This is a genomic window from Oceanimonas smirnovii ATCC BAA-899, assembly GCF_000381965.1.
Classification (GTDB): domain Bacteria; phylum Pseudomonadota; class Gammaproteobacteria; order Enterobacterales; family Aeromonadaceae; genus Oceanimonas; species Oceanimonas smirnovii.
Window position 1 is genome coordinate 114,959 of record NZ_KB908458.1, and the last position, 57,526, is coordinate 172,484.

A 57,526-nucleotide genomic window follows, 5' to 3' on the forward strand; every position below is an offset into this window, starting at 1 on the left:
AGCACTTTCAGTACATCGACAAGCCTCAAGGCAAATGGACCAAGGAGCAACACAAGGTCGATGTGGTGCGGCAGAATCCACCAGCAAAAGAAAAACCCGGCAACGACTGATTTCCATCGCCGAGAGCAAACGTCTTTCCCTCGGCGTTAGTTTGCGTTGCTGTCACAATGCACAGCTTCCATGGTATGAATTGATACGCTCATACCATGGCCTCTTTATACACTTTCTCGACTTTATCAAAGCTGGGTACACCCTCTAAGCGGGTCAGCGTGGTGAGCTTCATGGAGTTTTTCATTGGCCTGTGCGGCACTTCTGTGACGGGTGCTTGGCTCTGGCCTTCCAAAACAGCGTTAACCCTGCCCCCGACGATTACTCCACGATTGCACCCGCTTCACGAAATCTTATTTCGTTTCTCAGATTGCACTGTACTTGTTGCAAAAAAGGACTCAAATTACTACCAGGTTGCGTACAGAAGCATCAATAACGTCTGCAACATTTAATAAAACAAAACGAGCACCGCCGGCAAGGCATGCCGGTGTACTTCAGGGAGAAGAAGATGAATCGCTGGCACCGCCTTAGCATGCGTACCCGTTTGTTTACCGCCATGGCCTTGTTGCTGGCTGTGCTGGTTTTGCTGGTTGTTATTTTGCAATCTTCGTTTAACAGCCGGGACCGGCTGGCGCGTCTGCAGTCAGACGAGCTGCCCACTGCCCTGTCGGCCATCGCCGCGCAAATTCAGTCCCGGTTAAATGTGGCCATTACCGGCTCTGAGGCGCTGGTTAACAATCCCTTTATTCTGGACTGGATTAAAGCCGGCTCACCGGCGGAGCAACTGCCCGCCATGAAGGCTGCCATGGCCCAGACTCTGAGTTCGCTAAGCGCCAGCGCTGTGTTTATGGCTACCAACTATGGGGGCCAGGTGCGTTATCATCATTATGAAAATGGTGAGCTACACTGGCGTAGCATGTCGGCCGACAATGCCGACGACGCCTGGTATTTCGATTATCTGCAACGCAAGCAACCCTTTGAGCTTAATCTCGACACCAACGCCTTCAGTAACGAGCAGTTGCTGATGTTTGTGAACTACCGCAGCGAAGCCGAAAACTTACAGGGGCAGCCCCTGAACGTGGCCGGCGGTGCCATGAACATGGCGCAGCTGGCCGCGCTTATCAGAGAGTTTCGCATCGGGGCTGAAGGCCGCGTTATGCTGGTGCAGCCGTCGGGTCTGGTGGATATTCATCCTGATATGTCTCAGGCCGGAGCGCTCGATTTAAGCCAGCAGCCGGCACTGAAAACCCTGCTGAGCCAGCAGCAAGAGCAGGGCCGTATTATTCGCATGGAACAACAAGGAAAAGAGCTGTTTGTGGGTGCTCTGTGGATTCCGGCATTGCAGCGCTTTCTGGTGGCCGAAGTGCCCACCGCCGATATTTACGGGGAAATTCGCCGCAACGAGCTGTTTACCCTTGGTATAGCTGTGTTGTTGCTGACCGCCGGACTGGCCCTGCTTTATCCCATGGCCGGAGCCCTGATAGCGCCGCTGAATGCGCTGCGCAGCCAGATCAGTGATATTGCCGGCCATCTGGATCTGAAAACACGGTTTACAACCCGGGATCAGGCGGAAATCGGCGAACTGTGCGAGCAACTGAACCGGCTAATCGCCCGGCTGCGGCAAACCCTCAGCGAAGTGCATCACGTCAGTGACGAAACTGAAGCCGTGGTGACTCAATTGCATGGCGGTGCCAGCGAGGCCAGCGACTCGTTTAATCAGCAGCAAACGGCACTGGAGCAGATTACTCAGGCCATGCACAACATCACCAGCCAGGTCACCGAGGTGGCCGGCAATGCCGGTCAGGCGGGACAATATTCGGAAGAAGGCAATGCCGTGCTCAAGGCAGCAGAGCAACAGCTGGAACAAAGTTATGTTGCCATCGGTCGTCTGGAGCAGGATATGCTGGACGCTAAAAACCACATGGAAGCGCTGCGCCGGCACAGTGACGACATTTTGCATGTACTGGAAGTGATCCGCAGTATTTCGGATCAAACCAATTTGCTGGCACTGAACGCCGCCATTGAAGCGGCCCGCGCCGGAGAGCATGGCCGAGGCTTTGCAGTGGTGGCCGATGAAGTGCGCCAGCTGGCTCAGCGCACCCAAAGCTCCACTACGGAAATTCAGAGTATTATTGATAACTTACGCACAGCCAGCCTGCAGGTAGCCGAGCAGATGGACGTAAGCGCCAACAGCACCCATCAGGGTTTAAACAGCCTGACCAGCACTCGCGAACAACTGCACAATATGAGCCTGCGCATGGAAGAGGTGTTCGCCATCAATAACAGCATGAGCACCAGCACCCGCGCTCAGCAGGAGGCCATCAGCCAGATCCATGAAGGCCTGCAACATCTGGCCGAACAGGGTGCCCGGGCCAGCAGCATGGTGCAGCAGGCAGCCGGTGCCAGTCAGCATTTAAGCCTGCAGGTAGGTCAGCTGCGGGAAAAAGTCATGGTGTTTCAGTGCTGAGCCTGCCAGCCGGGCCAGCTCATTTCCAGCTCCATGGGTGGTGCAGCGGGGGCCTGGCCGCACATTTCCTGATAGGCCGAGGCCTGCACCAGCACGCATCGGGTCACCTTTAATCCGGCCAGACGCTGACGGACGTGCTCTATGCTGCGAAACGACAGCACACGGCCATTTTCTGCTAAAGTCCGGCGCTCTTCACCCAGCTGGGCTTCAAGAGTATAAAGGCTCATATCATGGGAGTGCACGAACAGGGTGTCTATGTTCGTGCCCCGGGTCAGCAGCGTGTTCAGTTCCCACATAAAAAACTCCTTTTTACAGGTTCAACACAAATTCTTTTATCAGACCGGTGTTCTGCTCCAAGGCTTACCGATCAGTTTCCGTAAAAAAATAACTCGGAAATTACGAAGTTTTCGGCAGGAAAAAACTGATAGAGCCGAACCGACGTGCTGATCATAATGAAATCTGCGTGGAGGGCACTTCCGCAGCAAGCTATAGTTACTTTTTAATTGGCCGTTGCCTTTGCAGCGGCCATTTTTTTATGCCGGTCTTTCTGGTAGGATTGGCCGCCCCTGATCCCAGCCGGTGGCTGGATACGTATCACGAACGGGCAAATACTATGGCGCACATCGGTACCCTTTTTATTATTTCTTCCCCCAGCGGTGCGGGCAAATCCAGCCTGATCCGGGCTCTGCTCGACCGCCCCAGTACCGATGGCCGGCTGCAGGTATCGGTATCGCACACCACCCGCGCCCCTCGCCCGGGTGAAGAAAACGGTGTGCACTATCACTTTACCGACAAGTCTGATTTTAAAACCCTGATCGACCGGGGTGCCTTTTATGAATGGGCCGAAGTGTTCGGCAACTATTATGGCACATCCCGTGAATGGATTGATCAGCAGCTGGCAGAAGGCATTGATATTCTGCTCGACATCGACTGGCAGGGTGCCCGTCAGATTCGGGAGCAGTCGCCCGGGGCCAAGTCCATTTTTATTCTGCCCCCCAGCCGCGAAGAGCTGGAGCGCCGGCTGAACGCCCGCCAGCAAGACAGCGCCGACGTAATCAAGGGCCGTATGGCCAAGGCAGTGTCGGAAATGTCTCACTATCACGAATATGACTATTTGCTGGTGAACGACGATTTTGAGCATGCGCTCAATCAGCTCAGCGCCATTGTTCAGGCTGAGCGCGCTAACACCGGCAAGCAGGCCGCCCGTTACCAGAGCTTGCTTTCCCGGCTACTGGCGGAATAAGCTAATATCCATTAGAATTTTGCACCTTTTTTAATCATTGGAGTCTGTTATGGCCCGCGTTACTGTTGAAGATGCCGTAGAACAGGTTGGCAACCGTTTTGATCTGGTGCTGGTTGCAGCCCGTCGTGCCCGTCAGCTGGCTACTCAGGGCAAAGATGCGCTGGTAGAAGAAGAAAACGACAAGCCCACCGTTATTGCCCTGCGCGAAATTGAAGAAGGTCTGGTTAACCACGCCGTCATGGACGCCCAGGATCGTCAGGAACAGCAGGAAATGGAAGCCGCCGAGCTGGCAGCTGTGGCTGCCATTACCGAAGGCCGCGGCTAACACCGCCATTGCCTTGTTGACGGGCCCGCGCCATGCGGGCCCCTTGTTGCTGCAGCGCGTGTCAACGGCCTTGTTTGTCGGGGTATTCTCTTGTATCTGTTTGAACCACTGAAAGAAATCGCCGTCACCTATCTGCCGCCCGAGCAGATGGAGCAGCTTAAAGCTGCCTACATCGTTGCCCGCGATGCTCACCAGGGGCAAACCCGCTCCAGTGGTGAACCCTATATTACCCATCCCGTTGCCGTGGCCCGCATTTTGTGTGAAATGCACCTGGATCAGGAAACCCTGATGGCCGCGCTGCTGCACGACACCATAGAAGACACGCCGGTCACCTGGGAAATGCTCGAGCAGCAGTTTGGTGCCGATGTGGCCGAACTGGTGGAAGGCGTCTCCAAACTCGACAAGCTCAAGTTCCGGGATCGCAAAGAAGCCCAGACCGAGAACTTCCGCAAAATGGTGCTGGCCATGACCCAAGATATTCGGGTCATTCTGATCAAGCTGGCCGACCGCACCCATAATATGCGTACGCTGGGGTCTCTGCGTCCCGACAAACGCCGCCGCATTGCCCGGGAAACCCTGGAAATCTACGCCCCCATTGCTAACCGGCTGGGCATTCACAGCATCAAGAACGAGCTGGAAGAGCTGGGCCTGGAAGCCCTCTACCCCATGCGCACCCGTGTGCTGCGGGAGTCGGTGCGCCGGGCCCGGGGTAACCGCCGTGAAATTATCGAGTCCATTCTGGCGGAGATAAAAGGCCGGCTGGACGACGCTCATATAGAGGCACAGGTAAAGGGCCGGGAAAAGAACCTGTTCTCCATCTATAACAAGATGGTGAAAAAAGAGCTGCAGTTTCACGAGGTTATGGATATCTATGCCTTTCGCGTGATCGTAAAAGACATAGACACCTGCTACCGGGTGCTGGGCCAGATGCACACTCTGTTCAAGCCGCGGCCGGGCCGGTTCAAGGACTATATTGCCATTCCCAAAACCAACGGCTATCAGTCGTTGCACACTTCTCTGGTGGGTCCGCATGGGGTGCCAGTGGAAGTGCAGATCCGTACCGAATACATGGATCAGATGGCCGATAAAGGGGTGGCGGCACACTGGGCCTATAAACAGGACAGTGAAGCCTCGGGCACCACGGCACAGGTGCGGGCCCAGCGCTGGATGCAAAGCCTGCTGGAGCTGCAGCAGAGCGCCGGTTCCTCCTTTGAGTTTATCGAAGGGGTCAAAACCGATTTGTTCCCCGATGAAATTTATGTGTTCACCCCGGAAGGCCGTATTCTTGAGCTGCCAAGCGGTGCCACCGCGGTCGACTTTGCCTATGCGGTGCACACCGACATTGGCCATGCCTGCGTGGGTGCCCGGGTGGATCGTCAGCCTTATCCGCTCAGCCAGCCGCTGCACTCGGGCCAGACCATAGAAGTCATTACCGCTCCCAGTGCCCGGCCCAACGCCGCCTGGCTCAACTTTGTGGTGACCTCCCGCGCCCGTACCAAAATTCGTCAGTTTCTCAAGAATCTGCGCACCGAAGAGTCGGTACTGCTGGGCAAACGCCTGCTTAACCACGCGCTGGGTGCCAAAAACCTGGAAGATATTCCGGTGGAGCGGGTGGAGCGGGTGCTGCAGGACACCAAACACGGCTCCATTCACAATCTGCTGGCCGATATTGGCCTGGGCAACGCCATGAGCGTGGTAGTGGCGCGCCGGCTGCTGGACGATGCTCCTGCCGAAAGCCCGAAAGCCGTCAAGAAAATGCCCATTCGCGGGGCCGACGACATGCTGCTGAACTTTGCCAACTGCTGTCGCCCCATTCCCGGTGATCCCATAGTGGCGCACATCAGCCCGGGCCGGGGTCTGGTGGTGCACCTGGAGTCGTGCAAGAATATTCGCGGCTATAACAAAGAGCCCGATAAATACCTGCCGGTACAGTGGGATATGGAGCAGGATTTCGACTATGAGTTCAAAACCGAAATCGCCATCGAAATCATCAACCATCAGGGTGCTCTGGCAGAGCTGGCCAATGTGATTGCCGCCACCGGTGCCAATATTCACAGCATCGCCACCGAAGAAAAAGACGGCCGTGTTTATGTGGTGGATTTGCTGATCACTACCAAGAGCCGCATTCATCTGGCCAATATCATGCGCAAGATTCGGGTTACGCCCAACGTGCTCAAGGTGTATCGCCAGCGTAAGTAACACAGGTAAGAGGGCTACACTGGAAGCATTCTTATCATTCAAGAACCGTCCGGAGCCGCCATGCTTGCCCGCCTGTTTCTGCTTGGGGTCTGCCTTGCCATGAATACTGCCATTGCTCAGACCAGAACCTTTACCACCGAGGCCGAACTCACCGGCCTCGGTCTTGATGGTCTGCAGCAATACTGGCAGACCCACGCCACCGAAAGCCAGTTTTCCGGCCATCAGAACATCAGCCTGCCCTGGGCCGCGCTCACTCACCCCGAACATGAACGCACCCTGATTATCGTGAACGGACGCACCGAGTCTTATCTCAAATATCAGGAGCTGGCCCGGGATCTGTTTGAAAACGGCTATAACGTTTACCTTTACGATCATCGCGGCCAGGGCCTGGCTCAGCGTCTTACCGCCGATCCCATTATGGGGCACATCACCGACTTTAATGACTATGTGCAGGATCTGGAGCAGTTTGTGCAGCAGGTGGTGCGGCCCGCCGGCCCGCAGCCGCTGTATTTACTGGCCCATTCCATGGGCGGCACCATATTGGCGCAGTGGCTGGCGCAAACCCAAGTGCGGGTGCAGGCGGCGGCGCTGTCTTCACCCATGATGGGCATTTATCTCGGCCCTCTGCCCCGCTGGCTGGCGGATGGGCTGGTGACTGTGCTCGGCACCGGCTGCCGCTGGCTGGGTCACGAAGCCTGTTATGCGCCCGGTCAGGGCGGCTATGAAGAAACGCCCTTTGCCGACAACGAGCTGACTCACAGTGAAGTGCGCTACCGGCTGTTCCGTGAGCTGTACCGGCAGCGCCCTGAGCTGCAGCTGGGCGGCGTCAGCCTGCAGTGGCTGGCACAGGGGCTGGCCGCCGGTGACCAAGCCATAGCCGATGCCGGACGCATTGCCGCCCCTGTGCTGGTGCTGCAGGCCAGCCAGGACGTGGTGGTAGACAACAACGCCCAGAGCCGCTTTTGCCGGGCGCTGGGGCACTGTGCCGGCGGCGGCCCGCTGATCATAGACAAAGCATCTCATGAGCTGTTTATTGAGCAGGACCGCCAGCGCCAGCAGGCCCTGAACGCCATTCTCGACTTCTTTGAACGCCATCCATAACCTCAGGAGCCTGATATGTATGACGTTATCGTCTCGGATCTGGACGGTACCCTGCTCAACAGCCAGCACCGTATTTCCGGCTATACCCGTGAGGTGCTGCACGAGCTGACCCGCCGGGGCGTGGAATTTATTGTGGCCACCGGCCGCCATCATGTGGATGTGCGCGCCATTCGTGATCAGCTCGGATTAAACGTCACTCTGGTCACCAGCAACGGGGCCCGCATTCACGACGCACAAGATAAGCTGCTGCATAACCGCAGCATACCGCCGGAGATGGTGGAAGATCTGCTGTTTCGTTTTCGCCTGCCCGAGGTGCACCTTAACCTTTATCAGGGCGATCACTGGCTGGTGGAAGAGCCGCTGCCGGTACTGCTCGACTTCAGTCCCGACAGCGCCTTTCGCTATCGGGTTACCGACCTGCGCCGCCTGAGCATGGAGGGCATTGACAAGGTGTTCTTCGCCGGCGATCACGATCAGCTGGTAAAGGTGGAAGACATGCTGCTGGCCCACTTCGGCGACCGGCTCAATATCACGTTTTCGCTGCCCATTTGCCTGGAAGTGATGCACGGCGAGGTGAACAAGGGTTCGGCCATGGCCTCGCTGGCAAAGCAGCGCAACACACCGCTGGAACGGGTGATCGCCTTTGGTGACGGCATGAACGATTATGAAATGCTGCGCCGTGCCGGCAAGGGCGTAGTCATGGCTAATGCCCACACCCGGCTGCAGGACGCCCTGCCCCACCATGATCGCACCCTCAGCGCCGATGAAGACGGCGTAGCCCGCTATCTGGCGCGCCTCTATCAGCTTTGATCCGGATACTCTCAATGCAGCACATGGAACATTATATCGGCATTATGTCCGGCACCAGTCTGGACGGCATAGATGCCGTACTGGTGGCTACCAATGGCCGTGAAATCACGCTGAGGGCCAGCGCCGGCGCACCCATTGAGCCCGCATTGCGGGAGCGGCTGCTGGCCCTCGCCAGCGGCGATGCCGTGACCGCCCGCGAGTGGGGCGAGCTGGATGTGGCGCTGGGGCAGGCCTATGCAGAAGTAACTCTGCAGCTGCTGGGTGAAACCGGCATGACTGCCGGTGATGTCTGCGCCATTGGCTGCCATGGCCAGACGGTGTGGCACCAGCCCGATGCCGCACTGCCCTTTTCCCTGCAGCTTGGCGACGGCAACCGCCTTGCCGCCCTGACCGGCATTACCACCATTACCGATTTTCGCCGCAAAGACATGGCCCTGGGCGGTCAGGGTGCGCCGCTGGTACCGGCCTTTCATCAGCAAGTGCTGAGCCACCCCCAGCGGCTGCGGGTAGTGGCCAATATCGGCGGCATTGCCAATATCAGTGTTCTGATGCCGGGCCGTCCGGTGCTGGGTTACGACGTGGGCCCGGGCAATATGCTGATGGACGCCTGGTGCCGCCGGCATACCGGTGCCCCCTTTGACAAAGACGCTGCCCTTGGCCGCCGGGGCAAGGTGCTGCCCGCCCTGCTGAACAGCCTGCTGAGCGAGCCCTGGCTGGCACTGCCGGCCCCCAAAAGCACCGGCCGTGAGCTGTTTAACGAGGCCTGGCTGAACACGCATCTGACCGGAGAGGAAGCCGTGGCCGATGTGCAGGCCACCCTGGCGGAATTGACTGCCACCGCGCTGGTGCAGCAGCTGAGCGCCCTGCCCGCGGGCGAGCTGCTGGTGTGCGGCGGCGGCGGCCATAACCCGCTGTTAATGGCGCGGCTGACCGCCCTGCTGCCCCGCTGGCGGGTTGCCACCACCACAGAGGCCGGGGTGAATATGGACGCCATGGAAGCCATGGCCTTTGCCTGGCTGGCCCATCAGACCCTGCACCGGCTGCCGGGCAACCTGCCCGAAGCCACCGGTGCCAGCCGCCCCGCCGTGCTGGGTGCCATTCACTTTCCCGACTGACGAGACACTTATGCCCAACAACCCGCTGCTGCAGGATCTGGCCCGGCTGGCCTCTGAAGGCCGCAACCCCGCCACCCTGGACATAGACACCAAAAGCGCGCTGGAAATCGTGACCCTGATGAACCAGCAGGATCAGACCGTGCCCGCGGCCATTGCCGCCGTGCTGCCGGCCATCGCCGACGCCGTTGAACTGATTGAAACCGCCCTGCGCCGCGGTGGCCGGTTAATTTATACCGGTGCCGGCACCAGCGGCCGGCTGGGAGTGCTGGATGCGGCCGAATGCCCACCCACCTTCAGTGTGCCTTATGGCATGGTCACCGGCCTGATTGCCGGCGGCGAGGCGGCCATGTTCCGGGCTCAGGAAGGCGCCGAAGACAGCGAGCAGCAAGGCGAGCAGGATCTGCGCAACCTTGGCCTGACCAAAAAAGATGTGGTGGTGGGCATTGCCGCCTCGGGCCGCACGCCGTATGTGATGGGCGGCCTGCGCTATGCCAGCAGCCTGGGTGCCGGCACTGTGGCACTGGCCTGCAACGCCGGCTCGGCCATTGGCCGCGAAGCCGCCATTGCCATAGAGCCGCAGGTGGGCCCGGAAGTGATCACCGGCTCCACCCGGCTGAAGGCCGGCACCGCCCAGAAACTGGTGCTGAACATGCTCAGCACCGCTGCCATGGTGCGGCTGGGCAAGGTCTATCAGAACCTGATGGTGGATGTACACGCCAGCAATAAAAAGCTGGAAGCCCGCGCCATTCGTATTGTAATGCAGGCCACCGGCGAGAATGAAAGCACAGCAGCACAAGCCCTGGCAAATGCCGGCAACGAGGTAAAACCCGCCATTTTAATGTTGCTCACCGGCCTGAGTGCCGATGAGGCCCGCCAGCGGCTGCAGCAGCATAATGGCGTGCTGCGCCGTGCGCTGTGATCAGGACACTTCCACCCGGTTACGGCCACCACTCTTGGCCCTATATAACGCCTCATCGGCCCGTACCAGCAGCGCTTTGGCATTGTCGCCCGGACCAATCACGGTCACCCCAAAGCTGCAGGTGCGCTGACCAATAACCGGAAAGCCTTCGTTCGCAATGCGCTCCCGCAGGGCTTCTGCCAGTTGCTGCACCCCCTTGAGATCGGTGTTGGGGCAGAGGATCAGAAACTCTTCACCGCCCCAGCGGCCCGGGCAGTCACTTAGCCGGGTATGCTCCTGCATCAGCTTCGCCAGCCGGCACAGCACCTGATCGCCCACTTCATGGCCGCAGGTATCGTTTACCTGCTTGAAGTGATCCACGTCCAGCATAATCAGACCAAAACTGGTGCCATAACGGTGATACCGGTGAATTTCCTCAGCCAGCATCTGCTCTGTGCGGCCCCGGTTAATCAGCCCGGTCAGCGCGTCTGTGGTAGACAGCCGCTCCAGCTCCCGGTTTTTCTGCTCCAGAATTTCTCTGTGCTGTACCTGCTCGGTAATATCCACCGCCATGCCGATGTAGCGCACCTCCTCAAAACTGGTGCCTTCCACCCGCCGGGCCGCAAAGCGAAACCAGCGGGGTCTGCCCTCGGCGTCCAGAAAACGCCCTTCACTGCGCCACTCGGATTTTTGTCCGGCCACGGCGGCATGCCAGCTGTTCAGTATTTTTTCTTTATCATCCGGATGCAGCGCATGGGTCCAGCCATCCCCCATCAGTTGCTCTGTGGTTTGCCCCAACACATCGCTGTAATAACGGTTGGAATAAATATTATGGCCTTCGGCATCGGCCTCAAATACGCCCATGGGAGAAAATTCCGACAGCACCCGAAAGCGCCGCTCACTGGTACGCAGCGCTTCTTCCATTAATTTGCGCTCGGTAAAGTCGGCAATATTAATGGCCACACTTTCGGTATTCTGGTGAGTATCGGCAACCGGATGACCGCTTATCCGGCAAAAACGCCGGCCCTTGCCGGCAAAGGTCAGCCATTGCTCAATAACAAAAGGGCGGCCTGCCACGGCACCATCAAACAAGGGTTTTATCTGCTGATTGAACTCAGTCTCGCCATACAGCTCCTGCATGCTGTGGCCTTCAATCTGGTTGCGCTCTCTGTGGTGATATTCAAGATAGCGATTATTGACCTGCAGATAATGATAATCAGGGCTCACCAATGCCATCAGTTCGTCGGCAGCGTTCACTATTTCCTTGTAGCGCACCAGACGGGCTGCGGCTTCATGCTGCCCGGTCACATCCTGGCTGATGGCAAAATAGCTGGCAATGCGCCCGTCCAGATCACGCACCGGCGTTATCATCACGCTTTCAATACGCTCGCTGCCGTCGCGCATACGGTTGATAAACTCTCCCTGCCAGGGTTGCTCCCGCTTCAGCTCCCGCCATAGCGCCCGGTAAGTGGCCGGCGGTGTACGCCCCGATGACAGCATATTGGGCTTCATACCCAGCACTTCGTCACCGGAGTAACCGGTATGTGCCAGAAAAGCCTGATTTACATACACAATGCATCTGTTGAGGTCAGTGATCACAATGGGAGATGGCATTTGCTCAATGGCCTGATGCAGGTGCGCAAGATCATTCATTATCTGCCGTTCACGCCGGCTGCTGTTACGCCACTGGCGCAAAAATAACGCCGTCAGCACCAGAACCAGCAGCAAAACGCCCGTACTAATCGCCACCCTGAGATACCAGCCGTGCAGCACCCGGCTGCGTTCAATGGCGCTGAAGGCCCGCACCGGCTGCTGACTGAGCTGGCGAATGGCAAATAAATAGTCCTGCCCCTGCACCAGCTGAGTGCCAAAGCCGGAAAACTCTCCCGGTGCCTGCTGCTCCTGCAACTGGCGCAGCAATGTTTGCTGATGCGGTCCGGCCCCCGCCAGCAGCACAGACCGGTTTTGCATATCAAGCAGCATAAGATGCTGCCCCTCAAAGCCGTCTCCGCTTTCCAGCTCGGCAGCAATCCGCTCCTGATCCAACAGAGCAAGCAGCACGCCGCCGGCATCCGGGGCCGACACCCGCAGCGCCACCCCCAGCTGCCCCTGAGCAATACCGGAAAAAGAGCGGCTGCCTGCCTGCAGTCCGGCAGCAACCCAGGGCGGCATATCAGCCGTGCCCGCATCCTCTCCGGCGGTTGCCACCAGACTGCCCTTATCATCGAACAATGCCAGCCTGCTCAGTGCCGGAGCCCGGGCCAGGTTGTGCAACAGCAGCCGGCGCAGTTCAAGGCCGGATAATGGCTGGCCAGAATGTTGCTCCAGCTCATGGCTGCTTCGGCTCAGAGCATGCTCTGCCGACAGTAATGCAATGTCGGTGGCACTGCCAAAAGCGCGCAGCTGAGTTTGTAACCGCTCCCCTGCGCTGCGCAGTATATTACGATGATCCAGATACAGCCCCTGACCAAGAATAGCGGCCATCAGTGCCAGCAAGAGCACCACACTCAGCATAATGGTACGGCCGAGCCGGGTGCTCCGCGGCCCGCTGGAAACGGAAAAGTGAAAGGGGCGGTGCAGCATTAGTCTGTCACCGCCTGCTGTGCCTGCTGCACCAGTTCAGTATCGATATTCATCTCCTTGATAATGGCCGGCTCCAGCCGGCGGGCAATACGTCGCCATTCCGCCAGGGTATCAGCATCGGGAGTGACAATTTCAATGCCGTTTTGCAGCAATGCCTGCCGGGCCTGCTGCTGGGCTGACGCGGCGGCCGTGCGTTGATCATCCACTATCTGCTCCCAGCTGTGGCGCACCTGCTGTTGTAAATCTGCCGGCAGGGACTGCCAGAAATCCCGGCTTATCATGGGTACATACTGGGCAAAATATTCATGGTCTTCAAAACCATAACGAATACCCCGGGTCCACAGGGCGGCGCTGCGCACGGTTTCGTGAGTAGACAGCAAACCCTGAACCCTGCCCCGCGCCAAAGCATTGGGCACATCGGGCCAGGGAATCACCACAGGATCGGCCCTGAAGGCATCCAGCCGGCTGCGGTTGGCAGCACCCCCGGGCACGCGCACACGCAGCCCGGTCAGCTGTTTGTGTTCGCTGATCCGCTGTTCGGTGAAGTAAAGGTGGGCATAGCCCAGATCCAGCCAGCGCCCGGGCACAACCACATTCAGGTTGTTTTCAATACGGCGGTTTATTTCCCGGCCTATGGCACCGTCCCGCACCCGGTAGTGCACCTCGGGCGGGCGGCCATAAAACAGCGGCAGCATATAAAGGCCGGCATCAGGCACATAGCGATCCAGCTGCCACATGCCGGGTACCGCCATGTCTACCTTACCGGTAGTGAGGGCGGCAATCACGTCCCGGTCACGGAACAACTGAGCACCGTGATAGAAACGCACCTTAAGACGGCCGTTGCTGGCCTGCTCCAGTTGCGCGGCAAAACGGGCTATGGCTTTTGTCTGAACATGGTCGACGGTGTTTTCTGCAGAAATGCGCAGCACGGGCACCTGGGCCTGAACCACACCAGCAGCGCATAACCACAGCATGGCCATGGCGGCCTTTTGAAACAGCGAGGAGAGATAATCCATTAACACGCCTGAACAGGGAATAGACTGGCAAGGTTACTCCCGAGGCCCGTAGAAAACCTTGATACAGGTTGGGTTTGGCACCGCCACGACGGACTTGTCAGCTGTCTTCTTCCCGGGCCAGACGGGCACGAAGTTTTTCTTCCCGTTTGCGGTACCAGTGGGCCTTGAACGCTGTCCACCAGTCGTCCGACAGCTCACCACCATAGGCTTCCAGCAGAGCTATCACCCGATCCAGAGTGAGCACGCCGGCATCATAATCAATATCCAGCCATTGCTTGCGCACTACCACCTTGGCCACACCGGGTTCAACGGAAAAGGCATCGGCCATTTTCTCGATTTGCAGCTGATTGAGATGATCCAGCTTGAGATGACGCCGCACCAGGGCCCGTTCGTCAATTTGCGCATTTAACGACATGTGCCGCTCCTTTGCGTGATGCTCTTCGACTCAGACCGAGTAAAGAGTAAAACGTGAACAAAGACAAGCTTTACAACATTGCCCCGATATTGCAATGCGATTGCAATGCGAGCCCGGCTGTTTCACCATATTATGGAAACCGTTTCCATAATAACTGAGAGGCAAGTATGGACACCAGCGTCACACTGAAAGCCACTAATGGCCTGCCCGCCGTTTCTCTGCCCGCCATTGGTCAGGGCACCTGGTATATGGGCGAAGGCCTCAATCCCCGCGCAGCAGAAGTCAAGGCGTTGCAGCAGGGGCTGGATCTTGGGCTGACACTCATTGATACCGCCGAGATGTACGGTGACGGCGAAGCCGAAAAGGTGGTAGGAAAGGCCCTTGAAGGCCGCCGGGATGATGCCTTTCTGGTGTCAAAGGTATATCCGTGGAACGCCGGTCGCCGCAGCGCCATTGCCGCCTGCGAAGCCAGCCTGAAGCGCCTGGGCACCGATTATCTCGACCTTTATCTGCTGCACTGGCCCGGCAGCATTCCGCTGGAAGAAACCCTGGAGGCCTTTGAAAAACTGCAGGCAGACGGCAAGATCAAACGCTTTGGCGTATCCAACTGTGACCTGGGCGAAATGCAGGAGCTGGCCTGGACAGAAGGCGGCAACCAGTGCGCGGTAAACCAGGTGCTTTATCATCTGGGCTCACGTGGTATTGAGCATGCTTTGCTGCCCTGGCAGCGGGAGCACAGCATACCCACCATGGCTTATTGCCCGCTGGCCCAGGGCGGCCGGCTGCGCCGGGAATTATTCGGCAACGCCGAACTGAACGCCATCGCCGGCGATCTGGGCGTTACGGTGCCGCAGCTGCTGCTGGCCTGGGCCATTCGCCCGGTAAACGGCCAGCGGGATGTCATTGCCATTCCCAAGGCGGTGCAACCAGCGCATGTGCAGCAAAACGCCGATGCTCTGACACTGACCCTGAGCGATGAGATACTGGCCCGGCTGAATAACGCCTTTCCGGCACCCAACCGTAAAACCCCGCTGGATATTGTGTAACCAACAACAGCCGGCGTCACCGCCGGCTGAATGTACAAACTTTATTGTCAGTGCACAGTTACACCACCTGCCCGCAGACCCAACCGGAGCTCCACGCCCACTGAAAGTTATAGCCCCCTAGCCAGCCGGTCACGTCCATTACCTCACCGATAAAGTAAAGGTTGGGGACTTTCTTGGCCTCCATGGTTTTGGATGACAGCTCGTTGGTATCTACCCCGCCCAGGGTCACTTCGGCGGTACGATAGCCCTCGGTGCCGCCGGGCTGTAACGGCCAGGCAGCCAGCCGCTGTTCAATGGCAGCCAGCTCTTTGTGGGTATATTGCTTGAGCGGTTTACTGACCAGCTCGCCCCGTGCCAGCAGAGCATCCACCAGTCGTTTGGGCAAATGGCGGGCCAGCCAGGTTTTCAGCTCCTGATTGGGACTCTCGGCCACCGCTCCGGTCAGGCTGCCTTCGGTCAGCAGCTCAAAACACACCCGCTGGCCGGGCTGCCAGTAAGAAGAAATCTGTAACACCGCCGGACCGGACACGCCTCTGTGAGTAAACAGCAGGTTTTCGGCAAAGCGGGTGCCGCACTCACTTTTTGCCACCACAGGTAAACTGACGCCGGACAGACCCTCAAGCGTTTGTTTGTCTTCCGGCTGCAGAGTAAAAGGCACCAGACCGGCGCGGGTGGGCAGCACCTTGAGGCCAAACTGCTCCGCCAGCCGGTAGCCAAACGGAGAGGCTCCTATCTTGGGCATGGACAGCCCCCCGGTGGCCACCACCAGAGACTGGCAGCGGTAAGGTTCACCGGCAGTGGTCACCGCAAAGCTTTCCCCCATTGGTTCTACATTCAGCACCTCGGCACGCAGCCGTATGGTCACACCGGCGGCATCGCATTCGGCTACCAGCATGTCGACTATGTTCTGCGCCGAGTCATCACAAAACAGCTGCCCTAAGGTTTTTTCGTGATAGGCAATACCGTGCTTTTCCACCAGGGCAATAAAATCCCATTGGGTATAGCGGGCCAGGGCCGATTTAACAAAATGAGGATTGTCACACAGGTAGGCCGCCGGATCTGTGTAATAGTTGGTGAAGTTGCAGCGGCCACCGCCCGACATCAGAATTTTGCGGCCGATGCGCTTGCCATGGTCCAGCACCAGCACCCGGCGGCCCCGCTTGCCGGCCTCGGCAGCACACATCAGGCCGGCGGCACCAGCACCGATCACAATTACATCCCAGGCCTGCATGGCGTTTCCTCATTGTTGGCAAAAGCCGCATTTTACCTGCCGTGCTGCCGCACGGCTATGCCAGCCCGCAGCGCTGTGGGTATAATTGCCGGATGAGCGACGTCGCATCCCTTTTTAATCAGCTGAGCACGCAGCTTGCCCGCCACAGCGGCGACTGGCAGCTGATGCCTTTTGGCTGCCGCACCCTGCCCTGGCCGGAGCTGGCCGCTGTGCTTGAGCGCCTTGATGAAGACCTGCTGGATCAACTGGAAAGCAATCCGCAGCAAGCGCTTGAGCTGCTGGCACCATGGCGGCCTGAACTGTCCGCATTGCATGCCTTTACCGCTCCCGTGCTGGCCCGCGCTGCCGACTATGCCACGCCCCGCTGGAGCAATGGCATTCCTGGCCGCAAATGGGCGCAGATAAAAGATTTTGCCGCCAATATCACAGCAGAACACGCCATTCTTGAGTGGTGCGCCGGTAAGGGGCATCTGGGCCGCTTGCTGGCGATAGAGCAGCAGCAGCCGGTCACCAGCCTGGAGTGGGATCAGGACTTGTGCCGCCAGGGTGAAACACTGGCCAACAAGCTGACACTGCAGCACCACTTTCACTGTGGCGATGCCCTGGCCCCCGAGGCGGCAGCCCTGTTTAAGCCGAAACAGCAGGCAGTGGCCCTGCACGCCTGTGGCGAGCTGCACTTACGCTTTTTACGTCATGCAGCCCGGGCCGGCACGCGCGCTCTGGCGCTTTCACCCTGTTGTTATCATTTAATTGAGGGCAACCGTTATGTGCCCCTGTCGATCGCCGGTCGCCGGCATGATCTGGGGTTAAGCCGGCACGATCTGCGCCTGCCGCTGCAGCAGCAGGTTACCGGCGGTGAGCGGGTGCGCCGGCTGCGTCATATTGAGCTGACCTGGCGGCTGGCCTTTGATGAGCTGCAACGGGAGCTGACCGGCGGCCGGGATTATCTGCCGCTGCCGGCCTTTCCCAAACAATTGCTGAGCGGCGATTTTGCGGACTTTGTGAGCTGGGCCTGCGACAAGAAGGGGCTGGCAGTACCCGCCAGCCTGCACAGTGAGCACTGGCTTGCTGCTGCTGATGACCGCCGGCTGCTGGTGAAGCGGATTGAGCTGGTGCGTCATTGCTATCGTTATCCGCTGGAGCTCTGGCTGCTGCTGGACAGAGTGCTGTTCCTCACTGAGCAGGGTTACCGGGTAAGGCTCGGTACCTTTACTGATATTCATAACACACCACGTCGCTATCTTATTCAGGCCTGGCGTGAGTGACCAAGGACAGGAGACGCTTTATGCCATCCCCGGTACGTTTTATTCCGCCCAGCGCCTTTGAACTGCTGATGATGGTGCTGTCCATTGTCTCGCTGGTGGCCATTATTCTGCATCAGTTCGGCCCCTTCACCGCCGATGAAAAGCAGCTGCTGCTTTATCTCGATACCAGCATCTGTATGATTTTGCTCAGTCATTTCTTCTACGGCCTGTTTCAGGCACCCAATAAAAAACGCTTTTTAAAAGTACACTGGATCGATTTTATCTCTTCCATTCCGGCCATTGATGTATTGCGCTACGGCCGTATTTTTCAGGTGCTGCGAGTGCTGCGTATGCTGCGGGTGGCCAACCAGGTCATTCGTCATCTGCTGAAAAACAGCGGCAGTACCATGATGGCCTCCATGCTGCTGGTGCTGGTGGTCGTGATCAGCGGCAGCGCCATTGCCATTCTGATGACAGAGGCAGGCCACCCCGACTCCAATATTGAAACCGCCGAAGATGCTATCTGGTGGGCACTGGTCACCATTTCTACCGTGGGCTACGGAGATCACTATCCGGTTACCACCGCCGGTCGCATTATTTCCTCTGTGGTGATTTTTGCCGGCGTGTCTCTGTTTGCGGGCATTTCCGGCCTGGTTGCTTCCGCTGTGCTGTCTCCCAGAGCTGATGAGCAGCAGAAAGCCACAGACACAAACCGGCAGGAAGGTGAGCAGCTCAGCCGCCAGCTGGGAGACCTGCATACGGAAGTGACGTCACTGCGGGAAGAAATTCATCAGCTTAAAACCCTGCTGGCAGAAAGCCGCTCAAAGCCCTGATACCCTAGACTTTATGGTACTTGTACATACGGGCTTGAATGACCTATGCTGGCTGGGTTGCAAAACTTTCGTGCAGCTCACGGTTTGTTAACTAACGGATTGATAGAGTTGATAAAAAAGGAGATTTGTCATGACTGAGCCGTATCAGTACAAACACATTCTTGCTGCGGTTGATATGACCGAAAGCAACCGCAAGGTGATTGCCAAGGCAGTTGACCGCGCCCGCGCCAATAACGCCAAGCTGTCGGTCATTCATGTAGACGTAGACCTCAAGGATCTCTACACCGAGATGATCGATATCGACATCGATAACATTCAGGATCAGGTGGTGGCCGATGCCAAGCAGCGGCTGGAAGAGTACCTGGGTGCCATTGATTATCCCATCGAGAAAAAGCTGGTGATCTGCGGTGACCTCACACTGAAAGTAAACGAAGCCGTAGAGCAGCACGGTGTGGACTTGCTGATCTGTGGCCATGAGCAAAGCTTCTGGAGCCTGCTCACCTCCTCTGCCCGTCAGCTGATGAACACAGTGCCCTGTGATCTGCTGGTGGTCCCCCTGCCCAAACATTAATCCTGCCGGGCGGTTACTGACCGCCCGCTTCCTTTAACAGCCCTCTGAACCATACCAGTGCCGGATCAAACTCGGTGAGCGGATGCTGGGCCAGCACATAGGTGCTGTGCAAGGGTTCGCTCAGTCTGTGTGCCTGCAACGGATAGTAATAACAAAGATCCCGTCCTATCAGCTCGGGGACCATGGCCAGATAGCGCCCGGTAGCCAGCAGCCGGGGCAGCGCCTCAAAACTGGGCACCCAAACGCCAATGTGGCGCGCCAGCCCCTGTTCACTCAACCAGCTTTCTACCAGGGTCTGGTTATGCCCCCAGTTAGAGGTAGACACATGGCTCCAGCTGACCAGCTCTGCCGGTGACAAGACATCAGCAAGACCGCTGTTTTTAACCGACAGGCAGACCATGGGATTATGAAACCAGATATCGGTAAGCAGCCGCTCCGACAGGTGGTCGGCACCGGCAAAGCTCACCACCAGATCCAGCTCCGCCCGCGCCAGCGTGTCTTCATAATCGGAGTTCACCAGCTCGCTGACCGCCAGCCGGCAGCCCGGTGCCCGCGCATAAAGCAACTCCACCAGCTGTGGCACCACGCCGTGCTCAATGGAAGATGGCACTGCCAGCCGAAAGGTCCGGACAGAGCTTGCCGGATCAAACCCTGCCGACTGCCGCACTCCCTGCTCCAGCAGAGCCAGTGCCTGACGCACCGGCGCAGCCAGCGCCTGAGCGCGGTGAGTGGGCCGCATTTCTTTGCGGGTCATCACAAACAGGGGATCGTTCAGGGTCTGGCGCAGCCGGCCAAGGGCATGGCTGACCGTAGACTGGGACAAATTAAGCCGCTCGGCAGTACGGGTGACGTTGCGCGTTTGCATCAGCACATCAAACACTCGCAGCAGGTTCAGATCCAGCCGCTGAAACAGATTATCCATCGATATTCACCATACCTTTATGACAACAATTCATTTTTACCATAAGCGAAGCGGCCATAGAATGCCGCCCATCAAGTTTATCGTCGGCGTGGTGATGAGCGTCTTTAAGACGGTTTGATCAAACAGTGTTTGGGCATGGTGGCATCATGGGGGGTACTGCCTGTCTCGGGTTACGCAAGTAACCTGAAAAACGAACGGTTTATGGTCGGACAATCCTGTTTGCCACGCTGACAACCTTTTCGGGCTGAGTAAGCCCAGCAAGTTCTGCGTGTGGTGTTGAACCACTTTTGTTTGGGGACGTCATTCTCTCCTTTATGACAAACCTGCTATTGGTCCCGGGCCGGCGTATTACGCCGGCTTTTTTTATGCCCGGGTTTACGCCATCATGTCGGCCATCTTTACCAATGAACACACTTCACCCATGTCTTATCTGGTTTTTGTTACCCTGCTGTGGGCCTTTTCCTTCAGTTTAATCGGCGTTTATCTGGCCGGCAGTGTAGACAGTTACTTCTCGGTATTCAGCCGCATTGTGCTGGCAGCATTATTGTTCGCCCCTTTTTTACGCTGGCGGCAGCCGGCCCGGCTGGCCGCCGGGCTGATGCTGTGCGGAGCCCTGCAACTGGGTATTATGTATCTGTTTTATTATCAGTCATTTTTGCTGCTGACAGTGCCGGAAGTGCTTATCTTCACCGTGCTTACCCCTGTCTATGTGACCCTGATTTATGATCTGCTGCACCGGCGCTTTCGTCCCGGCTATCTGTTTACCGCCGTGCTGGCAGTGCTGGGGGCGCTGATCATTCGCTTTAACGGCCTGACCGGCGACTATCTGCTGGGCTTTGTGGTGGTGCAGGGTGCCAACCTCTGCTTTGCCCTGGGTCAGGTGGGTTATAAGGTACTGCAGGAGCGTTATCCCACCAATGAGCCTCAGCATCACCGCTTTGGCTATTTTTATCTGGGTGCCCTGCTGGTGGTCACTCCCGTCTGGCTGGGACTGGGGCAAGATCAATATCCCGCCACTTCCCTGCAGTGGAGCATTTTGCTGTGGCTGGGGCTGGGTGCCTCCGGGCTGGGCTATTTTCTGTGGAACAAGGGGGCCACTCTGGTCAATGCCGGTGCCCTGGCCATCATGAATAATGCGCTGGTACCTGCGGGTCTGCTGGTCAATCTGCTTATCTGGAACCGGGATGCCGATCTGCTCCGGCTGGCCTTGGGCGGAGCCCTCATTCTTGCCTCTCTGTGGTTGAATGAGGCCTTGATCAAGGTTTCCAGACCCGCTTCTGACAGGTAACGCCTTCGGTCACAAAACCGGCATCCGGCGTCGGCCGGGCCATGGCTTTTATGAAAAGTCTCTTTACACTCAAAGCCATAAAAACGTGCGAGGAGAGCATCATGTTCAAGGGCATTTTACTGGAAGAAGCCGGCAAGCAGACTCACGCCAGCCTGCAACGCCTGAATGAGCAGCAACTGACCACCGGCGACGTGCTGGTAAAGGTGGACTACTCCACCCTTAACTATAAAGATGCGCTGGCCATTACCGGCAAGGGCAAAATCGTACGCAACTGGCCTATGGTGCCCGGCATCGACTTTGCCGGCACCGTGCTGGCATCCGACAACCCGGCCTATCGCATTGGTGAGGAAGTGTTGCTCACCGGCTGGGGCGTGGGCGAACAAACCTGGGGTGGCCTGGCAGAAAAAGCCAGCGTTAACGCTGACTGGCTGATTCACTTGCCGGCAGAAATGACCGCCAAACGCGCCATGGCCATCGGCACCGCCGGTTTTACCGCCATGCTGGCGGTGATGGCACTGGAGCAGGCCGGCGTAAAACCGGACCAGGGTCCTGTTCTGGTCACCGGTGCCACCGGCGGTGTGGGCTCTGTTGCGGTGCGGCTGCTGGCCAAGGCCGGCTATGAAGTGCATGCCTCTACCGGCCGCCCCGAGCACAGCGACTGGCTGAAAAGCCTGGGTGCCCACGAGATTATTGATCGCATTCAGCTCGATCAGGAACCGGCTGCGCTGGAGTCACAGCACTGGGCCGGTGCCATCGATGCCGTGGGCGGCCGTACTCTGGCGCGCATTCTCAGCCAGACCAGAATGTACGGTGCCGTGGCTGCCTGCGGCCTGACCGGTGGCGTGGCCCTCAACACCACCGTCATGCCCTTTATTCTGCGGGGGGTACAGCTGCTTGGCATCAACTCGGTACATATTCCCAAAGAAAAACGCATCGCCGCCTGGCAGCGGGTGCATGAAAGCCTGCCGGTCAATTACGAGAATGACGTCACGGAGCTGACCCTGGAGCAGGCCATCGATGCTGCCCACGACATGATGGCGGGCAAGCTCACCGGCCGGGTGGTGATCCAGCCCTGAGGCCTGTTTTTCCTGTTCCATGCTAAAGAGCCCTTTGGGCTCTTTTTTTGTTACAATGTAACAAAATAGGCTATATGGATGATGCAATGACCGTTTCTGTTCCTACTCACCTGATTATGGGCTTTCTCGGCACCGGTAAAACCACCCTGCTGCGCCACCTGCTGGCCAACAAACCCAAGCAGGAGCGCTGGGCGGTGCTGGTGAATGAGTTTGGTGAGGTAGGCATAGACGGTGCTCTGCTGACGGAGCAGGGTGCCATGATTAAGGAAATTCCCGGTGGCTGCCTGTGCTGTGTGGCCGGGCTGCCGTTTCAGATTGGGCTGAATGCCCTGCTGCAAAAGGCCAGGCCAGACCGGCTGTTTATTGAGCCCACCGGCCTGGGCCATCCCAGCCGGGTAATGGACATACTGACCAACGAGCATTACCGCAACGTGCTCAGCCTGCAGGCGGCCTTTTGTCTGATAGACCCGCGTCAGTGGCAGGATCCCCGTTACCGCGACCATGAAACCTATCAGGATCAACTGGCTCTGGCCGATGTGGTGGTGGCCAATAAAACCGACCTGTGCAGCAAAGCCGGGCTGGAACAGCTGCGCCGGGATATTGAGCAGAGCCCCGGGCCCGCACAGGCACTGGTGGAAACAGTGCAGGGGCAAATCGATCTGCACTGGCTGGCGCAGCCTCATGCCACTGAGCGCCGGGCGGCTCATCCGCAGGCTCATGCCGGTAAAGCACAACGGCCGCTGGTGGCGGCCCCAGAGCCCAAACTCACCCGGGGCCAACCCTGGCGGCGTTACGCCAGCCAGGGAGATGATCACTTTACCGTGGGCTGGCGTTTCCATACGGATGTGCTGTTTGATCCGGACGCAGCCAAAGCCTTCTGTGAAGCTCTGCCGGTGGCCCGGCTCAAGGCCGTGCTGCATACCCGGGATGGCTGGTGGGCCTTTAACCAGACCGATCAGCTCAGCATGTACCGGCTGGCTCCGCAAAAGGAAAGCCGGCTTGAGCTGATAGACGCCTCGCCGCTGGCCATGCACGATTTACACCAGCAGCTGATGAAAGCCGTGGTCTATCTGCCAGCTTCATAAAACTGTCACTCCGGTGACTTATTCTGCCGGCCTTGACTGACAAAGGAAGGTCCGCATGAAAGTTTCGCTGTTTTCATTATTATCATCCCTGGGACTGATGGTCCTGGCCTTGTTGCTGGCGGGTTCCTTTTATATGGGCGACCGCCAGCTTACTCGGGATAACAATGCTCGCAGCAGTCTGGAGCAATTGCGCCGTCATGCCAATATCGATTTATACCGTACTATTTCTGCTTATCTGAACACCGGAGACGCCAGTCTGCTGACAACCGCAGAGCAGCAGCTGAATCACCTGGCCAGTGCTTTGTCCGGGCTGCCTGCGGGCGAACCGGCTTATCAGGCAGTGCAATCACTGTCCCGGCAACTTACTCTGGATTTTCGCGAAGCAGGCAAGCTGGCGGGCAACAGCCAGCAGCTGCTGCTGCATGCCGAGCAGGAAATGGCCGATCAACTGCGCGCCCTTGCCCGTTACGCCGGCGCAGCACACAGCCTGTCTGACCGCTATCAAGGCTTGATTGCCGAAATGCTGGCAACCCTGCCCCGCCTGATACACCAGCGTCAGAGCTATATCAGCACAGGTGACGAACAGCTGAGAAAAAGTATCGATTTTCAGCTAAACGAGCTGAAAAACCTTAATAAACAATTGCAGGACCTGCCTTTGCTGGGGGTTTATCACACTCCGCAAGCAGACGAATTTGCACTGCGCCAGCCTGAACCGGAAGAAATGGGCGAAGGCCCGAAAAGAGAGCTGAACAGCCTGCTGCAGCGCTATGCCGGTGAACTGGCCACCACACAAGACGGTCAGCAGCAGGGTGCTGATGCCGCCGCCGCCCTGAGTGCCGGCCTGAGCGAGATTGAAAGCCAGCTTGACACCCTGGTGGCTGCGCGTGAAGCAGAACGCCTGCAGACCTATCAGCAGCTCAGTCTGATATTGCTCGGACTGTGCGCCGCCTTGCTGCTGTTTGCCCTGCTCAGCTATCTGTTTCAGCGCGGCCTGGTGGTACGCCGGCTTAATGAACTGCGCAATGCCTTTGCTCAGCTGCTGAACAAGGGTGAGCTTACGCCCCTGCCGGTGACTCATCCCAACAGCGAACTGGGCCAGATTGCTCAGAGCGTTAACGGACTGCAGGCACTGCTGCAGCATCAGCAGCAGGAGCGGGCCGGCCAGCTGCAGCGGGTGTCGGCGGCGCTGGAAGGGATGGTGGCCGAAGTACAGGATATTCAGCAGCAGGCACACAGCAATGACGGCACCCTGCAGGGCAGTCTGACCATGGTAAATGAACTGAACCATCTGGCTGCACAGATGCGCAGTGCCAGCGACGATATTGCCCATACCGCCCATAACAATCTGGAAGCCATGAGCATCAGCCGCCGGCAGACAGAGCAACTGGCCCGCAGTGCAGCAGAAAGCCGCCAGGCCGCACTGACCGGCCGTGAAGCCCTGATCAGCCTGAGCCGCTCGGTAGACGATGCCGCCACCATTATCGGCGTGATCCGCCAGATTGCCGAGCAGACCAATCTGCTGGCCCTGAATGCCGCCATTGAGGCCGCCAGAGCAGGCGAGCAGGGCCGTGGCTTTGCGGTGGTGGCCGACGAGGTCCGCAAATTATCAGGACATACTCAGGGCTCACTGGAAGAAATTGCCGGCATTATGGAGCGGCTGGGCGATTCCAGCACAGCATTAAACAACACCATAGACCGCATGATGCAGGCAGCAGAAGATCAGCACCGGCAAACCCAGACGCTGCTGGAGGTAACCGAGCAGGTCAGCGACACTTCCCGCGCCACAACATCAGTGGCGGAGCAGGGTGCAAAACATGCCGACAGCCAGGCTGCCGAGCTGAGCCGCTTTATGGCACTCATGGATGAGCTGAAAACCCGCTCAGCGGCTGTATCAGACAGAGCCGAACAGGTAACCGGCCATATTCGCCATCAGGCACAAACCATTACCCGGCTGCTGGAGCCGGCTTAAAGCCGGTTCAGCGGCACCTTGAGATAACGGCGGCCTTGTTCATCGGGCTCGGGCAAATGACCGGCGCGAATATTCACCTGAATGGACGGTACAATCAGCCGGGGCACCGCCAGGGTGGCATCACGCTCATTGCGCATGGTTACAAACGCATCCTGACTGATGCCGTCGTGCACATGAATATTGTGCTGTTTCTGCTGTGCTACCGTGGTGCGGCACTCATGCTCCCTGCCCTTGGGATAGTCGTGACACACATAAATATCGGTGCCGTCCGGCAGCGCCAGCAGCTGCTGAACGGACTGGTACAGGCGCTCTGCGCTGCCGCCGGGAAAGTCACAGCGGGCGGTCCCCACATCGGGCATAAACAGGGTATCGCCTGCAAATACCGCCTGCTCATTCACCACATAGGCTACGTCCGCCGGAGTGTGCCCGGGCACATGCATCACCCGCACCGTCAGCTCACCCACACTGAATTGTTCGCCGTCATGAAACAGATAATCAAACTGGCTGCCGTCGGGCAGCAGCTCTTTTTCCAGCCCGAATACTCGCTGAAAAATGCCCTGCACGTCGCGAATGTGCTCACCAATGGCAATGCGCCCGCCCAGCTGCTGCTGAATAAACGGCGCTGCCGATAAATGATCCGCATGAGCATGGGTTTCCAGAATCCACTCCAGGGTAAGGCTCTGCTCACGCACAAAATCCACCAGCTGCTGTGCCGTGGTGGTGGCGGTGCGGCCGGAGTGATAATTAAAGTCGAGCACAGGATCGATAACCGCAGCCCGGCCACCGCTGTGGTCATAGATCACATAGCTGAAGGTTTCGCTGTCCTGATCCAGAAAAGCGCGTACACAAGGCTGAGACATGGTGTTCTCCTGACGACAAACAATTAGATAAATCTAATATATAGGAGCGTGCAGCATTACGCCAGTTGCATGATCACAGCGCCGCCTTTACATACAAATCAAAGCGGTTGTTTTTACTGGTAATTTGCGCAGAAGGGGCCATTTCATCAAGAAAGCCGGCATAATCGGGCCGCTTGACTACTACCCGGGCACGGGCCAGCGCCAGCGCCGGAGTCAGCAGACTGTCGGCGTCTTCGTCGGCACCCACCAGAGAGTGAAACACCCGCATTTCTTTCTTGACCAGTGCCGCCTTTTTCTTGTGCGGAAACATGGGATCAAGGTAGACCACATCAGGCTGCTGCTGAATGTCGGCAAGCGTGCAGCCAAACGGCAGCAGCTGCAGCCGCTGCTGCACCCAGGGGCCAATGCCGGCATCGGCGGCCGCCCGGCGCAAACCGTCTTCCAGTAATGCATGCACTACAGGGTGGCGCTCGCATAAGGTCACTGTGCAGCCCAGGGAAGCCAGCACAAAGGCATCCCGGCCCAGGCCGGCGGTGCCGTCTACCACTTGCGGGTTATGGCCATGCTTGAGCCCCACCGCCTTGGCAATACTCTGACCCCGGCCACCGCCGAATTTACGCCTGTGTGCCGCAGCGCCCTCAACAAAGTCCACAAACACCGCACCCAGTCTGGGCTCGTCCAGCTTGCGCAGTTCCAGCCGGCCATCGGTCAGCACCAGGGCAAAGGGAGCGGCGGCGGTCACATCACTTAAACGGGTACGCAGCATGGCAGCCTGAGGCTCAAGGGCGGGATCCTGCAGTTCAATCTGCAGCGGGTATTGTGTGTCCGGCATAGGTTTCCAGAAAAGTCAGCAGCTCGCGCAGGGGCATGGGTCTGGCAATCAGATAGCCCTGCAAAAAATGGCAGGGCTGAGTGGAAAGGTAGGCGGCCTGAGCCGGTGTTTCCATGCCTTCAATCACCACTTGCATGCCAAGATCGCCGATAATGCGCAAAATCCCTTCCAGCAGCAAGCCATCTTTGCGATTCCCGGGCAGGTGGTCAATAAAACTCTTGTCGATTTTGACCAGATCAATGGGAAAGGCACGCAGATAATTCAGCGCTGAAAAGCCGGTGCCGAAGTCGTCAATGGCAATGCGGCAGCCCGCCTTACGCAAGGCATCGATACGCTCCAGATGATGCTCATTGCCCTGCATAAACAGCGACTCGGTGATCTCAAAAATCATCTGCTGAGGATCCAGACCGTGGCGCTCGATAATGGATAACCACTCTTCCCCATCCAGCCCCAGACTCTGAAACTCCAGGCTGGAACGGTTAATGGCCATATGCAGGGAATGACCGGCCAGTTTAAGGCGGTGCAAATCGGCACAGGCCCGGTTCAGCACCCAGTCTCCCAGCGCCTGCACCATGCTGCACTCTTCCGCCACCGGCACAAACTCCATGGGTGAGATAGGGCCAAGCTCGGCATGATGCCAGCGCACCAGCGCTTCCAGCTTGGTTACCGTGCCGCTGGCGGTATCTACGATCGGCTGATAATGCAGGCGCAGCCCGCCCCGGCGTATGGCCTCGGTCAGATCGTGCTGCAACCGGATTCGGCGGCTCTGGCTGCGGTTAAGCTTGTCATCATATAACGCCAGCGGTTCGCGTTTTTGCTTGGCACCAAACAATGCCTGCTCGGCATGCTGCAGCAGGCTTTCAGCGTCTTTCTCGTTCAGGCCGGGCCAGAGGGCACCGCCCATGGTGGCGTCCACATAGAGCTGTTGCTCGGCCATGGCCAGCGGCCGGGCCAGGGCATTCAGCAAGTGACGGCCAAAAATACGCGCCTGGCGCGGATGTACTATGCCCGGCACCAGCAGCGCAAATTCATCATTGCCAATGCGCGCCAGATCGTCGCCGCTGCGCAGCCGGTCCCGCAGTCGCGCAGCCACTTCCTGCAGCACTCTGTCCCCCACTCTGTGATTAATGGCGTTGTTGAACAGACGGAAATTATTGATATCCAGAATCATCAGCGCAAACGGCTCATTCAGCCGGCAATACCGGGCCAGCCGCTGCTGAAAACTGGCGCGGCTGGCCAGGCCGGTGAGCGTGTCCTTGTCTTCCGGTGGGGTATTTTGCTCGGTGGCATCAGGCTGTTTGATTTCGCTGAATACCACCACAAGGTGAGCCGGACCTTCAGGACCATGCAGAGCGCTGATGCTGAGCCGCTCGGGGTAAATCTGGCCGCAGCGCCGGCGGTTCCACACTTCCCCCTGCCAGCGTCCCTGCTCATGCAACGCCTGATTCATCTGCCGATAAAACGCCCGGCTGTGCAATCCTGAACGCAGCATCGACGGGTGACTGCCTCGCACCTCTTCTTCGCCATAACCGGTCACTTGCTCAAAGGCCGGACTCACTTGCTCAATACGGCTGTGAGCATCGCAGATCATGACCCCTTCCGGCTGCTCCGGCGCAGGAATAAAGCGCAGGTTCATGCCGCGGGATGGTGTTGCTCTGGGGCGCAGGCTGGCCAGGGTGCCCATTATACACAGCGGCTGATTATCGATATCGCGTACCAGGGTAAGCTGCGTCTCCCCCAGCAAAAGATGGCCGTTAGGGTGCAGATAATGTTTTTCCATTACCGCCATACCGAGCTCCGGCTCATTCACCAGGCGCTGATACAAACGCCGGGTTTCGGGCCAGTCGGCCCCCAGGCTGAACTCCCGCAGCGAGCGGCCCGTCATATTATCTGTACTGTCACCGGCAATGCGCCTTACCGCCCGGTTGGTCCACTCCACCACGCCCTCGGGCGTGGCACGCACCAGCGGCAGCGGAAAATATTCAAACAGGGGTAACAGCGACACCGCCTGCCGGGCACGGTCGGCATAAGTAAACACGGAAGCAAAAAAGCCCAGCCAGGCCGTTTTGGATAAACGGACATGACGCCGGCGCTGCAGCAGAAACAGCGCATAACCATCATACTGGGCTGACAGCGACAGAAACTGTCCGGACCCCATACCCAGCTGACGACAAAGGGGGTAACTCAGACGCTGAAAGGGGCGCTTGCCGGAGACAGACAGGGACACATCCGGCAAGGAGACTCCGGCCGCCAGCAGCGGCTGCCAGTGCCTGCCATGGCGTTGGCACAGCAGCACACCATCGGCCAGACGCTGCTCTACCAGCTGGCTGATGCACCAAAGACTGAACCAGGAGGTTATCCCATGCTCCATCGCACTTTCTCATGTAAAGAATTCTCAGTCTATTTTGCCTTTGTATCTGTGTTTGCTCTACTGAGAATCACCAATAAAAAAGGTGGCCGAAGCCACCTTTTCAGTCACAGGCTCAGGCAGCAATGCCCGAGTGACGCAGCAGGGCGTCTATGTTGGGCTCGCGGCCGCGGAACTGTTTAAACAGCTCCATCGGCTCTTTTGAGCCTCCCTGCTCCAGCACGGCATGCAGAAAATCACGGCCGGTTTTGGCCGAGAACACCCCTTCTTCCTCAAAGCGGGAAAAGGCATCGCTCGACAGCACTTCAGCCCACTTGTAACTGTAGTAGCCCGCTGCATAGCCGCCGGCAAAAATATGGGAAAAACCATGCTGAAAGCGGTTAAAGGCCGGTGGCGTCAGCACTGCTACCTGGCTGCGTACCTCATTCAGCACTTGCTGTACCCGGCCCGGCCCGGCAGCGCTTTTATCCATATGCAAACGGAAGTCGAACAGGGCGAACTCCAGCTGACGCAGCATCATCAGCGCGGAATGGTAGTTACGGGCTGCCAGCATGCGCTCCAGCAAGTCTGCCGGCAGCGGCTCGTGAGTTTCGTAATGACCCGAGATAAAGGCCAGCGCCTCGGGCTGCCAGCACCAGTTTTCCAGAAACTGGCTGGGCAGCTCCACTGCGTCCCAGGCCACACCGTTAATACCGGCCACGCCGGCCACGTCCACCTTGGTCAGCATATGATGAATACCGTGACCAAACTCGTGGAACAGGGTCAGCACTTCGTTGTGAGTAAACAGCGCCGGTTTGTCCCCTACCGGGCCGTTAAAGTTACAGGTGAGGTAGGCCACCGGCTTTTGCAGGGTGCCGTCTTCCCGGTAGCGCCGGCCGATGCAGTCGTCCATCCAGGCACCGCCGCGCTTTTTGGCCCGGGCATAAAGGTCGAGATAAAAGCTGCCGCGCAGCTCGCCGGTGTCGTCGAAGATATCAAAGAAGCGCACATCTTCATGCCACACTTCCACCCCGAAGCGCTCCACTACCTTGATGCCGAACAGGCGCTTTACGGTTTCAAACAAACCGTGAATGACGCGATTTTCCGGAAAATAAGGGCGCAGCTCTTCATCGGAGATGGTGTATTTGTGCTGTTTGAGCTTTTCGCCGTAGTAGCTGAGATCCCAGGCATTAAGTTCGGTCACACCGTATTGTGCTTCGGCAAATTCACGCAACTCGGCCAGTTCGGCCTTGCCCTGCGGATGGCTGCGATCCGCCAGCTGCTCAAGAAAATCCAGCACCTGCTGCTCACTTTCTGCCATTTTGGTGGCCAGTGACACCTGAGCGTAGTTGTCAAAGCCCAGCAGTTCGGCCAGCTCCTGCTTCAGCGCCAGGGTTTCTTCTATGATGGCGGTGTTATCAAACTCACCGGCATTGGGGCCCTGATCCGACGCCCGGGTGGTAAAGGCAAAATACATTTCTTCACGCAGGGCAGCGTTGTCGGCATACATCATGACCGGCAGATAAGACGGAATATCGAGGGTAAACACCCAGCCGTCCAGCTCCCGGGCTTTGGCCTGAGCCTCGGCGGCGGCCAGAGCCGACTCGGGCAGGCCCGCCAGCTCGGCCTGGTCGGTTACCTGCTTGTGCCAGGCCTGAGTAGCGTCCAGCACCCGGTTGGCAAAGGTAGATGACAGCTCCGACAGGCGCGCCTGAATTTCGCCGAAGCGGCGTTTCTGCTCCGCTTCCAGGGCGATGCCCGACAGGCGAAAATCACGCAGGGTATTGTTCACTTCCTTTTGCTGGGCCAGGCTCAGCTTTTTAAAATTATCGCGCGCGGCCAGGCTCTGATAGGCCTCAAACAAGCCCTGATGCTGCCCCATCCAGGTATGATATTCCGACAGCAGCGGCAGGCACGATTCATAGGCCTGACGCAGCTCCTCGTTGTTCATCACGCTGTTAAGGTGGCTCACCGGCGACCAGATGCGGCTGAGGTGATCATTGACCTCTTCCAGCGGGGCCACCAGGTTGTCCCAGGTGAATGCTTCATCCCGGGACAGCACCGCCTCTACACGCTTTTTACAATCGGCAATGGCGTGCTCTACCGCCGGCTTTACGTGTTCCGGCTTTATCTGACTGAACGGCGGCAGGCCGTCCATGGTGAGAAGCGGGTTTGTCATGTCCTGTACCTCTTATCGTTATGGCCATCGCGCTGCCATGGCAGCCGAGGGAATACCCTCTAACATGGTGATAATGGCGATAATGTTCAAGCCTTTACTGCTCGTGTCCGACAGTTGACCGCCGGACTGCTGTTTTATTGACCATGGCACTCACTCTTACTTGAGGTACAATCGGCCAACGGCTTTGAATGAACCTTCATCCACGGAGCAAACTTATGGCACAGCATTTTGACTATATCGCCATTGGCGGCGGCAGTGGCGGTATTGCCTCCGCCAACCGGGCGGCCATGCATGGCAAAAAGGTCGCCCTGATTGAAGCAAAAGATCTGGGCGGCACCTGCGTTAACGTGGGCTGCGTACCCAAAAAGGTGATGTGGCACGGCGCTCAGGTGGCCGAGGCCATTAAACTGTATGCCGCCGATTACGGCTTTGATGTGGAGCTCAAGGGCCACAGCTGGAGCACCCTGGTAGAAAGCCGTCAGGCCTACATTGGCCGCATTCATCAGTCTTACGACCGGGTGCTGGGCAACAACAAGGTAACGGTGATCAAGGGCTTTGCCCGCTTCAAAAATGCCAACACGGTGGAAGTGAACGGCGAGGAATATACCGCCGACCATATTCTGATCGCCACCGGCGGCGAGCCCATTATCCCGCACATTCCCGGTGCCGAGCATGGCATTGATTCCAACGGCTTTTTTGAGCTGACTGAGCAGCCCAAACGCGTCGCCGTGGTGGGTGCCGGCTATATTGCCGTTGAACTGGCCGGCGTGCTGCACGGCCTGGGCAGCGAAACTCATCTGCTGGTGCGCAAACACGCGCCGCTGCGTAACTTCGATCCGCTGCTCACCGACACCCTGGTAGAAGTGATGGCGGCAGACGGCCCCACACTGCACACTCACTCCGTGCCTCAGAGCGTAGAGAAGCACAGTGACGGCAGCCTGACCCTGACGCTGGAGAACGGTGAGTCACTGACCGTCGACTGCCTGATCTGGGCCATCGGCCGCCGTCCGCTCACCGGCAGCCTCAACCTTGAAAGTGCCGGCGTTGAGCTGGACGACAAGGGTTACATCAAGGTCGACGAATACCAGAACACCTCAGCCCCGGGCGTGTACGCCGTGGGTGACAACATCGGCTATGTGGAGCTGACCCCGGTGGCGGTAAAAGCCGGCCGTCAGCTGTCCGAGCGGCTGTTCAACAACAAGCCCGACGCCAAAATGGACTATGAGCTGGTGCCCACAGTGGTGTTCAGTCATCCGCCCATCGGCACCATGGGCCTGTCCGAACCACAAGCCCGCGAGCGCTTCGGCGACGACAAGGTCAAGGTGTACACCTCTTCCTTTACCGCCATGTATACCGCCGTTACCCAGCACCGCCAGCCCTGCAAAATGAAGCTGGTGTGCGCCGGCGATGATGAAAAAGTAGTGGGCATTCACGGCATCGGCTTTGGCATGGACGAAATCCTGCAAGGCTTTGCTGTAGCAGTGAAAATGGGTGCCACCAAAGCCGACTTTGATGCCTGTGTGGCCATTCACCCCACGGCGGCCGAGGAATTTGTGACCATGAGGTAATGAATCTTCTTGCGTATAAAAAACCGCCGCAAGGCGGTTTTTTTCGTCTGTTGCTCATTATCGTCGCCAAATTGAGCGGCCTGCCCGATTGGGATACACTGACCGTTATTCTTTTTTCAGGGCCAGTGTCGCATGTCAAAATCTCAGGACAGTATTCGCACCATCAAGAAATACCCCAACCGTCGCCTGTATGACAGCCACACCAGCAGCCACGTGACTCTGGCCGATATTCGCCGGCTGGTGCAGGATGAAGAGCCCTTTCAGGTGGTGGACGCCAAAACCGGCGAAGACATTACCCGCAGTATTTTGCTGCAGATTATTCAGGAAGCGGAAAGCGGCGGCGACCCCATCTTTTCCAGCGACATGCTGAGAAACATCATTCGTTTCTACGGCCCCTTTCAGGGCGTGCTCGGCAGTTATCTGGATGAAAGCATCCAGTCAATGATAGAGGTGCAGGCCAGGGCCGGCATGCAGTCAACTCAGGCCTGGAGCGAGTTTATGCAGGGTCAGGTGCCCATGCTGCAGGAAATGATGCGCCAGTATGTAGAGCAGTCGCAACAGTTGTATTTCAACACCCAGAATATGTTCGGTCTGTTTGGTGGCTCCCCGGCGCAGCACGACAAGGATAAAAAAGACGGCGAGAAGTAATTCCCCGCCGCCTCTCTTTCAACATTCCGCCGCCGGCCTGATGTTGCGATTCGCTTCGCTCATCAGCAACCTACGACCCTGCAGACAATACGAAAGCTGCACGAAGCAGCAGTTGGGATTGCCGGAGCCGACCGTGTCGGCGGAGCGCAACCGCGCTGCTGCGCATACAGCTCAGTGCTGATGGCCGCCTTCGCCGTGAGCGTGGCCGTGCTCCAGCTCTTCTGCGGTGGCGGCGCGCACCGAAACAACCTCAAGATCAAACGTCAGCGTGCGGCCGGCCAGCAGATGGTTCAAATCCACATCCGCCATAAAACGACCCACTTTTACCACCACTACCTGACGGGGACCATTCTCGGTGTGCACCATGGCCACCATGCCCGGCTCCCAGCGCTTGGCACCCTGCAGGTGACGAATGGATACCCGCTGGATCAGGCTCTCGTCCCGCTCACCATAGGCATCGGCCGGCGGCAGGGTCACACTGAAACGGTCGCCTTCGTTCTTGCCGTCCAGCGCTTTTTCCAGCCCTTCCAGCATATTGTCGTTACCGTGCAGGTACGCCAGCGGTGCCTTGCCTTCGTTGGTGTCCATCACTTCACCCTGCTCATCCTTCAGGGTGTAGTTAAACTGCACTACCGTGTCTTTTACAATTTGCATTGTCCGTCCTGTTAAGAAATAAAAACCGCCGCATAATACCAGAAGCCGCTGCAAGCCCATAAAACAGAAAAAGACGGCAGGGTTACCCCGGCCGTCCAGATTTCAGCTCTGTTTTTATTCTTGGTTTCAGTTTGCCTTGGCAGCACCACGGCCGTTCTTGGCGGCATTGTTATTATTGGCAGCAGCGGCGGTAACGGCACTGATGCCTTTTTCAGTGGCTTCGGCGACCTGACGAGCGGCCTTTTCAGACTGCTCGGCAGCCTGCTTGATCACCTTATCGGCAATGTCGGCAGCGTCTTTGGCGGCTTTCTGGGCACCTTCACGGGCTTCATTGGCCTGACTCACTGCCTGCTTGATGGCAGTCACTGTGTTTTCAGAGCCGGCCGGAGCGTGGGCGGCAAACTGCTCTACCCACTCGTCTACCTGCTGGCTGCCGGCAGCCCACTGCTGCTCACCGTAAGCATTCAGCTGCTGCTGAGCACCGGCGACCACACCAAACACTTCGCGGTTGGTTTCCAGCTGACGATCCAGCAGGCCGCTGGGGCTGAAGGTGGCATGGTTCAGCTCGGCCAGACCCTTGAGGTCACGAACTGCCAGCAATTTACCGGCATAGTCAAACTGGGCTGCACTGAGTTCGGTAACGGCTTTCAGCTGCAGCTGGCCCAGCTTTTCGGCACTCGCCAGCAGGCTGCTGCTCAGCTCCTGAACCAGAGCAAGATTATCCTGTTGCGCTTTCTGCAGTTTTGCAAAATCAAACCATGACATAGTGGCGTCTCCTGATGAATGAAAAAGGGCTTCTTGGCCCGCACGCCTGCAAAACCCTTTACCTCTGGCCGGATTTGGCGCGCACCATCAATATTGCACTGCACAAAAAATTTTTCAAGGCTTCTTTTTGTGCAACGCAAAAAAGTGCATTTATGCTTCTGTTTGAGGATACCCTGAGTGGCGATAAAGAATAATTTGGCAGCGCAAAGGTATCACTGATTTGTTCAGGCTAAATGAATACAATGTGACAACATTTTTGTACTATACTTGCTGAATATCCGGGTGCTCCGCGCGACCGGCTCCAGCGTCGGGAACGTATATAAAAAGAAAAGAAACTCTTTTCCACAAACTGAGAGGTCCTTGCAACAGCTTAACGAAGCACTTTTCCGCTCTGTACTAATACAAGCAAAACAACACTTTGCCCTGCCTTTTGTAGTCTGACACCCATCTTTATTCCCGTTTTGCGTTTCCACATTATAAAAATGATTTCCAAAACTTGTTGATCGTCACATTTTTTTTCGTATCATCAGGGTATGGGTTGCGCAGATGTTAAGGTCCTCACCAGGCCTGTCTGTGTACCACTGTATTAGTGACTTACAACAACATGGTGCCGAGAGCACCTCTGATGAATGGATACACATCATGGCTAAAATGAAAGCAATCGAAGCGGCCGCCAAAATCCTGGAGCTGGAAGGTGTTAATAAAGCCTTTGGCGTTCCCGGTGCCGCCATCAACCCCTTCTACGCCGCTCTGAAGGGTCTCGGCTCCATCGATCACGTACTGGCCCGTCACGTTGAAGGTGCCTCTCACATGGCTGAGGGTTACACCCGTGCCAACGCCGGCAACATTGGTGTGTGTGTGGGTACTTCCGGCCCTGCCGGCACCGACATGATCACCGGTCTGTACTCTGCTTCTGCCGACTCCATTCCGATTCTGTGCATCACCGGTCAGGCACCCCGTGCCCGCATGCACAAAGAAGACTTCCAGGCTGTAGACATCGAGTCTATCGCCAAGCCCGTTACCAAGTGGGCGGTTACCGTGCTGGAGCCGGGTCAGGTTCCCGGTGTATTCCAGCAGGCGTTCCACATCATGCGCTCCGGCCGTCCGGGTCCCGTGCTGATCGACCTGCCCTTCGACGTGCAGATGGCCGAGATTGAATTCGATCCGGAAGCCTACCAGCCGATGACTCCCTACAAGCCGGCTGCTACCCGCATTCAGGTTGAAAAAGCCCTGACCATGCTGAACGACGCCGACAAGCCGCTGCTGGTTTCCGGTGGTGGTGTGATCAACGCCGACGCTGCTGCCCTGCTGACCGAATTCGCCGAAGTGCTGAACGTGCCGGTTATTCCGACCCTGATGGGCTGGGGCACCATTCCCGACGACCACGCGCTGATGGCGGGTATGTGCGGTCTGCAGACCTCTCACCGCTACGGTAACGCCAACCTGCTGGCGTCCGACTTTGTACTGGGTGTAGGTAACCGCTGGGCCAACCGTCACACCGGTTCCGTTGACGTTTACACCAAGGGCCGTAAGTTCGTTCACGTAGACATCGAGCCCACTCAGATCGGCCGCGTATTCGGTCCGGATCTGGGCATCGTATCCGACGCCAAAGTCGCTCTCGAGCTGTTCGTTGAAGTCGCCAAAGAGTGGAAAGCGGCCGGCAAACTGAAAGACCGCAGCGCCTGGGTTGCCGAGTGTCAGGAGCGCAAGCGCACCCTGCAGCGCAAGACCCACTTCGACAACACCCCGGTGAAGCCGCAGCGTGTATACGAAGAAATGAATAAGGTCTTCGGCCGCGACACCACTTACGTTTCTACCATTGGTCTGTCTCAGATCGCTGCTGCCCAGTTCCTGCACGTGTACAAAGATCGTAACTGGATCAACTGCGGTCAGGCCGGTCCTCTGGGCTGGACCATTCCGGCTGCTCTGGGTGTGTGTGCCGCCGATCCGGCCCGCAACGTGGTTGCGCTATCCGGTGACTATGACTTCCAGTTCATGATTGAAGAACTGGCGGTAGGTGCTCAGTTCAAGCTGCCCTACATTCACGTGCTGGTAAACAACTCCTACCTGGGTCTGATCCGTCAGTCTCAGCGCGGCTTCGACATGGACTACTGCGTACAGCTGGCCTTTGAAAACATCAACGCGCCGGAACTGGGCGAGTACGGTGTTGACCACAAAGCCGTGGTAGAAGGTCTGGGCTGTAAAGCCATTCGCGTATTCAAGCCGGAAGACATCGCTCCCGCGCTGGAAGAAGCCAAGAAGCTGATGGCCGAGTTCTCCGTACCGGTAGTGGTTGAAGTCATTCTCGAGCGCGTAACCAACATCTCCATGGGTGTTGAAATCGATGCTGTAAACGAGTTCGAAGAGCTGGCTGAGAAGGGTGAAGACGCCCCGACCGCCATCTCTCTGCTGGACTGATAGTGATGGGGCCTGCGGGCCCCATACTGACGTTGCCCCCAACTGAATAAAGGACATCGCAATGCCGAAATTAGCTGCCAACCTGTCGATGCTGTTTACTGAAGTCGACTTCCTGGATCGTTTTGACGCCGCCGCCAAGGCCGGTTTCAAGGGTGTTGAATACCTGTTCCCCTATGATTTCTCTGCTGATGAAATCAAGGCCAAGCTCGATGCCAACGGCCTGACCCAGGTACTGTTCAACCTGCCCGCCGGTGACTGGAACGGTGGCGAGCGCGGTATCGCCTGTCACCCGGATCGGGTTGAAGAATTCAAGGCCGGCGTAGACAAGGCCATTGAATACGCCAAGGTACTGGGTAACACCCAGGTGAACTGCCTGGCCGGTATTCAGCCTGCCGGTGTGGCTTACGAAGAAGCGGAAGCCACCTTCGTTGCCAACCTCAAGTACGCTGCCGAAAAACTGAAAGCGGCCGGCATCAAGCTGATTGCCGAAGCCATCAACACCCGTGACATTCCCGGTTTCTTCCTGAACAACACGCAGCAGGCGCTGGATATCATCGAGAAAGTAGGTTCCGATAACCTGGCTTTCCAGTATGACATCTACCACATGCAGATCATGGAAGGTGACATCATTCCGACCATGGAGAAGAACCTGGGCATCATCAACCACATTCAGCTGGCTGATAACCCGGGTCGTCACGAGCCGGGCACCGGCGAACTGAACTACCACAATATCTTCGCCTTCCTGGACAAAGCCGGCTACGACGGCTGGATTGGTGCCGAGTACAAGCCGGCCACCACCACCGAAGAAGGCCTGGGCTGGTTGAAAACTCACGGCGTGGTTTAAGGTTTTTTACTTAATTCAGATAAAAGGATGATGAACATGAAAATTGGTTTCATTGGTACCGGTATCATGGGTAAGCCCATGGCTAAGAACCTGCAGAACGCCGGTCACACCCTGTATTTCTCCGAGCACTTTAACAAGGCCCCGGCTGATCTGCTGGGCGACAACGGCATTGCTCTGGCCAACCCCAAAGCGGTTGCCGAAGCGGCTGAAGTGATCATCACCATGGTGCCCGATACCCCTCAGGTAGAAGACGTGCTGTTTTCTGCCAACGGTGTGGCCGAAGGCCTGTCCGCCGGCAAGGTAGTGGTAGACATGTCTTCCATCTCTCCCATCGCCACCAAGGAAATTGCCAAGCGCGTTAAAGAAACCGGCGCTGACTTCCTGGACGCGCCCGTATCCGGCGGTGAAGTCGGTGCCATCAACGCTACCCTGACCATCATGGTGGGCGGCGACCAGGCCGTGTTCGACAAGATCAAGCCGCTGTTTGAAATCATGGGCAAGAACATCACCCTGGTAGGCGGTAACGGTGACGGTCAGACCACCAAGGTAGCCAACCAGATCATCGTGGCGCTGAACATTGAAGCCGTTGCCGAAGCCCTGGTATTTGCCTCCAAGGCAGGCGCCGATCCGGCCAAGGTACGTGAAGCCCTGATGGGCGGCTTTGCTTCTTCCAAGATTCTGGAAGTGCACGGCGAGCGTATGGTTAAAGGTACTTTCGATCCGGGCTTCCGTATTGCCCTGCACCAGAAAGACCTGAACCTGGCCCTGACCGGTGCCCGCGAGCTGGGTGTTTCTCTGCCCAACACCGCAGGCGCACAGGAGCTGTTCAACACCTGTAATGCCCTGGGCGGTTCCGGCTGGGATCACTCCGGTCTGGTTAAGGCGCTGGAGCACCTGGCCAACCACAACATTCGGGGCGAATAAGTCCTGAACCAAAGGGCGGCCTGAGGCTTCAGCCGCCCCTTGGTAGACCTCGGGGCAAGCGTTGGCGACAAGCTGACTTTCACTCAGGGGGCTTTGTGTTAGACACTGGTCGCTGAATGTTTGCCCCACCCTGTTAATGAATCAACAACCGCAAGAAGACAGCCGTTTTTTCAGGAGTATTGCAATGGATATCCAACCCAAGGAGTTGTTACAGCAGTTATTCGACAGCGCCGTGGCCGCCGCCCTGCCCAAAGGCAACCTGGCCGAATACCTGCCGAAGGATACTCGTCAAAAAGCCGTTGTCATCGGTGCCGGCAAGGCCGCTGCTTCCATGGCCGCCGAGCTCGACGCTATCTGGGAAGGTGAACTGTCCGGCGTGGTGGTGACCCGCTACGACCACGGTGCGCCCTGTGAGCGCATTGAAGTGATTGAAGCCGCCCACCCGGTGCCGGATGATGCCGGCGAGCGCGTGGGCCGCCGCATTCTGGAGCTGGTGGAAGGCCTGGGCGAAGACGATCTGGTGATCTGTCTGCTGTCCGGTGGTGGCTCCTCGCTGCTGAGCCTGCCGGCCCCGGGTCTGACCCTGTCCGACAAGCAGGCCATCAACAAGGCCCTGCTCAAGTCCGGTGCCGCCATTGATGAAATGAACTGCGTGCGCAAGCACCTGTCCGGTATCAAGGGTGGTCGTCTGGCCGCCGCCGCCTACCCGGCCCGCCTGATTGCCCTGGGCATCTCAGACGTGCCCGGCGACGAGGCCACCGTCATTGCCTCCGGCCCCACCGTGGCGGATCCGACCACCTCCGCTCAGGCCCTGGTCATTCTCGACAGCTACGGCATTGAAGTGGGCGCTCATGTGCGCGCCTGGCTGGAAAGCCCTGAGTCCGAAACCGTCAAGCCCGGTGACGAGCGCCTGAGCAAGGCCGAGTTCCATATGATTGCCACCCCGCAAGACGCCCTGGATGCCGCCGCGCATCTGGCCCGCTCCAAGGGTCTTGCACCGCTGGTGCTGGGTGACTGCATTGAAGGTGAATCCCGTGAAGTGGCCAAGGTACACGCCGCCATCGCCAAGCAGATCCTCAAATGCGGCCAGCCGCTGCAGGCACCCTGCGTGATCCTGTCCGGCGGTGAAACCACAGTGACCATCAAGGGCAATGGCCGGGGCGGTCGTAACAGTGAGTTTATGCTGAGCCTGTTCAACGAGCTCAAGGGGCAGGCCGGCGTCTACGCCCTGGCCGCCGACACCGACGGCATCGACGGCGTGGAAGACAACGCCGGTGCCATGATCACCCCCGAGCTGTTCGCTCAGGCAGAAGCAGCCGGCCTCAAGGCCGAAGACTACCTGGCCAACAACGACAGCTACGGCTTCTTCTCTCAGCTGGGCGCGCTGGTGGAAACCGGCCCGACCCGCACCAACGTGAATGACTTCCGGGCCATTCTGGTGCTGCCGAAGTAACCGCCCGCTCAGGCAATAAAGCTGTTTCCGCAAGACCGGCCACTGAGCCGGTCTTTCTTTTTTGTAGTGCCACCCATTTTGATGCCACACTTTTTGCTCGAAGCGCCACCCCCTTTCCTCTATAATCACGCGCTTTCAAATTCCCGGATGCGGGTGGTGTTTACAGCCTGGAGGGTTACCCCGAGTGATCAAGACGCCTTACTATCTCATCGACAAAACCAAGCTGCTGCGCAACATGGAGAGAATCGCCTATGTACGCGAGCACTCCGGCGCCAAGGCACTGCTGGCCCTGAAATGTTTTGCCACCTGGTCGGTATTTGACCTGATGAGCCAGTACATGGACGGCACCACCTCTTCCTCACTGAACGAAGTGAAGCTGGGCAAACAGAAGTTCGGCGGCGAGACCCATGCCTACAGCGTGGCCTATGCCGACGACGAAATAGCCGAAGTGCTGGCCCACTCCGACAAAATCATTTTTAACACCATTGGTCAGCTTGAGCGCTTTGAACAAGCGTCTGCCAGCCATGTGCGCGGCCTGCGGCTGAACCCGGGGGTATCCAGCTCCGAGTTCATTATTGCCGATCCGTCCCGCCCCTTCAGCCGTCTGGGCGAGTGGGATGCCGACAAGGTGTTGCGGGTGATGGACAAGATCTCCGGCTTTATGATTCACAACAACTGCGAAAACAGCGACTTCGTGTTGTTTGACCGCATGCTGGGCGAAATTGAGCAGAAGTTCGGCTCTCTGCTGAGCCAGCCGCAAATCACCTGGGTAAGCCTGGGCGGCGGCATTCACTTTACCGGTGACGGCTATCCGGTAGACGATTTTTGCGCCCGGCTTAAAGCCTTCTCCGAGCAGTATGGCGTGCAGGTCTATCTGGAGCCGGGTGAGGCCTCCATTACCATGAGTACCTCCCTGGAAGTGACCGTGCTCGACACCCTGTTCAACGGCAAGCAGCTGGCCATAGTGGACAGCTCCATCGAGGCCCACATGCTCGATTTGCTGATCTACCGGGAAACCGCCAAGATGGCCCCGAACGACGGCGAACATCAGTATATGGTGTGCGGCAAGTCCTGCCTGGCCGGCGACATCTTCGGTGAATTCAACTTTGAACAGCCGCTGCAGGTAGGGGATCGGCTATCCTTTATCGATGCCGCCGGCTACACCATGGTCAAGAAAAACTGGTTTAACGGCGTGCAAATGCCCGCCATTGCCGTGCGTGAGCTCGACGGCAGTGTAAATCTGGTCAGGGAATTTACCTTTGACGACTTTGTAGATGGCCTCTCCTGAGGCATGGAGTAACCACAACGCAGCCTTTCAAGGAGGCTCCAGAGGAAAAAGATGAAGAAGAACGTACTGATTATTGGTGCCGGTGGTGTTGCCCAGGTTGTTGCCCACAAGTGTGCGCAGCATAACGATGTTCTGGGTAACATTCACATCGCCTCGCGCACTGTCGACAAATGTCAGCAAATCGTCGACAGCGTACGGGAAAAGGGCAGCCTCAAGGTTGCCGGTGAATTGCAAGCCCATGCCCTGGATGCGCTCGATATTGAAGCCACCAAGGCATTGATTGACAAAACACAGTCGCAGATGGTGATCAATGTCGGTTCGGCTTTCATCAATATGTCGGTACTGCAGGCCTGTATCGAGACCGGCGTGGCCTATCTCGACACCGCCATTCACGAAGACCCGACCAAGATCTGTGAAAATCCGCCCTGGTACGCCAACTACGAGTGGAAGCGCAAGGCCCTGTGCGAAGAGAAAGGCGTTACCGCCATTCTGGGTGCCGGCTTTGATCCGGGCGTGGTCAATGCCTACGCCGCCGTGGCGGTGAATGAATATTTCGACAGCGTTGACTCCATCGATATCATCGATATCAACGCCGGCAGCCACGGCCGCTACTTTGCCACCAACTTCGATCCGGAAATCAACTTCCGCGAGTTCACCGGCCGGGTCTGGTCCTGGCAGAACAACGAGTGGGTGCAGAACCAAATGTTCGAGCACAAGCGCACCGACGATCTGCCGGTGGTGGGATCTCAGACCAGCTACATGACCGGTCACGATGAAATCCACTCTCTGTCCCAGAATCTGGGCGTGCCCAATGTGCGTTTCTGGATGGGCTTTGGCGAGCACTACATCAATGTGTTCACCGTGCTCAAAAACCTGGGTCTGCTGTCCGAGCAGCCGGTGAAAACCGCCGAAGGCCTGGAAGTGGTGCCGCTGAAAGTAGTTAAAGCCGTGCTGCCCGATCCGTCTTCTCTGGCCCCGGATTACACCGGCAAGACCTGCATCGGTGATCAGGTGAAGGGCAAGAAAGACGGCAAGGACAAGGAAGTATTTATCTATAACGTAGCCGACCATGCCGATGCCTATGCCGAAGTGGGCAGCCAGGGCATTTCCTACACCGCCGGTGTGCCGCCGGTGGCCGCCGCCATGTTGATTGCCACTGGCGAGTGGGACGTGAAGAAAATGGTGAACGTGGAAGAGCTTGACCCTAAGCCGTTCATTAACCTGCTGAACGAAATGGGCCTGCCGACCCGCATCAAGGACGAGCAGGGCGACCGCCCGCTGAGCTTCTGAGCTTAGTCAGTGATGCCATTGCAAGCCCGGCGTGATGCCGGGCTTTTTATTTTCTGTCATTCCCTTCAGCATTCCAGAGGCAGCAGCGGGGCTGAATAGTCCAGTAACCGCTCGCCCCGCTGGTGCGCTTCTACCTGTTTTAAGGTTACGGTGCCCAGCTCGGGCAACCACTGGTGCAGATGGGTCAGTCCGGGATCATACTGCCGCCACTGCCGGTGCGGATTAAAGCGGCGGCCATGGCGCGGATCATGGCCGGCACCGGCAATATAAGCCCAGTTGCCCCAATTGCTGGCCACATCAAAATCCACCAGATATTGCTCAAAAAAGCGCGCGCCCAGCCGCCAGTCCAGCCCCAGCTCGTGAATAAAACAGCTGGCCAGATTCTGCCGCAGGCGATTGGAGCAAAAGCCGGTGGCCATCAGCTCTTTTAAGCCCGCATCTATCATGGGCCAGCCGGTGCGCGCCTCACACCAGGCCTGCCAATATTCAGAGTTAAAGGTACCCGGCCCCGCCTTGCCGGTCAGGCCACCGGCCGCAAACAACTGGCTGCCATGCACCCGCAGTGACCAGTGAAAATACTCCCGCCACAACAGCTCAAAACGCAGCCAGTAACTGTGCTCGTCACTGCCCCACTGCTGTTCGTATTCAAGGATTTGATGCCACACAGTGCGCGAAGACAGGCAGCCCCAGGCCAGCGCCGCACTGAGGTGACTGGAAAAATAGCGGCCGGCAAGATCATTGCGGCTGGTCTTGTAATGGGCCAGCGCCCTACGCTCAAACAGGTAATGCTTGAGCCAGCCTTGTGCGGCGGTTTCGCCTCCTTGCCAGGCCGGGTGGACAGGCGCACCTGGCATGGCCGGCCAGTCGAACCCTGTGGTTAAGGGACAATTGGCCGCCTGTAATCGGCCGAGGTCAACCGCCGCTTGTGGTGCCGGCACCGGCCAGGCCGGGACTTTTTCCACTTTTTTGCGAAAACCGGTAAAACTGGCAGGAAACTTCTCAAGCAACGGCGCTACCTGCTCAGGCTCAAACAGCGGCTGAGCTTCAAAAGTCTGCACCTTTACGCCGGCATCACACAACCGGGCCAGCCAGCCGGCTTCTTCCGGTGCCTGCGCCACATGAGTGACCAGCTCAAAGGGCTGCTGTTGATGCCAGGCCAGCAGCAACTCGACCGGCTCGCCCTGCAACAGAGTGAGTGGAAACGGGACCAGCCGCGCGCTTAAATCCGCCAGTGCCTGCTGCAAATACGCCGCCTTGGCAGCACCCAGCCGGTGCAGCCCGGCGGCATCGGTCTTTTGCCAATGGGCCGGCAGTATATATACCGCCGCCGCCGTCTTGCCCTGATAATCCGCCAGTGCCTGCCAGCCGGCATGATCGTCCAGCCGCAGATCATTACGTAGCCACAGCAGCCGCATGGCTTTCTCCCATAAAAAAGAACCCGGTACGCTGACCGGGTTTCGCATGACTATTGTTCACGCCAGTTTATCGGGCTTCGCTCTTGCCGTCGTAGCGCCGCTGCCATTCGGCCAGAATGGCCTCGCGCTGCTCCGCCGCCCAGGCGAAGTCGTTGTCGATCATCACCTTAGCCGGCTCTTCCGGAAAGTATTGCACCGGCTGGGCCACTCCCGGCAGTCCCACCACCGCAAAGCTCTGGTTATACAGCTCGTTGGCCTCACGGGTCACTACAAAATCCAGCAGCTTTTGCGCCGCCGCCTGCTGGTCGGTGCCCTTGACCATGGCCGCCGCTTCCATTTCCCAGCCCACCCCTTCGGTAGGGAAAATCAGCTCCAAAGGTGCCCCCTGCTGCTTGAGGCTGGCACCGCGGTAGGCCATGGAAATACCGATAGTCGCCTCACCCGAGGCCGCCTGCACGCAGGGCTTGGAGCCGGAGTGAGTGTAGTTGGCGATGTTCTGGTGCAGACCATCCATATAGGCCCAGCCCTGCTCTTCACCGAACTGCTGCAGCCAGGCCGATACATCAAGGAAGCCGGTGCCGCTGGAGGCCGGATTGGGCATTACAATATGGCCCTGGTATTCCGGTTTGGTCAGATCCTGCCAGCTGGTGGGCTTGGTCAGGCCGTGCTTCTCGGCTTCGATGGTGTTATAGCAAATCACCCCCAGCCAGGCATTCATACCAACCCAGTGCGGCGTGTCGCGTGGGTCACGGAATTCCGGCGACAGCTGGTCCAGACCGGCAGGCGCATAAGGTGCCAGCATACCGTGCTTGTCCATCAGCATCAGGCTGGTGGCGGCCAGTCCCCAAATCACGTCGGCCTGGGGATTTTCCTTTTCCGCCAGCAGACGGGCGGTGATAATGCCGGTAGAATCCCGCACCCAGCGAATGGCGATGTCCGGGTTTTCCTGCTCAAAGGCGGCCTGATAGCGCTTCAGCTGATCCAGCTCCAGAGCGGTGTAGACGGTCAGCTCGGTCTTGGCCTGGACGCCGGCGGCGGCCAGGGCCAGCAGCAGGGCCAGGGGAGTCTTCTTCAGCATGATTTCTCTCCAGTTGGTATATACCAAAAAAACAAGCTCAGCTTAAGAGTGCCCCATGACAGTCCGGTGACAGTTCCGTGAAAAAACCGGGTCTTCGCGCCGGCGCCGGTCAACAAGAAACGGCCGGGCAAGCCCGGCCGTCATTCACTTTCCACTTTTCATCCGCCCTCAGGGGCGCTCGCCCCGGGCCAGACGGCCGTTAATGTCGTCGATCACCCCCGGCAGCCCGGCAATGGTGTCGATCACATAATGGGCCCCGGTACCGGCCAGGCGGGCGTGGGCCTTGCTGCGCAGACGCTGCTGCTCATCGGGTGCCAAGGCCTGCCAGTCTTCCAGTGACAGACCCACCTCGTTGCCGGACACCGCCAGCGCCACCGTCCACATGCCGGCGTTCAGACCTTCCTCAATGCCCACACCGGTGTCATCCACCTTGACGCAGGCCTGCACGGCGCTCGCCTCCAGAGCACAGGCCGCTTGCAGGCTCATTTCCGGCCAGGGCCGGCCGCGGCGCACGTCACTGGCGGTGATCACCACCTCGGGGCTGTATCCCTGCTCGGCAGCATGCTGCACCAGCTCGGTTATCATGTCGCGGCTGTAGCCGGTGTTGGCACCCAGGCGAATGCCGCGGCCGGTGAGCTCAGCGGCCACCTCGGCCATGCCCGGGATCAGCACGGCGCTGTCGCGAATGCACTCAATCTGGATCTGCACAAAGTCCTGATACAGGCGATCGATGTCCGCCTCGGTCGGCGCTTCGCCCTTGATTTGGATCCAGGCCTCACCAATGCGGGGCATGGCCAGCATTTGGCGAATATGCTCGCGTTTTTCGCTGCCCATGGGCGCCCGGCACTCGGCCAGGGTGACCTCGATGCCCTCGCCGGCAAACAGCCGCTGAAAGGCGCGGATCGGCGCCATGGAGCCAAAATCCACGGTAGTGCCGGCCCAGTCCATGATCACCGCCTGCACGGACCCGGTGTAACGACGTTCAAAACGATAGCTCATTGTGGTTTCCTCATTTACCAGAAAATAACGTCTTCAATGGCCGCCAACAGGCCGGCCACATCCTGTTGATACACTTCGCCTATGGTGCCGATGCGAAAGCAGTCCACCGCTGACACCTTGCCCGGATAAATCACGTAACCCCGCTCCTTCAGGCCCGAATAGAAGCCCTTGAAGTCGTAAGCGGGGCTGGTGGGCGCGGCAAACACCGTGATCACCGGCGACTGCCAGTCCCGTGCCACCAGCGGCTGAAAGCCGAGCCGCTCCATGCCGGCCACCAGCGCGCGCTGGTTGCCTTGATAGCGCTGATGACGGGCGGCCACGCCCCCTTCCCGCTCCAGCTCGGTCAGCGCCTGGGCAAAGGCGCGCACCACATGGGTCGGCGAGGTAAAGCGCCACTTGCCACCCTGGCGCTCCATGCACTGCCACTGGTCGAACAGGTCTAGGCTGACCGAACGGGCTTGCCCCTCGCACTGCGCCATGGCCGCTTCCCGGGCGATAATGAAACTGAAGCCGGGCACCCCCTGAATGCATTTATTGGCGCTGGAGATCAAAAAGTCGATGGCCAGTTCACCCACCTCCATGGGCACACCGCCAAAGGAGCTCATGGCATCCACAATCAGGGTCTTGCCCGCCTGTTTGGCCGCCCCGCACAGCTCGGCCAATGGGTTGAGAATGCCGGTGGTGGTTTCACAGTGCACAAAGGCCACGTGGCTGATGGCCGCGTCCGCCGCCAATGCCCGGGTGAGCAACCCGGCGGACAGCGGCTCGGTTTCCGCCACTTCCACTGTGGCCAGGCGCAGTCCCAGGCAACGGGCGATGTCGGCCATGCGCCGGCCATAGGCACCGTTGCTCAGCACCAGCAGCTTGCCCTCGGGGGGGATCGCCGAGCCCAGCACCGACTCCACGCCGGCGGTACCGCTGCCCTGCATCAGTACACTGGTATAGCCCGGCTGACGGGTGGCCAGGCGCACCAGCTGGCGACGAATAGGCTGCACCACGCCCTGGTTGTAGTCGTCGTCCCAGGTACACCAGTCCTTCATCATGGCGTCACGCACGGTGGCGGAGGTGGACAGGGGGCCGGGGGTCAGCAGCAGATAGGGATTGTTCACGTTCACTCCTGGTATATACCAAACTTGCAAACACGATAGACGTACCACCGGCACGGAGCAAGACGGCAAGCCGCTCTGCAATAAAAAATTCATCTGCCACGGGCCTGTCCATCCCCGCCGGCAGGGGTAATAATGGCAACAGATTTCAATGCGTTGACGACGACCACACCGCCCCTGCAACAACGCAAGTGGTGTAGTCCATATGGAAGGACCAATGAGCAAACCCCATTACCAGCAGATCAGCGACAGCATCGAGGCCCAGATCCGCAGCGGCGCCCTGCTCGCCAACAGCAAGCTGCCCTCGGAGCGCCAGCTCAGCGACGCCTTCGCCACCACCCGGGTCACCCTGCGTGAAGCCCTGTCCCGGCTCGAAGGCAAGGGCCTGATCTACCGCGCCAACCGCCGGGGCTGGTATATCACCCCCAGCCGCATCAACTACAATCCGACCCAGCGTCTGCCGTTCAACGAGATGGTTTCCAACCAGGGCCGCCACCCCGACACTCAAGTGCTGTCCCGCCTGCTGGCACCGGCCGAGCCGGCGGTGCACAAGGCGCTGGGGCTGGCACCCCTGACCCCGCTGCACCGGGTACGCCGGCTGCGCTCCATTGATGGCCATGCCGTGCTGCTGGAGGAAAACCACCTGGATCCGGCCCGTTTTCCCGGGCTTGAGCGGCACGATCTGAGCCTCTCCCTGACCCGGCTGTTCGAGCAGGAATACGGCGTGTGCATCGCTACCATGGAGCTCAACATGTATCCGCTGGCGCTGGACGAAGAGCGGGCTCAGGCCCTGGGCGTGGCCACCGGTGCGGCCGCCCTGTTTATCAGCCGGCTGTCCCGGGACGGAGAAGGCAGGGTGATCGAGCTGGACTGGGAATACTGGCGTCACGACGCCCTCAATATTCAGCTGTCGGTATAAGCGGAGACATGACTTTTTCAATAAAGTGTCACACCAGCGTCACATAGACTTTGTAGATTGCTCGAAACTGGTCTAAACCAGATGAGGGTAATCTGATGACATATCTGACAATCGACAATGTGGTAAAGAACTTCGGTGACTTTCGCGCCCTCAAGGGCGTCAGCCTGACCGTGAAAGAAGGGGAGTTCATCTGTTTTCTCGGCCCCAGCGGCTGCGGCAAGACCACGCTGCTGCGCGCCATCGCCGGCCTGGATCTGCCCAGTGACGGCCGCATCGAGCAGGCCGGCCGCGATATCACCCAGGCGCCGCCGGAGCAGCGCGACTTCGGCATCGTGTTCCAGTCCTACGCCCTGTTCCCCAACCTCACCGTGTATCAGAACATCGCCTTTGGCCTGGAAAACCTGCGCCTGCCCAAGGCCGAGATCCAGCACAGAGTACAGTCGCTGCTCGAGACCATCGGCCTGCCCGACAGCGGCAACAAATATCCGGGGCAGCTCTCCGGCGGTCAGCAGCAGCGGGTGGCGCTGGCCCGGGCCATCGCCCTGTCGCCGGGTCTGCTGCTGCTGGACGAGCCGCTGTCGGCGCTGGACGCCCGGGTGCGCGTGCAGCTGCGCGCCGAGATCAAACGGCTGCAACGGGAACTCAAGGTCACCACCATCATGGTGACCCACGATCAGGAAGAAGCCCTGGCCATGGCCGACCGCATCGTGGTAATGAACCACGGCGACATCGAGCAGATCGGCACCCCCGAAGAAATCTACTACCAGCCCGCCACCCCCTTTGTGGCCCGCTTTATCGGTGCCATGAACTTTCATGCCACCGTCGCCGACTGCGATGGCCGCCTGAGCCTGGGTAAACATACCCTGCCCCGTCAGGTAGCCCCGGGCAGCCGCCATTTGCTGGCCTGGCGGCCGGAGCTGACCCGGCTGGCGGACACCGGCGAGGGACCGGCTCTGCGCGGGCGTATTCAGCAGCTGTCTTTCCTCGGTGCCTTTATACGGGCCGAAGTGGCGGTGGACAGTCATCCCGAGCCTATCCTGGCCGATTTATCGGCCCGGGACTGTGACCTGCGGCGGCTGCAGCCGGGTCAGGAAATCGCCCTGGCGCTGCCGCTGGAGCACACTCATCTGTTCAGCGAGGCCTGTACATGATCAGCCTCAGCCTACCGCGGCCGCTGAGCCGGGATGACAAGCTGCAGCGGGGCCTGTTGCTGCTGGCCTGCGTGCTGTTTCTGCTGGCCCTGGTACTGCCACTGGGGCAGATACTGCATACCGCCCTGGTGGACGATCAGGGCCGGTTCGCCGGGCTCGACAACATTCGCCGTTACCTGGCCACGCCGGCCCTGGGCCACTCGCTGCTCAACACCCTGACCATGGGTCTGCTGGTCACCGGGCTGGTCACCGGACTGGCCTTTCTCTACGCCTACGGCCTGACCCGCACCCGGCTGCCGGCCCGCACCCTGTTCAAGGTGGTGGCCATGGTGCCGATACTGGCACCGTCGCTGCTGCCGGCCATCAGCCTGATCTACCTGTTTGGCAATCAGGGCGTATTGCGCCACTGGCTGGGCGGGGAAAGCATCTATGGCCCCATCGGCATTGTGCTGGGGCTGTCGTTCTGGGCCTTTCCCCATGCGGTCATGCTGCTCAGCACCGCCATGGGCGCCACCGACGGCCGCCTGTTCGAGGCCTGCCGGGTGCTGCGCGGCGGCCCGGTACGCGCCTTTTTTCAGGTTACCCTGCCCGGCATCAAGTATGCCCTGCTCAGCACCCTGATGGTGGTGTTCACCATGGTGATCACCGACTTTGGCGTGCCCAAGGTGATTGGCGGCCAGTATTCCATGCTGGCCACCGACATTTACAAGCAGGTGGTGGGCCAGCAGAACTTCACCATGGGTGCCCTGATCAGCACCCTGTTGCTGTTGCCGGCCCTGCTCGCCTTTGCCGCCGACAGCTGGCTGCAGCGACGCAACAAGCAGCTGATTGACAGCCGCTCCCTGCCCTACCAGCCAGAGCCCAATGCCTGGCGTGACGGCTTTTTCCTGCTGTTCTGCAGCCTGATGGCCCTGGCCCTGCTGGGCGTGATCGCCATGGCCGCTTACGCCTCCCTGGTGCAGTTCTGGCCCTACAACTTGAGCCTGAGCCTGGCTCACTACCGGTTCGATCTCATCGACGGCTGGCAGGCCTATGGCAACTCACTGCGCATGGCCGGACTGACCGCCCTGTTTGGTACCCTGATTATTTTCCTGGCCGCCTACCTGGTGGAGAAAGGCCAGGATCAGAACGGCCTGCGCAAGCTGCTGCACGGCCTGGCCATGGTGCCCCTGGCGGTGCCGGGACTGGTGCTGGGCCTGGCCTATATCTTCTTCTTCAACCAGCCCGGCAACCCGCTCAAGGTGCTGTACGGCGGCATGACCCTGCTGGTGTTATCGACCATAGTGCACTTTTATACCGTCGGGCACCTCACCGCCATCACCGCGCTCAAGCAGCTGCCGGCGGAAATCGAGGCTGTGGCCGCCTCGCTGCGCATCAGCCGGTTCAGGGCCATGTGGCGGATAAGCCTGCCCATGTGCCTGCCGGCGGTGCTGGACGTGGCCATCTACCTGTTCGTCAACGCCATGACCACGGTATCGGCGGTGGTATTCCTGTACGGCCCCGACACCATGCTGGCTTCTATCGCCGTGCTCAATCTGGACGACAGCGGCAACATCGCCCCGGCGGCCGCCATGGCCATGCTGATTTTCATCACCGCCCTTGGCGCCAAGCTGCTGCACCTGGCGGCCAGCCGCGGCCTGCTGCGCCTGACTCAAGGCTGGAGACAACCATAATGACCACCCCCCAACGTCCCTTCTGGCTGCAACAGGCTCTGGAGCGGGAACAGCCAGCCCCGGCCACGCCGCTGCAGGCACATGTCGAGGCCGATATCTGCATCATCGGCGGCGGCTACACCGGGCTGTGGAGCGCCATTCAGCTCAAACAGGCCGAGCCGGCGCTCAACATAGTAGTGCTGGAACGGGAGCTGTGCGGCAGCGGGGCGTCCGGGCGCAACGGCGGCTGCCTGCTGACCTGGTCCACCAAGTACCCCTCACTGCGCCGCCGCTACGGTGCCCGGGAGGCAGCCCGGCTGGTGCGGGCCTCAGAACGGGCGGTGCTGGAGATTCGGGATTTCTGCGAACAGCACGGCATCGATGCCGAGTTGCGCATCGACGGCACCTGCTACACTGCCACCAACGGCGCCCAGCGCGGTGCCATGGACAAGCTGGTGGCCGGGCTGGAACGGGAAGGGCTGAACAGCTGGTCGAGCCTGAGTGAGGCCGAACTGCTGGCCCGCACCGGCTCCGAGGCCCACCTTGAAGGGCACTTTTCACCCCTTGCCGGCTCGGTGCAGCCGGCCCTGCTGGTGCGCGGGCTGCGCCGGGTGGCACTGGAGCTGGGAGTGAGTATTTTTGAGCACAGCCCCATGACCCGGCTCAGCCGCAGCCGGCCGGCGCTGGTGGAAACCGCCTACGGCAGCGTGACCGCCGACCGGGTGATCCTGGCGCTGAATGCCTGGACTCCCGGCCTGTTCCGGGAGTTCGACCAGCATCTGGTGCTGGTTTCCTCCGACATGGCCATCACCACCCCGGTGCCGGCCGAGCTCAAGCGCCTGGGGCTGAACCACGGCACTGCCGTGGTTGACGGCCGCACCTTTGTGCACTATTACCGCACGACTCCGGACGGACGGCTGATGCTGGGCAAGGGCGGCAACCTGTTCGCCTTTGGCAACCGCCTGCACCGGGCCTTTGATCGGCCGAGCCGCTACCGCACCATGCTGCAGGCGGCACTAAAACGTTTCTTTCCCGATCTGAAGGCCGATATCGCCGCCACCTGGACCGGACCGTCGGACCGCTCCGCCACCGGCCTGCCGTTTTTCGGCCGGCTCGAGGGCGACGGCAACATCTATTACGGCCTGGGCTATTCCGGCAACGGCGTGGTACAGAGCCTGCTGGGTGCCAAAATCCTCACCAGCCTGGTGCTGGGCCGGAACGACGACTGGGCCAACTGCGGCCTGGCACAAGGGCCTCAGGGGCGGTTTCCGCCTGAGCCGGTACGCTGGCTGGGGGCCATGACGGTGCGCAACGCCATTCGCCGCAAGGAAAACGCCGAAGACAGGAGTGAAATACCCTGGCCCTGGGACCGCTGGCTGGCCCGTTTTGCTGATGCCGCCGGCAAGGCCGACAAGGAGGCCTGAAAAGCAAAAAGGGATGCCGCAGCATCCCTTTCTCACCCGTCAGACTCGCGTTACAGAATGATTTCCTGCAGCCTGGGATCCTTGCGCGACAGAATGTGGGTGGAGCGAATGCGGCGCACGGTGCGGGACTTGCCCCGAATCACCAGGGTCTCGGTGTGGGCATAGTTGCCGTCACTGCTGATGCCTTCCAGCAAATCCCCCTTGGTGATGCCGGTGGCGGCAAAAATGACGTTGTCGGTGCGTGCCATGTCTTCCAGCTTCAGCACAGTACCTACTTCAATGCCCATTTCCTTGCAGCGTTCAATCTCCGCCTTGCCGGCTGCCAGGCTTTCTTCATCCGGGCCTTTTACTTCATAACGGGGCAGCAGGCGCGCCTGCATGTCACCGTCGAGAGAACGGACCACGGCGGCGGAGATCACGCCTTCCGGCGCGCCACCCACGCCATACAGCATGTCCACTTCGCTTTCCGGAATACAGGCCAGAATGGAGGCGGCCACGTCACCGTCGGGAATGGCAAACACCCGTACACCCAACGCCTGCATGGTCTTGATGGCCTTGTCGTGACGCGGCTTGGCCAGGGTGATCACGGTAAAGCGGGACAACGGCTTATTCAGCGCTTTGGCCACCGACTTGATGTTCTGCTCAATGGACTTGTTGAGATCGATGGCGCCCTTGGCACCGGCACCCACAATCAGCTTTTCCATATACATGTCTGGCGCACGCAGAAAAGCACCTTTTTCACCCACGGCCATCACGGCCAGGGCGTTGGACTGACCCATGGCGGTCATACGGGTGCCTTCAATGGGATCCACGGCAATATCGACCTGATCCCCGCCCAGGCCTACCTTTTCACCGATATAGAGCATGGGCGCTTCGTCGATTTCACCCTCGCCAATCACTACTTCACCGCTGATTTCAATCTCGTTCAGCACATGACGCATGGCCGCCACAGCCGCGCCGTCGGCGATATTCTTGTCGCCCCGGCCCAGCCACTTGTAGCCGGCCAGTGCGGCAGCTTCGGTGACCCGGGAAAATTCGATGGCCAGTTCACGTCTCATGAAAATTTCCTAATCAGTTATTTATTGTTCTTCGCCCAGAATACGCTGGCGGAATACACGATAGACATCAGGGATCTGATCCATGCCCGATACACACACATCCAGATCATGCAGGCGACCATCTTTAATGCCATAGACCCAGCCATGCACCGACAGGGTCTGGCCTTGTTTCCAGGCGTTCTGAACAATGGTGGTGTGACACAGATTGGCTACCTGCTCCACCACATTCAGCTCGCACATATAGTCTTCCCGCGTTTGCTGATCTTCAATGGCGCTCAGCGCTTCTTCGTGTTTATGACAGATATCCTTGATATTACGCAGCCAGTTATCGATGAGCCCCAGCTCTTTGTTCTGCATGGCAGCCAGCACGCCGCCACAGCCGTAGTGGCCGCAAATAATGATGTGCTTCACCTTGAGCACTTCAACGGCATATTGTACCACCGACAGGCAGTTAAAGTCCGTATGTACCACCAGGTTGGCCACGTTGCGGTGCACGAAAACATCACCGGGCAACAGGCCGGTGAGCTGGTTGGCGGGCACCCGGCTGTCGGAACAACCAATCCACAGATATTCCGGTGCCTGCTGCAGTGACAGCTTTTCGAAAAAGGAGGGATCTTCCGCTTTAATACGCTCAGACCATTCGCGGTTGTTATCAAACAAATGCTTCAGAATTCTCATAATACAATCTGCCATTCTGTGTTTGGTATTGTTAAAAGGTAGGCGGAAAAAAGGCCCCTGGGGGGCCTTTTAAACACCGGTCATCCGCAAATGTCCGCTGCGGCTGATTATGCCTCCATGGCGGCTTTCAGTTTTTTCAGTGCGGTTTTCTCCAGCTGGCGAATACGCTCGGCAGAGACACCATATTCGTCGGCCAGGCTCTGCAGGGTGGTTTTATCATCTTCGTCCAGCCAGCGGGCCTGAATAATATGCTGGCTGCGCTCGTCCAGGGTACGCAGGGCAGCACGCAAACGCTGGTTAGCCGCCTGTTCCCAGTTCGATTCTTCCACCTGAGTGGCAACATCGGAACTTTTATCTTCCAGATACTGCACCGGGGAAAAGCTGCCTTCACGCTCATCGTCATCCGATGCCAGATCAAATGCCTGATCCTGAGCACTCATGCGGGATTCCATCTCCAGCACTTCTGACGGTGACACGCCCAGATCTTCAGCGACCCGGTTGACTTCCTGCTGATTGAACCAGCCAAGACGCTTTTTGGACTTGCGCAGATTAAAGAACAATTTACGCTGGGCCTTGGTGGTGGCCACTTTGACCACCCGCCAGTTACGCAGTACGTATTCGTGAATTTCGGCCTTGATCCAGTGCACCGCAAAAGACACCAGACGCACACCCACACCCGGATCAAAGCGTTTTACCGCTTTCATCAGGCCAATATTGCCTTCCTGGATCAGATCTGCCTGAGGCAGCCCATAACCGGCATAACTCTTGGCAATATGCACTACAAAGCGCAGGTGAGACATCACCAGCTGCCGGGCTGAACTCAGGTCACCCTCATTTTGCAGGCGCTCTGCCAGGGATTTTTCTTCTTCCGCACTGAGCACGGGAATCGTGTTCACTGCCTGGATATAGGCCTCCAGGCTGCCCTGGGGAACCAGGGCAAAGTGGCGCTGTAAATCTGTCGTCATCAAACTCGTGTTCATTACATGACTCCGTATATACGGCTTCGGTTGCTTGCTCTGCAATGACTTTGTCGACTCGTCCGGACGCTTGCCAGCGAGTGAAATTTATTCATTTATTACTAAAAGTCAAGGTAAGCAGCAAGCTGTGCTGCTCCCATAAGACCACACTCTGCCCTTATGGTTCAAGCCGGCTCTATGGCTCTTATGTGTCGGCGCACGGAAAAACCCGACGCCAGCAGGCTGAGCAGGGTGCCGGTCAGTACCAGCCAGAAGCTTTCATTCAGCCCCAGGCCCAGCAGCTCAAAGTCACTCTGATAAAGCGACGCCAGTGCACTGACCTTGTGGCTGAGCCAGAACACCATCACCAGCGTCAGCCACCAGGCCAGCAGCCCGCCGATAATGCCGTACCAGAGCCCCACATAAAGAAAAGGTCTGTGTATAAAGCCGTCGGTAGCACCCACCAGCTTCATTACTTCAATTTCGTAACGACAGCTGAGAATATTCAGCCGCAGGGTATTACTCACTACCAGCAGCACACCTGCCAGCAGCAGTACCGCCATGCCCACCACCGCCTGACGCAGCAACTCCACTATGCCCGACAACCGGGCCAGCCAGGCCATATCCAGGCGGGCTGTGTCTACCAGCGGCTCGGCATTCATGTCTGCCAGCAGCAGCTCAGCCATATCAGGCTGACGTCCGCTTTCCGACAAATTAAGAATGAGTACTGCCGGCAGCGGATTTTGCTCAAGCAGGTCCAGCGCCTCGGCAAAGCCGGCAGCACCACTGAAGTCGGCCAGCCCCTGCTCCGGGCTGATAAAGGTGACCTGACGAATTTCGCTCATACCCTCAAGCCGGGTTTTGAATTCCTTTATCTGAACCTCATCGGTGTTTTGCTTGAGATAAAGGCTGATCTGCGCCTGACTTTGCCAGAAACTGCTCACCGACTCGGCGTTTTTCAGCAGCACATAGAAGCTGGCGGGCAGCGCCAGGCTCACACCCAGCACCGCTATGGTCATCAGCGAGCTTAACGGCGTGCGCCACAGCTCACCCAGACTGGCGAATAACTGACGCAGGTGATCCACCAGATACATGGCAAAACGCCGGTGCCAGCCCAGCTTGTGGATATTGCTCATACCGGCACCTCCTGCTCCATGCGTCCGGCGTTAAGCCGCAGGGTACGGTAGCGCTGGGCGTTGATAAGACCGGTATCATGAGTGGCGATCAGCACACTGACGCCTACCCGGTTAAATGATTCAAACAACCGTAAAATATCCATGGACAGTTCAGGATCCAGATTACCCGTGGGCTCATCTGCCAGCAGCAGCAGGGGTTTGTTCACAATGGCCCGGGCAATACCTACACGCTGCTGTTCACCACCGGACAGCATGGGCGGAAAGTAACGATCCTTACCGTGCAGACCGACCTTGTCGAGGGCAGCCGACACCCGCCTCTGAATATCGTGATGGCTGTAACCTTCAATCACCAGCGGCAGCGCCACGTTGTCGAACACGGTACGGCCCTGAATAAGGTGA

Annotated in this window: 51 protein-coding genes (2 of these 51 cut by a window edge); 30 read left to right on the forward strand and 21 right to left on the reverse strand. The window is 58.5% G+C overall.

Translation table 11 applies throughout. The features are described 5' to 3' along the window. Together G364_RS16435 and G364_RS0107440 are read left to right on the forward strand one after the other, a co-directional pair. Positions 1–110, forward strand: the 3' portion of a protein-coding gene (locus G364_RS16435) for a glycosyltransferase family 32 protein (RefSeq protein WP_019934515.1). The gene continues 697 nt to the left of window position 1, outside the view; 110 of the gene's 807 nt are visible here — the last part of the coding sequence; the start codon falls outside the window, past its left edge; the stop codon is at positions 108–110. A gap of 446 nt (positions 111–556) precedes the next feature. After that, positions 557–2,515: a methyl-accepting chemotaxis protein gene (locus G364_RS0107440; protein WP_019934516.1), complete on the forward strand. Its 1,959-nt coding sequence runs from the start codon at positions 557–559 to the stop codon at positions 2,513–2,515. On the opposite strand, the gene G364_RS0107445 is transcribed toward G364_RS0107440, so the two are convergent. Further along, on the reverse strand, positions 2,506–2,811 hold the full coding sequence (locus G364_RS0107445) for a DUF6482 family protein (RefSeq protein ID WP_019934517.1): 306 nt from the start codon (positions 2,809–2,811) through the stop codon (positions 2,506–2,508). The genes G364_RS0107440 and G364_RS0107445 overlap by 10 nt on opposite strands. 317 nt (positions 2,812–3,128) lie before the next feature. On the opposite strand from G364_RS0107445, the gene gmk reads away from it, so the two are divergent. The 7 genes from gmk (at position 3,129) to murQ (ending at position 10,227) form a co-directional block, all read left to right on the forward strand. Beyond that, the gene (gmk, locus tag G364_RS0107450; protein ID WP_026344763.1) at positions 3,129–3,758 is read left to right on the forward strand and encodes a guanylate kinase; all 630 of its coding nucleotides are present in this window, start codon (positions 3,129–3,131) and stop codon (positions 3,756–3,758) included. Between the two features lie 49 nt (positions 3,759–3,807). Beyond that, positions 3,808–4,083, forward strand: coding sequence for a DNA-directed RNA polymerase subunit omega (gene rpoZ / locus G364_RS0107455; RefSeq protein WP_019934519.1), 276 nt, complete (start codon positions 3,808–3,810; stop codon positions 4,081–4,083). A 90-nt stretch (positions 4,084–4,173) separates the two neighbouring features. Further along, on the forward strand, positions 4,174–6,282 hold the full coding sequence (gene spoT / locus G364_RS0107460) for a bifunctional GTP diphosphokinase/guanosine-3',5'-bis pyrophosphate 3'-pyrophosphohydrolase (protein WP_019934520.1): 2,109 nt from the start codon (positions 4,174–4,176) through the stop codon (positions 6,280–6,282). Positions 6,283–6,342: 60 nt separating this feature from the next. Continuing rightward, positions 6,343–7,383: an alpha/beta fold hydrolase gene (locus G364_RS0107465; RefSeq protein ID WP_019934521.1), complete on the forward strand. Its 1,041-nt coding sequence runs from the start codon at positions 6,343–6,345 to the stop codon at positions 7,381–7,383. Between the two features lie 15 nt (positions 7,384–7,398). Continuing rightward, complete coding sequence (locus tag G364_RS0107470) at positions 7,399–8,193, forward strand: Cof-type HAD-IIB family hydrolase (RefSeq protein ID WP_019934522.1); 795 nt, start codon at positions 7,399–7,401, stop codon at positions 8,191–8,193. Positions 8,194–8,207: 14 nt separating this feature from the next. Then, positions 8,208–9,308 (forward strand): anhydro-N-acetylmuramic acid kinase, encoded by a 1,101-nt coding sequence (locus tag G364_RS0107475; protein ID WP_019934523.1) that lies wholly within the window; start codon positions 8,208–8,210, stop codon positions 9,306–9,308. A 10-nt stretch (positions 9,309–9,318) separates the two neighbouring features. After that, positions 9,319–10,227, forward strand: coding sequence for an N-acetylmuramic acid 6-phosphate etherase (gene murQ / locus G364_RS0107480; protein WP_019934524.1), 909 nt, complete (start codon positions 9,319–9,321; stop codon positions 10,225–10,227). On the opposite strand, the gene G364_RS0107485 is transcribed toward murQ, so the two are convergent. From G364_RS0107485 to G364_RS0107495, 3 genes are all read right to left on the reverse strand, one after another. Beyond that, the gene (locus G364_RS0107485; RefSeq protein ID WP_019934525.1) at positions 10,228–12,789 is read right to left on the reverse strand and encodes a sensor domain-containing diguanylate cyclase; all 2,562 of its coding nucleotides are present in this window, start codon (positions 12,787–12,789) and stop codon (positions 10,228–10,230) included. It lies immediately after the preceding gene. Beyond that, a complete protein-coding gene (gene dctP, locus G364_RS0107490; RefSeq protein ID WP_019934526.1) occupies positions 12,789–13,805 on the reverse strand; it encodes a TRAP transporter substrate-binding protein DctP in 1,017 nt (338 codons plus the stop codon). Before dctP ends, G364_RS0107485 begins: the two co-directional genes overlap by 1 nt. 97 nt (positions 13,806–13,902) lie before the next feature. Beyond that, on the reverse strand, positions 13,903–14,220 hold the full coding sequence (locus G364_RS0107495) for a hypothetical protein (protein WP_019934527.1): 318 nt from the start codon (positions 14,218–14,220) through the stop codon (positions 13,903–13,905). A 167-nt stretch (positions 14,221–14,387) separates the two neighbouring features. Here G364_RS0107495 and G364_RS0107500 point away from each other — a divergent pair, with 167 nt between their 5' ends. Beyond that, complete coding sequence (locus tag G364_RS0107500) at positions 14,388–15,266, forward strand: aldo/keto reductase (RefSeq protein WP_019934528.1); 879 nt, start codon at positions 14,388–14,390, stop codon at positions 15,264–15,266. Positions 15,267–15,324: 58 nt separating this feature from the next. Here G364_RS0107500 and G364_RS0107505 read toward each other — a convergent pair whose 3' ends face one another. Beyond that, positions 15,325–16,497: a BaiN/RdsA family NAD(P)/FAD-dependent oxidoreductase gene (locus G364_RS0107505; RefSeq protein ID WP_019934529.1), complete on the reverse strand. Its 1,173-nt coding sequence runs from the start codon at positions 16,495–16,497 to the stop codon at positions 15,325–15,327. A 92-nt stretch (positions 16,498–16,589) separates the two neighbouring features. Between G364_RS0107505 and G364_RS0107510 the strand changes: the two genes are divergently transcribed. From G364_RS0107510 to G364_RS0107520, 3 genes are all read left to right on the forward strand, one after another. Then, on the forward strand, positions 16,590–17,762 hold the full coding sequence (locus G364_RS0107510; protein ID WP_019934530.1) for a methyltransferase: 1,173 nt from the start codon (positions 16,590–16,592) through the stop codon (positions 17,760–17,762). 20 nt (positions 17,763–17,782) lie between these two features. Beyond that, positions 17,783–18,574 (forward strand): ion transporter, encoded by a 792-nt coding sequence (locus G364_RS16440; protein ID WP_019934531.1) that lies wholly within the window; start codon positions 17,783–17,785, stop codon positions 18,572–18,574. Positions 18,575–18,704: 130 nt separating this feature from the next. Then, positions 18,705–19,145, forward strand: a complete 441-nt coding sequence (locus tag G364_RS0107520; RefSeq protein WP_019934532.1) for a universal stress protein — start codon at positions 18,705–18,707, stop codon at positions 19,143–19,145. A 13-nt stretch (positions 19,146–19,158) separates the two neighbouring features. Here G364_RS0107520 and G364_RS0107525 read toward each other — a convergent pair whose 3' ends face one another. Further along, positions 19,159–20,067, reverse strand: coding sequence for a LysR family transcriptional regulator (locus G364_RS0107525; protein WP_019934533.1), 909 nt, complete (start codon positions 20,065–20,067; stop codon positions 19,159–19,161). A gap of 421 nt (positions 20,068–20,488) precedes the next feature. On the opposite strand from G364_RS0107525, the gene G364_RS0107530 reads away from it, so the two are divergent. The 4 genes from G364_RS0107530 to G364_RS0107545 all read left to right on the forward strand — a co-directional run bounded on the left by G364_RS0107530 (position 20,489) and on the right by G364_RS0107545 (position 25,485). Beyond that, the gene (locus tag G364_RS0107530) at positions 20,489–21,355 is read left to right on the forward strand and encodes a carboxylate/amino acid/amine transporter (RefSeq protein ID WP_026344765.1); all 867 of its coding nucleotides are present in this window, start codon (positions 20,489–20,491) and stop codon (positions 21,353–21,355) included. A gap of 101 nt (positions 21,356–21,456) precedes the next feature. Next, positions 21,457–22,431 carry an acrylyl-CoA reductase (NADPH) gene (gene acuI, locus G364_RS0107535; RefSeq protein WP_019934535.1) on the forward strand — a complete coding sequence of 325 codons (975 nt, stop codon included), beginning with the start codon at positions 21,457–21,459 and terminating at the stop codon, positions 22,429–22,431. Positions 22,432–22,517: 86 nt separating this feature from the next. After that, positions 22,518–23,516: a CobW family GTP-binding protein gene (locus G364_RS0107540; protein ID WP_019934536.1), complete on the forward strand. Its 999-nt coding sequence runs from the start codon at positions 22,518–22,520 to the stop codon at positions 23,514–23,516. Between the two features lie 55 nt (positions 23,517–23,571). Continuing rightward, the gene (locus G364_RS0107545) at positions 23,572–25,485 is read left to right on the forward strand and encodes a methyl-accepting chemotaxis protein (protein ID WP_019934537.1); all 1,914 of its coding nucleotides are present in this window, start codon (positions 23,572–23,574) and stop codon (positions 25,483–25,485) included. Here the strand turns inward: G364_RS0107545 and G364_RS0107550 are convergent. From G364_RS0107550 to prlC, 4 genes are all read right to left on the reverse strand, one after another. Continuing rightward, positions 25,482–26,345 (reverse strand): MBL fold metallo-hydrolase, encoded by an 864-nt coding sequence (locus G364_RS0107550; protein WP_019934538.1) that lies wholly within the window; start codon positions 26,343–26,345, stop codon positions 25,482–25,484. The two genes, G364_RS0107545 and G364_RS0107550, sit on opposite strands and share 4 nt — an antisense overlap. A gap of 73 nt (positions 26,346–26,418) precedes the next feature. After that, a complete protein-coding gene (locus tag G364_RS0107555) occupies positions 26,419–27,177 on the reverse strand; it encodes a class I SAM-dependent methyltransferase (RefSeq protein ID WP_019934539.1) in 759 nt (252 codons plus the stop codon). Further along, entirely contained in the window at positions 27,146–29,548 is a 2,403-nt protein-coding gene (locus tag G364_RS0107560; protein ID WP_019934540.1) for a sensor domain-containing protein, read from the reverse strand. The genes G364_RS0107555 and G364_RS0107560 overlap by 32 nt, the downstream gene beginning before the upstream one ends. Before the next feature lie 112 nt (positions 29,549–29,660). Then, complete coding sequence (gene prlC / locus G364_RS0107565; RefSeq protein WP_026344768.1) at positions 29,661–31,703, reverse strand: oligopeptidase A; 2,043 nt, start codon at positions 31,701–31,703, stop codon at positions 29,661–29,663. A 215-nt stretch (positions 31,704–31,918) separates the two neighbouring features. Between prlC and gorA the strand changes: the two genes are divergently transcribed. Further along, positions 31,919–33,271 carry a glutathione-disulfide reductase gene (gorA, locus tag G364_RS0107570; protein ID WP_019934542.1) on the forward strand — a complete coding sequence of 451 codons (1,353 nt, stop codon included), beginning with the start codon at positions 31,919–31,921 and terminating at the stop codon, positions 33,269–33,271. A 132-nt stretch (positions 33,272–33,403) separates the two neighbouring features. Continuing rightward, positions 33,404–33,919 carry a polyhydroxyalkanoate synthesis repressor PhaR gene (phaR, locus tag G364_RS0107575; protein WP_019934543.1) on the forward strand — a complete coding sequence of 172 codons (516 nt, stop codon included), beginning with the start codon at positions 33,404–33,406 and terminating at the stop codon, positions 33,917–33,919. 171 nt (positions 33,920–34,090) lie between these two features. Here phaR and G364_RS0107580 read toward each other — a convergent pair whose 3' ends face one another. Both G364_RS0107580 and G364_RS0107585 read right to left on the reverse strand, forming a co-directional pair. Continuing rightward, on the reverse strand, positions 34,091–34,573 hold the full coding sequence (locus G364_RS0107580; RefSeq protein ID WP_019934544.1) for an FKBP-type peptidyl-prolyl cis-trans isomerase: 483 nt from the start codon (positions 34,571–34,573) through the stop codon (positions 34,091–34,093). Positions 34,574–34,699: 126 nt separating this feature from the next. Further along, positions 34,700–35,338: a phasin family protein gene (locus G364_RS0107585; protein ID WP_019934545.1), complete on the reverse strand. Its 639-nt coding sequence runs from the start codon at positions 35,336–35,338 to the stop codon at positions 34,700–34,702. A 14-nt stretch (positions 35,339–35,352) separates the two neighbouring features. Here G364_RS0107585 and G364_RS0107590 point away from each other — a divergent pair, with 14 nt between their 5' ends. From G364_RS0107590 to G364_RS0107620, 7 genes are all read left to right on the forward strand, one after another. Then, complete coding sequence (locus G364_RS0107590) at positions 35,353–35,532, forward strand: hypothetical protein (protein ID WP_019934546.1); 180 nt, start codon at positions 35,353–35,355, stop codon at positions 35,530–35,532. Between the two features lie 448 nt (positions 35,533–35,980). Then, positions 35,981–37,756 (forward strand): glyoxylate carboligase, encoded by a 1,776-nt coding sequence (gene gcl, locus G364_RS0107595; RefSeq protein ID WP_019934547.1) that lies wholly within the window; start codon positions 35,981–35,983, stop codon positions 37,754–37,756. Between the two features lie 61 nt (positions 37,757–37,817). Continuing rightward, positions 37,818–38,600 (forward strand): hydroxypyruvate isomerase, encoded by a 783-nt coding sequence (gene hyi / locus G364_RS0107600; RefSeq protein ID WP_019934548.1) that lies wholly within the window; start codon positions 37,818–37,820, stop codon positions 38,598–38,600. Between the two features lie 36 nt (positions 38,601–38,636). Further along, on the forward strand, positions 38,637–39,524 hold the full coding sequence (locus tag G364_RS0107605; RefSeq protein ID WP_019934549.1) for a 2-hydroxy-3-oxopropionate reductase: 888 nt from the start codon (positions 38,637–38,639) through the stop codon (positions 39,522–39,524). A 184-nt stretch (positions 39,525–39,708) separates the two neighbouring features. Beyond that, a complete protein-coding gene (locus tag G364_RS0107610) occupies positions 39,709–40,977 on the forward strand; it encodes a glycerate kinase type-2 family protein (protein WP_019934550.1) in 1,269 nt (422 codons plus the stop codon). Between the two features lie 184 nt (positions 40,978–41,161). Beyond that, a complete protein-coding gene (locus G364_RS0107615; protein WP_019934551.1) occupies positions 41,162–42,265 on the forward strand; it encodes a carboxynorspermidine decarboxylase in 1,104 nt (367 codons plus the stop codon). Between the two features lie 51 nt (positions 42,266–42,316). Next, entirely contained in the window at positions 42,317–43,555 is a 1,239-nt protein-coding gene (locus G364_RS0107620; protein ID WP_019934552.1) for a saccharopine dehydrogenase family protein, read from the forward strand. 65 nt (positions 43,556–43,620) lie between these two features. On the opposite strand, the gene G364_RS0107625 is transcribed toward G364_RS0107620, so the two are convergent. The 4 genes from G364_RS0107625 to phnW form a co-directional block, all read right to left on the reverse strand. After that, positions 43,621–44,970 (reverse strand): DASH family cryptochrome, encoded by a 1,350-nt coding sequence (locus tag G364_RS0107625; RefSeq protein WP_019934553.1) that lies wholly within the window; start codon positions 44,968–44,970, stop codon positions 43,621–43,623. 67 nt (positions 44,971–45,037) lie between these two features. Then, positions 45,038–46,048 (reverse strand): putative 2-aminoethylphosphonate ABC transporter substrate-binding protein, encoded by a 1,011-nt coding sequence (locus tag G364_RS0107630; RefSeq protein WP_019934554.1) that lies wholly within the window; start codon positions 46,046–46,048, stop codon positions 45,038–45,040. A gap of 168 nt (positions 46,049–46,216) precedes the next feature. Continuing rightward, positions 46,217–47,047 (reverse strand): phosphonoacetaldehyde hydrolase, encoded by an 831-nt coding sequence (gene phnX / locus G364_RS0107635; protein ID WP_019934555.1) that lies wholly within the window; start codon positions 47,045–47,047, stop codon positions 46,217–46,219. Positions 47,048–47,061: 14 nt separating this feature from the next. Further along, the gene (gene phnW / locus G364_RS0107640; RefSeq protein ID WP_019934556.1) at positions 47,062–48,156 is read right to left on the reverse strand and encodes a 2-aminoethylphosphonate--pyruvate transaminase; all 1,095 of its coding nucleotides are present in this window, start codon (positions 48,154–48,156) and stop codon (positions 47,062–47,064) included. Positions 48,157–48,370: 214 nt separating this feature from the next. Here phnW and G364_RS0107645 point away from each other — a divergent pair, with 214 nt between their 5' ends. The 4 genes from G364_RS0107645 to G364_RS0107660 all read left to right on the forward strand — a co-directional run bounded on the left by G364_RS0107645 (position 48,371) and on the right by G364_RS0107660 (position 53,299). Beyond that, positions 48,371–49,072 (forward strand): UTRA domain-containing protein, encoded by a 702-nt coding sequence (locus G364_RS0107645; protein ID WP_019934557.1) that lies wholly within the window; start codon positions 48,371–48,373, stop codon positions 49,070–49,072. A 95-nt stretch (positions 49,073–49,167) separates the two neighbouring features. Beyond that, the gene (locus G364_RS0107650) at positions 49,168–50,223 is read left to right on the forward strand and encodes a putative 2-aminoethylphosphonate ABC transporter ATP-binding protein (protein ID WP_019934558.1); all 1,056 of its coding nucleotides are present in this window, start codon (positions 49,168–49,170) and stop codon (positions 50,221–50,223) included. After that, entirely contained in the window at positions 50,220–51,896 is a 1,677-nt protein-coding gene (locus G364_RS0107655; RefSeq protein ID WP_019934559.1) for a putative 2-aminoethylphosphonate ABC transporter permease subunit, read from the forward strand. The genes G364_RS0107650 and G364_RS0107655 overlap by 4 nt, the downstream gene beginning before the upstream one ends. Beyond that, entirely contained in the window at positions 51,896–53,299 is a 1,404-nt protein-coding gene (locus G364_RS0107660; RefSeq protein ID WP_019934560.1) for an FAD-dependent oxidoreductase, read from the forward strand. The genes G364_RS0107655 and G364_RS0107660 overlap by 1 nt, the downstream gene beginning before the upstream one ends. 50 nt (positions 53,300–53,349) lie before the next feature. Here the strand turns inward: G364_RS0107660 and glpX are convergent, their stop codons facing one another. The 5 genes from glpX to ftsE all read right to left on the reverse strand — a co-directional run. Further along, complete coding sequence (gene glpX, locus G364_RS0107665) at positions 53,350–54,357, reverse strand: class II fructose-bisphosphatase (protein WP_019934561.1); 1,008 nt, start codon at positions 54,355–54,357, stop codon at positions 53,350–53,352. Positions 54,358–54,378: 21 nt separating this feature from the next. Further along, entirely contained in the window at positions 54,379–55,035 is a 657-nt protein-coding gene (gene can, locus G364_RS0107670) for a carbonate dehydratase (RefSeq protein ID WP_019934562.1), read from the reverse strand. A gap of 107 nt (positions 55,036–55,142) precedes the next feature. Further along, the gene (rpoH, locus tag G364_RS0107675) at positions 55,143–56,000 is read right to left on the reverse strand and encodes an RNA polymerase sigma factor RpoH (RefSeq protein ID WP_019934563.1); all 858 of its coding nucleotides are present in this window, start codon (positions 55,998–56,000) and stop codon (positions 55,143–55,145) included. A gap of 176 nt (positions 56,001–56,176) precedes the next feature. After that, complete coding sequence (gene ftsX, locus G364_RS0107680) at positions 56,177–57,127, reverse strand: permease-like cell division protein FtsX (RefSeq protein WP_019934564.1); 951 nt, start codon at positions 57,125–57,127, stop codon at positions 56,177–56,179. Continuing rightward, positions 57,124–57,526 carry the 3' portion of a cell division ATP-binding protein FtsE gene (gene ftsE / locus G364_RS0107685; RefSeq protein ID WP_019934565.1) on the reverse strand. 263 nt of this gene lie beyond the right edge of the window, so 403 of the gene's 666 nt are visible here — the last part of the coding sequence; its start codon lies off the right edge, out of view; its stop codon occupies positions 57,124–57,126. The genes ftsX and ftsE overlap by 4 nt, the downstream gene beginning before the upstream one ends.

What these genes read in the sequence shown, in the direction of transcription:
- G364_RS0107440 (WP_019934516.1), top strand. Translation starts at nt 557, where the DNA reads ATGAATCGCTGGCACCGCCTTAGCATGCGTACCCGTTTGTTTACCGCC.
- G364_RS0107445 (WP_019934517.1), bottom strand. Translation starts at nt 2,811, where the DNA reads ATGTGGGAACTGAACACGCTGCTGACCCGGGGCACGAACATAGACACC.
- gmk (WP_026344763.1), top strand. Translation starts at nt 3,129, where the DNA reads ATGGCGCACATCGGTACCCTTTTTATTATTTCTTCCCCCAGCGGTGCG.
- rpoZ (WP_019934519.1), top strand. Translation starts at nt 3,808, where the DNA reads ATGGCCCGCGTTACTGTTGAAGATGCCGTAGAACAGGTTGGCAACCGT.
- G364_RS0107465 (WP_019934521.1), top strand. Translation starts at nt 6,343, where the DNA reads ATGCTTGCCCGCCTGTTTCTGCTTGGGGTCTGCCTTGCCATGAATACT.
- G364_RS0107470 (WP_019934522.1), top strand. Translation starts at nt 7,399, where the DNA reads ATGTATGACGTTATCGTCTCGGATCTGGACGGTACCCTGCTCAACAGC.
- G364_RS0107475 (WP_019934523.1), top strand. Translation starts at nt 8,208, where the DNA reads ATGCAGCACATGGAACATTATATCGGCATTATGTCCGGCACCAGTCTG.
- murQ (WP_019934524.1), top strand. Translation starts at nt 9,319, where the DNA reads ATGCCCAACAACCCGCTGCTGCAGGATCTGGCCCGGCTGGCCTCTGAA.
- G364_RS0107485 (WP_019934525.1), bottom strand. Translation starts at nt 12,789, where the DNA reads ATGCTGCACCGCCCCTTTCACTTTTCCGTTTCCAGCGGGCCGCGGAGC.
- dctP (WP_019934526.1), bottom strand. Translation starts at nt 13,805, where the DNA reads ATGGATTATCTCTCCTCGCTGTTTCAAAAGGCCGCCATGGCCATGCTG.
- G364_RS0107495 (WP_019934527.1), bottom strand. Translation starts at nt 14,220, where the DNA reads ATGTCGTTAAATGCGCAAATTGACGAACGGGCCCTGGTGCGGCGTCAT.
- G364_RS0107500 (WP_019934528.1), top strand. Translation starts at nt 14,388, where the DNA reads ATGGACACCAGCGTCACACTGAAAGCCACTAATGGCCTGCCCGCCGTT.
- G364_RS0107505 (WP_019934529.1), bottom strand. Translation starts at nt 16,497, where the DNA reads ATGCAGGCCTGGGATGTAATTGTGATCGGTGCTGGTGCCGCCGGCCTG.
- G364_RS0107510 (WP_019934530.1), top strand. Translation starts at nt 16,590, where the DNA reads ATGAGCGACGTCGCATCCCTTTTTAATCAGCTGAGCACGCAGCTTGCC.
- G364_RS16440 (WP_019934531.1), top strand. Translation starts at nt 17,783, where the DNA reads ATGCCATCCCCGGTACGTTTTATTCCGCCCAGCGCCTTTGAACTGCTG.
- G364_RS0107520 (WP_019934532.1), top strand. Translation starts at nt 18,705, where the DNA reads ATGACTGAGCCGTATCAGTACAAACACATTCTTGCTGCGGTTGATATG.
- G364_RS0107525 (WP_019934533.1), bottom strand. Translation starts at nt 20,067, where the DNA reads ATGGATAATCTGTTTCAGCGGCTGGATCTGAACCTGCTGCGAGTGTTT.
- G364_RS0107530 (WP_026344765.1), top strand. Translation starts at nt 20,489, where the DNA reads ATGTCTTATCTGGTTTTTGTTACCCTGCTGTGGGCCTTTTCCTTCAGT.
- acuI (WP_019934535.1), top strand. Translation starts at nt 21,457, where the DNA reads ATGTTCAAGGGCATTTTACTGGAAGAAGCCGGCAAGCAGACTCACGCC.
- G364_RS0107540 (WP_019934536.1), top strand. Translation starts at nt 22,518, where the DNA reads ATGACCGTTTCTGTTCCTACTCACCTGATTATGGGCTTTCTCGGCACC.
- G364_RS0107545 (WP_019934537.1), top strand. Translation starts at nt 23,572, where the DNA reads ATGAAAGTTTCGCTGTTTTCATTATTATCATCCCTGGGACTGATGGTC.
- G364_RS0107550 (WP_019934538.1), bottom strand. Translation starts at nt 26,345, where the DNA reads ATGTCTCAGCCTTGTGTACGCGCTTTTCTGGATCAGGACAGCGAAACC.
- G364_RS0107555 (WP_019934539.1), bottom strand. Translation starts at nt 27,177, where the DNA reads ATGCCGGACACACAATACCCGCTGCAGATTGAACTGCAGGATCCCGCC.
- G364_RS0107560 (WP_019934540.1), bottom strand. Translation starts at nt 29,548, where the DNA reads ATGGAGCATGGGATAACCTCCTGGTTCAGTCTTTGGTGCATCAGCCAG.
- prlC (WP_026344768.1), bottom strand. Translation starts at nt 31,703, where the DNA reads ATGACAAACCCGCTTCTCACCATGGACGGCCTGCCGCCGTTCAGTCAG.
- gorA (WP_019934542.1), top strand. Translation starts at nt 31,919, where the DNA reads ATGGCACAGCATTTTGACTATATCGCCATTGGCGGCGGCAGTGGCGGT.
- phaR (WP_019934543.1), top strand. Translation starts at nt 33,404, where the DNA reads ATGTCAAAATCTCAGGACAGTATTCGCACCATCAAGAAATACCCCAAC.
- G364_RS0107580 (WP_019934544.1), bottom strand. Translation starts at nt 34,573, where the DNA reads ATGCAAATTGTAAAAGACACGGTAGTGCAGTTTAACTACACCCTGAAG.
- G364_RS0107585 (WP_019934545.1), bottom strand. Translation starts at nt 35,338, where the DNA reads ATGTCATGGTTTGATTTTGCAAAACTGCAGAAAGCGCAACAGGATAAT.
- G364_RS0107590 (WP_019934546.1), top strand. Translation starts at nt 35,353, where the DNA reads ATGAATGAAAAAGGGCTTCTTGGCCCGCACGCCTGCAAAACCCTTTAC.
- gcl (WP_019934547.1), top strand. Translation starts at nt 35,981, where the DNA reads ATGGCTAAAATGAAAGCAATCGAAGCGGCCGCCAAAATCCTGGAGCTG.
- hyi (WP_019934548.1), top strand. Translation starts at nt 37,818, where the DNA reads ATGCCGAAATTAGCTGCCAACCTGTCGATGCTGTTTACTGAAGTCGAC.
- G364_RS0107605 (WP_019934549.1), top strand. Translation starts at nt 38,637, where the DNA reads ATGAAAATTGGTTTCATTGGTACCGGTATCATGGGTAAGCCCATGGCT.
- G364_RS0107610 (WP_019934550.1), top strand. Translation starts at nt 39,709, where the DNA reads ATGGATATCCAACCCAAGGAGTTGTTACAGCAGTTATTCGACAGCGCC.
- G364_RS0107620 (WP_019934552.1), top strand. Translation starts at nt 42,317, where the DNA reads ATGAAGAAGAACGTACTGATTATTGGTGCCGGTGGTGTTGCCCAGGTT.
- G364_RS0107625 (WP_019934553.1), bottom strand. Translation starts at nt 44,970, where the DNA reads ATGCGGCTGCTGTGGCTACGTAATGATCTGCGGCTGGACGATCATGCC.
- G364_RS0107630 (WP_019934554.1), bottom strand. Translation starts at nt 46,048, where the DNA reads ATGCTGAAGAAGACTCCCCTGGCCCTGCTGCTGGCCCTGGCCGCCGCC.
- phnX (WP_019934555.1), bottom strand. Translation starts at nt 47,047, where the DNA reads ATGAGCTATCGTTTTGAACGTCGTTACACCGGGTCCGTGCAGGCGGTG.
- G364_RS0107645 (WP_019934557.1), top strand. Translation starts at nt 48,371, where the DNA reads ATGAGCAAACCCCATTACCAGCAGATCAGCGACAGCATCGAGGCCCAG.
- G364_RS0107650 (WP_019934558.1), top strand. Translation starts at nt 49,168, where the DNA reads ATGACATATCTGACAATCGACAATGTGGTAAAGAACTTCGGTGACTTT.
- G364_RS0107655 (WP_019934559.1), top strand. Translation starts at nt 50,220, where the DNA reads ATGATCAGCCTCAGCCTACCGCGGCCGCTGAGCCGGGATGACAAGCTG.
- G364_RS0107660 (WP_019934560.1), top strand. Translation starts at nt 51,896, where the DNA reads ATGACCACCCCCCAACGTCCCTTCTGGCTGCAACAGGCTCTGGAGCGG.
- glpX (WP_019934561.1), bottom strand. Translation starts at nt 54,357, where the DNA reads ATGAGACGTGAACTGGCCATCGAATTTTCCCGGGTCACCGAAGCTGCC.
- can (WP_019934562.1), bottom strand. Translation starts at nt 55,035, where the DNA reads ATGAGAATTCTGAAGCATTTGTTTGATAACAACCGCGAATGGTCTGAG.
- rpoH (WP_019934563.1), bottom strand. Translation starts at nt 56,000, where the DNA reads ATGACGACAGATTTACAGCGCCACTTTGCCCTGGTTCCCCAGGGCAGC.
- ftsX (WP_019934564.1), bottom strand. Translation starts at nt 57,127, where the DNA reads ATGAGCAATATCCACAAGCTGGGCTGGCACCGGCGTTTTGCCATGTAT.